We start from the raw sequence: 56433 nt of genomic DNA on the forward strand, positions 1-56433 counted from the left end.
CATGGCTTACGAACAGTATGCCGGGAGACAGCGGGAAATGGCCGTGCTACCCAGCGGTATTCGTGAACTAATTGGCGGATTGGCAGACAAACTAACCTTGGGTGGTGGTGAAGATGTGCCAAATGTGCAAAGGTAAGGGATATGTTCGGGAGATACTTACCGTCAATAACAGGAGGTACCAAGTATTCTCTAGGTGTAAATGCGAAGCGGGTGCCAAGTATAATGGGCTACCTGAGTTCAGAGGGGAATATGCGCCGAATCATGATCCAGATGGCAAGGTCGTAGAATTCCCCAGAAAACGCTAGCCTTAGCTCATGAAGAGAGGGTGGACCTATGATTGATTTACTAGCCGCCGCAACGGTGCTGTATCTACTGGTACTGGCAGGGTTGGCGGTGAGAAAGGGGCGGGTGAAGTGACGGAACCCGTGAAAGTGTACCTATCCCACGGTGGTGGGGTTAACTCCTGGGCCTTATACCTCTGGTTAATCGAGCAGGGCCAGGTGCCAGGCGTAGACTTTGAGCGTCCGTATATAGGTTAGTGAACATCCCATTCAGGAGGTAAATTGTGCACCCAATAAGTGATTTTTGTAGAGAGTATTGCCCATTTAGCGGCAAGGATGGCTGGCGAGATTGTCACTGCATAGACGATAAATCTAAGTGTCCCGTTGACTACTTTGTAGTGTGGTTGGCAGGTCGCTAAACACACTACAAAAAGCCCCACCGCATGGGCAGAGCTGAGATTTGGACGATTTCAGTATATCATAATCGTGGGGGTGGGGGAAGATGGGGAATCCTAATCTGAAAGAAGCAGCAAAAATAGCAGAGAAGCAGGTAACCAAGGCGGCCAGGGAAAGTGCGGAGAAGGTAAGAGAGAGAAATGAAAAGGGAATGGTGCCTCTGTTACATGCTGATAGCGCATCGTTTTGGGCTTGGTGGGGAAGGACAAGCCCGCCGAATAATCACATTAAGGAAGTACTTCCGCCAGGTCCGCCGACTATGAAGGGCGGGAGCAAGAACAGGAACAAGAAATCACCAAAAGGGAACAAGGCTTACGTGGACCCGTGGAAAGCTATTTAATCCTTAATCATAACATAGTTAGTTGACAAATGGATATATTTACTATATCATTAGTGGTGGAGGACGGACCCTAAAATCCGCCCTCCTATTTTTTATGCCATAATTAATAAAGCCGCCAGCCGATGGCGGTTTTTGTTTTATGCTTAGTAGGCTAGTGAGGGGAGCCTATAATCCCCCGTACAAAAACAGGCCCTGCCAAACCGAAGCCTTATGTGCTACGTAGGAGACCGATGTAGGAATGGTGGGGCTTTATTTTGGTAATCTTGATAATACTAAAGAAAAGAACAGAAAGGTTGATATTAGTGGCAAATAAATTGTCTGATTACACAACCGCAGAGCTAGTTAGGGAATTACAAAAAAGAGAGGCTGTCGAAAAAATCGATGTTCAGCCCCATGAGGAGTATATAATTACAGCTAATGGCCATCAAGTCAAAGGCACAGGACCATCCATCATGCTTACTGTGACTGATTAGCCGATTTTTCTATATGGGTATACGTTTTTAATAAGACGGTGGAAATACTGTCCGTGAGAACTAGCGGACATAAGACCTTGATAGATTGTAGCAGGCACGTCGGAATACTGATACAGGCCACCGGAATGGAATTTAATTACTAAAGTGTTAGTGGTAGTATCATAACCAATGGATGAAATATTACTTGAGGTAACTGGAAACATCTGCAATAGAAACACCTCCTTTCGCGGAATAGTCGCATTCAATGACAAGCTTCCACAACGAAGGGGGTTTTCCTTTATCTAACATTGTCGGTATATAGTGGAATTTTGGAGAAGGGAATTCCTCCTTGCCTACCGAAAGGTGTTGGTGAGGAGGTGATCATGTGGCAGAAGAATCTAATGCAACACCTATACAAAGAAATGCGTTCGACGTAGCTATGGAGTTAACCATGTTATCGCTTAGGGTCACAAAGATAAGCAATGAAAGCGACATTCATGAGAGGTTTTTAAAGTATTACTCAATAGTAAGGACTGTAGAAACAGTTAATTTTACAGAACTTGAAAGATATCTACCTGAAGAAATGAAAGAAATAATTCAGCGATATAAATAGATTCATCTTAGAGCCTCCGGGCTCTTTTTCTATGCCCTTCGCGGCATTGCAACCGACAACAGACGGAAGAAGGTGACACCACCATGGACATTAGAAGAATTTCAATATTGAAAATCAACCCTGCCCTATACAACCCACGTAAAGATCTGCAACCAGGTGACCTAGAATATGAAAAACTCCGCCGATCCATCGAGGAATTTGGATATATTGAGCCTCTGGTATGGAACGAACGTACCGGCAACCTAGTTGGTGGTCACCAGAGGTTTAAGATACTGGTATCCCGGGGAGACAATGAGTTCGATGTCTCTGTTGTCAATCTCGATGAACAGAAAGAGAAAGCCCTTAACATTGCACTAAATAAAATATCTGGTGACTGGGACAATGAAAAGCTGGTAAACGTCCTAAAAGAACTTGAATCTGCTGACTTTGACATTGAATTAACCGGCTTTGACACTGCTGAGATTAACGCTCTGCTAACAGAGTTTAACTGCGAAGCTAGCACCGAGGACCCGGACGACTTCGACTTTGAGTCCGAGGTTGAAAAGATAACCGACCCAATAACTAAACCGGGAGATACCTGGTTACTTGGCCGCCATCGGCTGCTTTGTGGGGATGCAACCAAGTTAGAGGATGTAGAAAAACTCATGGGTGGTCAACTGGCGGACATGGTTTTCACCGATCCGCCTTACAACGTAGATTACGAAGGTGGCACGGGTCTTAAAATCATGAATGACCAGATGGACAACGACAAATTTTATCGATTTTTAAGGGATGCCTTTGCAAATATGTTTGCCGCCACTAAGCCTGGCGGCTCTATTTATGTGTGCCATGCTGACAGCGAAGGTCTTAACTTCCGAATGGCTATAACTGCAGTTGGTTGGTTACAGAAGCAGTGCTTGATCTGGGTTAAGAACAGTCTAGTGATGGGCAGGCAGGATTACCACTGGCGGCACGAACCAATTCTTTACGGTTGGAAGCCTGGGGCAGCCCATAAGTGGTACGGTGGTCGGAAGCAGACTACTGTGCTTGAGAATGCCCCAGGGATAACCGCCAAACAGGAGCATGACGGTGTTGTGTTAACCTTTAGTGATGGGATAAAGGATTTAGTTATTAAAGTACCATCATTTGAGGTGTTGTATGATGGTGATGACGGGGAAACGACCATCTGGCAGTTTGATAAGCCACTTAAAAACGCTGATCACCCAACAATGAAACCTATAGGAATACCAGCCAGGGCAATTCGCAACTCGAGTAAGAGCGGCGAGATTGTCCTTGATTTATTTCTGGGCAGCGGGTCCACTTTGATTGCTGCGGAGCAAACAGGCCGTGCTTGTTATGGCCTTGAATTAGATCCCTTATATTGTGATGTCATAGTCAAAAGATGGGAAGAGTTTACCGGCCAAAAGGCCGTTAGACAATAAAAGAGGAAGGTGCTGGTAACACCCTCCTCCAAGAATTGCCGGGGCACCCCCGGCGCGAGATAGTGGGATAACCGTGGCCACGGATTTTTGAGAGACCACTATCTCGTTTCCATTTTAACGGAAAGTGGGGGTGCTTACAATGGTGGAAACAAACAAATGTTCTATAAACGATAAAGAAATGCTATTGATTCAACATGAACTTAAGGTTATTGAGGGTATTTTTGAATCTAAAGAAAAGTACAGGAAGATCATACAAGCTGGTATAGCTAGATGGGTTAAGGATTTTCAAGCTGGCAGAATAAAAATCGAAACAGTAGACGACTTAAAGAAACTCATAGAAATCGATCTGGAATTACAAAAAGATGATATTTAGTAAATTTAAATCTCGACAGTAAAGAAGGTGAGGTGGTGGCCAGGCCGTCAAAACACAACTGGCGTAACTTATTCCTTGAATACAACAAGGGTCGATATAAAAGCGTAGCGGAGTTTGCCCGGGCCAAAGGTCTTAACCCTGTGGCTGTCCGGCGAGAGTTCAAGAAGTTCGAAACAGCCCCAGAAGAGGAGCCAAAAACAGAACAAAACGAAACAAAACAACGCAACAAAACAGAACAAAATAAGCAGACTGTGAAACAAAAGGATCACCCATGGGAAGCCCTTCGTAAACAATTCATAGACTGGCCAGAAGAAAGAGTGCAGGCTTACCTACAGCAGATTGAGTCTCGCTTAGAGGAGCTAAAAGAAATCCCCTTCGAGGAAATGAGCCAGTCGGAAGTGAAGGAGCTTGGCAAGCTACGACGAGAACGGCGGGCAATCCTGAGTAAACCGGACCCGAGCAAGATTTGTAAGGCCGTGAGGAACGGGAAGAAGTGCAACAACCCTGTGGAGTTAGGGAAAGAAGTGTGCTGGAACCATGGGGGAGCTCCCGGAAGCGGGCCTCCTCTTGGCAGTAAAAACGGTTTAAAGACTGGCGAACATGAAGCTATTTGGTTAGATGCATTGGAAGAGGATGAACAGGAACTTGTAAATAGAGTTGCCCTCGACCCGGTTAAACAGGTGGACCAGTCAATTCAGCTTTATGAATTCCGAGAGCGCAGAATGTTGCAGCGCATCCAAAGACTAATGAAGGGGCTGACCGAAAGTCAACGTCGGGTGTTGCAAGAGCGGAGAACTGTTAAGGAACCCATTACGGTCTATGATGAAAAGACGGGTCAAGAAAAGGTTATTACTATGCCACGTAGTGATTTGGTAGTAACTGAGATAGAGGAAACAGAATACCGGGCTATTGATGATATCTTAAATCTTGAAGAGGCTCTAACGCGGGTGCAAGATAAGAAGATTAAGGCTATTGACCTTAAGCATAGGTTAATTAAGAGCGGTGCAGGGAGCGAGGAGTATCGATTAGGTATAGAAAAGATGAAGGCCGAAATCACTAAGATTACTGGTGATGATGGCCCCACCGAAGATGACGGCTTTATGGATGCCGTAGAGGGCAAAGTTGAAGAGGTGTGGGACGATGAAGAAGCATAAGATCGCACCATTCAAATGGAAGCCTCTCTCTAAAAAACAACTTAAAGTGCTGACATGGTGGATGGATAAATCGCCCCACCATGATAAAGATGCCATTATCTGTGATGGGTCTGTCCGGGCCGGGAAAACCGTTATCATGAGTTTTTCCTATGTCATGTGGGCAATGTCGATTTTTGACGGCGAAAGTCTAGGCATGGCAGGCAAAACCATTGGTGCCCTACGTCGAAATGTTATTCAGCCGTTAAAGCGTATCTTAAAAGGCAGAGGTTATAAGGTAAAAGATCATCGAGCAGATAACTTCCTAACCATAACCTATCAGGGCAAAACTAATACCTTTTACCTTTTCGGCGGCAAAGATGAAAGTTCCCAGGATCTAATCCAGGGCATCACCCTGGCAGGAATGTTTTTCGATGAAGTAGCCCTGATGCCCGAATCTTTTGTTAACCAGGCTACGGCCCGTTGCTCTGTCGAGGGGTCAAAATATTGGTTTAACTGTAACCCAGCAGGACCATATCATTGGTTTAATCTAGAGTGGTTAAAGAAACTTAAAGAAAAGAATGCTCTGCATATTCACTTTACTATGAAGGACAATTTAAGTCTTTCGCCAAAGGTAAGGGAACGTTATGAGCGAATGTACTCAGGAGTTTTCTTTAAAAGATATATTCTTGGGTTGTGGGTGCTTGCTGAAGGTATTATTTATGATATGTTCGATGAGGCATTTCATAAGGTGCCTGTCGCAGATCGTAAATACACTGAGTTTTATGTTTCCTGCGATTATGGCACCCAGAACCCGACAACATTTGGCTTATGGGGAAAATCAGCCGGTAAATGGTACAAGACCAAAGAATATTATTACTCTGGCCGGGAGCGGGAAAGACAGAAGACTGACGAAGAGTTCTATCAGGAGCTTGAGAAGTTCATAGGAGATATAAGCGTCAAGGCAGTGATCGTAGACCCGAGCGCTGCTTCTTTTATTGCCACAATTAAGAAGCACGGCAAGTTCAGGGTCAAAAATGCCAAGAATGATGTAATCGAGGGTATACGGAACATGGCTACAGCGTTGGGGGATGGACTAATCTATTACAACGACTGTTGCATCAATACATTTCGAGAATTTTTCTCCTACATCTGGGACGAAAAGGTAGCTGAACGCGGAGAAGATAAGCCAGTTAAACAGAATGACCACTGCATGGATGCGGACCGTTATTTTGTAAACACGATACTGTTCCGCAGACCAGGAGTTTATTTTGATTAGAGAAAAGAGGTGAGACAATGCCAATTATTACAGAGAATGAACGCATAGCAACCATTATCAAAGTAGGAGCCAATATGGCCATGAGTCTTGAACAGATTATCTCCCTCGAAATCAGCGAGTGGAAAACATCCAAGTGTAGGCAGGCTATGCTTAAAGGAGAAGATTATTATCGTAATAAGACGGATATTTTAACCAGAAATCGAACAGTCATTGGGGAAAGTGGATATAAAGAACCTATCAATAATCTGGCCGATAATCGGTTGGTCAACGGTTTTTTTCGAAAACTGGTAGACCAGAAGGTCGGATACCTGTTGTCCAAGCCCATGAGCATACAGACAAATAAGAAAGAGTACCAAAAGCTATTGTTATCGTATTTCGGAAAAGGCAATCTTCGTATGTTCCAGAGCATAGGGAAGGAGGCCATTAAAAAAGGAATTGCCTGGCTACATGTTTATTACAATGATGCAGGGCAATTATCCTTTATGCGGATACCTTCCGAGCAGATTATCCCCCTCTGGCGGGACGCAGCCCACACGGACCTTCAAGCCGTAATCCGTACATATGAGGTGGAAACCTACGAAGGTACTCGACGGGTAACGGTGACCAAGGTCGAATGGTGGGATACCAACGGGGTCAAACGTTATGTACTGCAAGCCGGAGGGCAATATGGGCTAATTCCGGACGTGGAAGCTGGCGATGAAGGATCTCATTTTAAAGTTGTGAAGCCTGGGAAGGGAGATATGACAGAAACGGGCGTCAACTGGGAGCAGGTCCCCTTCATTGCATTCAAGTACAACGAAGAAGAGCAAGGACTGCTGGACCTCATTAAATCATTGATAGATGATTATGACGCTAGGAAAAGTGAGAATGCCAACAACCTGGAGGATCTACCGAACAGTATTTATAAAGTCAAGGAATTCGATGGAACGAAAGGCGATGAATTCAGGAAAAATATCGCTGTATACCGAGTGGTATTTGTGACCGGGGATGGCGATGTTGATACCATTAACTTAGAAATCGATACCGAAGCATATAAGACTCATATGGAAATGAACAGGAAAGACATCTTTGAATTTGGTCGAGGAGTAGATAACGAAAGCGACAAGCTAGGGAATAGTCCTTCCGGTATAGCCCTCAAGTTTCTGTATGCTGATTTGGATATGGATGCTAATATTATCGAAACCGAGTTCCAAGCCAGTCTAGAGCAACTGAGATGGTTTATTGATGTCCATATTACAAATACCATTGGGGCTGATTATTCTGAGGAGACGGTTGACTTTATCTTTAACAGGGACATTTTGATTAACGAAACCGAGGCCATTACAAGTGTCAAGAATAGCGTGGGGATTATCTCAGATGAGACGATTGTGGCCAATCACCCATGGGTTACGGACGTTCAAGACGAATTAGACCGTATAAAGAAACAACAAGAGGAAAACATGGGGGAACCTAAACCATACCCATTCACAGAGCGTGGCGCGGGTGATGACGAATGAAGTCGGCAGAATACTGGCAAAAGAGAGCGGAGCAAGTAGCTAGCAGGCAATACCATAAGGCAGACCGATACGTTGCCGATCTTGGGCGGGAATATGAGAAAGCTATATTGTCCATCCAACGGGACATCGAAGTATTTTATCAGAGGTTTGCTGATGAAAACGGCATTGTAGACATGGCCGAAGCCCGGAAGCTCTTAACCTCTGGTCAACTAAAAGAATTTCGTATGACCTTGGAAGAGTTTATCACAAAGGCCAAAGGTAATGCCAACGGTAAATGGACCAGCCAACTAAACAACGTCTACTACAGGACCCGGATAAGTCGCTTGGAGGCGTTACAGACACAGATAAGGCAACAGGTGGAGATGCTTTCCGCTGGCCACAAGGAAAACACGCGGGCTGTTTTGTCTGATGTTTACGAGGACACCTACTATCGAACAATCTACGAGGCACATAAAGGTATAGGGCTTGGTGTTTCCTTCGCTTATGTGCATCCCGAAGCGATTGCAGGTATACTGTCTCAATCGTGGATGGGCGCAAATTACAGTCAAAGGATTTGGAATGACCGAGAAAAACTGATAAGGGAAATCGAAACCAATCTAGCACAAGCATTTATCCGTGGTGATAGCATTGACAGAACAGCACAGGTCTTGGCGAAGCGCATGGATGTGTCTTACTCTAATGCTGTCCGGTTAGTGCAGACGGAAACCAGCCATATCGCTGGGGAAGCCACAGCAGCAGGTTATAAAGAGAGTGGCGTTGTTCAAAAATATCAGTTTTTGGCTACTATGGACAATCGGACAAGTGCTATTTGTCAATCAATGGATGGCAAAGTTTTTGAATTAAGAGAAAAACAAGAAGGGGTCAATTACCCGCCACTCCATGTGCGTTGTCGCTCCACTACGGTACCCTACTTCGAAGATAATTCGGGAGAGCGCATTGCAAGAGATCCGGCTACAAGGAAAACCTATACCGTTCCAGGTGATATGACTTATAAGGAGTGGTATAATGAATATGTTCAGAAAACTAAGCCGCCAAAAACAAAGGCTGTAGCAGACTCATATCTACCGAAACAACTAGGGTTTAGAGATGATAATGGCCTTCAAAAATTTATACCGTCGAATACCCAAGTAACCAACGTGCACACCATTGCTGGTGAAGGTGTGAGCGTGGCACATCGGGCTGCAAAAAGACTATCGGAGCAATACGGGGGCAATGAAAAAGGTTGGAGCAAAAAAGCGGGAAAAGTTGAGTCTGATAAGTACTTATTTGATATACACTGGGTAGAACATCCAGACATAGGGCAGCGCAATTATAAAATAGCAAGTAAGAAGGTGAAAAAATGAGAACAGTGAAAGTTTGGAGCTATGAGGTTGAAGCCTACATCGAAAAAGAATCCATAGGACAGGTAAGATATGTGGGGGATAGCTTTGAGGATATAACATCAGATAAAATCTATGATGTGTTGTCCATAGAGGAGGAAATGCTAAGGGTGGTTGATGATGAGGAAATGGACTATTTGTACAGCCTTATCAACCCAGCACCCCTAGATATGTCGTCCGAGGGAGGAACTTGGAAGATTATTAAGGACGAGAAGGGAATATTGACTCAAAAGTTTAAAGAACTAAAGTTGCTATAAGGCATCTGCTGGATAAATCGGTAGATGCTTTTATTATTGCCGCCGTTTGGTATTGTGGGCGTAAAACACAAGACATCACCGGACACGACCGGGTAAAAAGTGAAGATGAAAGGACGATTAAACATGACTAAAGAAGAACTTATTGCCCTTGGATTAACCGATGAACTGGCCACTAAAGCTGCGGCCGCATCTGCGGAAGAACTTAAATCCTTCATTCCCAAAACCCGCTTCGATGAAGTCAATGAGGCGAAGAAGCAAGCTGAAAAAGATCGGGATACTGTAAGTGGCCAGTTGGAGGAGTTAAAAAAGACAGCCGGAGTCAGCGAGGATCTGAAAAAGCAGATTGAAACCCTTCAGGGCGAGAACAAGGCTGCAAAAGAGAAACATGAGGCTGATATGAAGGCACTCACCTTGACCAATGCTATTAAATTAGCTCTAACTGGCAAGGCTCATGACCCAGATATTGTCACCAATCTTTTGGACAAAGCAAAAATTGAATTAAACGAGGACGGCACTATCAAGTCCGGACTGGATGATCAAATCAAGGCGTTGCGTGAGAGCAAGGCTTTTTTGTTTGCTGACGAAAAGAAGGATGACAATGGATTCCAATTCAAAGGTTTTAGGCCAGCAGAAGGTAGCGACGATAAAGGCAAAGGCGGCGAAGGTGACAAGGAAGGGGCTTTTGGTAAGCGTCTGGCTGACTTTGCGAAGAGCAATGAAGGATTAGAGAAGGCCCGGCAATCCTATTTTGAATAAGAAGTGGAGGATAAAAAATTATGAGCAAATTTATAGTAACCAATTATGGAAATAAAAAAGAGATTCTCAAATTTCCGGATCATTATGTGGCATTGGCGGTAACGGTGGATGATACGGGGGTTACGGCGGTCGACGGAAAGAAAATTGTACCTGCGGGAACTATTGTGGGCAATGGCATCCTCACGGACGAAACCAAACTGGCCAAAAAGGCGGTCACCACGGGGGATGCCTCCAACGCAGAGGGGGTCCTGCTCAATGACGTGGATGTGACTTATGGACCGGCTCCAGGGGCCATGGTGATTCATGGTTTTATCAAGTTGTCCGCTCTGCCGGCGGTTCCAACAGATGAAGAAAAAGAGGCACTTAAACAGATTACATTCATTGCCTAAGCGACATCTAAGAAAGGATGATGACGAATGCCAACTATTTTTGATTTGGTGAATGCTAAAAATATCGCTACTTATTACCTGGCGAATCCATCGAATACGATTCCTTACCTGGGGGCGACCCTATTTCCTGCAAAGAAGCAACTGGGATTGGATCTAAGTTGGATTAAGGGCTCCCGTGGTCTGCCTGTATCCCTGCAGCCTTCGGCCTTCGATACTAAGGCAACCTTGCGGGACCGCATCGGGTTCCAAAGGATTGATACCGAAATGCCGTTTTTCCGTGAATCTATGCGAATCGGGGAAAAAGAACGGCAGGAGCTTAATAAAGTGGCTGCATCTCAGAACGAGGCGTTGATTATGCCTCTTATCAATGAAATTTACGATGATGTGGCAACCTTGGTCAACGGCGCCCAGGTGGTTCCGGAAAGAATGATCATGCAACTGCTGTCCTCTGGAAAAATCCAAATCATAGCCAATCGGCAAGCTCATGACTATGATTATCAGATGTCATCCGAACATAAGGAAACCTTGATTACTTCAGATGACAAATGGAGTAATGTAGAAGCAGATATTGTTGGCGACCTTAAGGCATGGCAGGACAAAGTCGAAGATGACACCGGGGTACGACCAACCAAAGCGATATGCACAAGGAAGACATGGAATTATGTCTTGCAAAATAAACCCATTCGATTGGACATGAATCCTTTGGGCGGACAGAATATCATCATGACGGATGCAATGATGAAGCAGTACTTACAGACTAAACTTGGTATTAGCATTGCGGTGTACAATAAAAAGTATGCTTTACAGGACGGGTCCACTCATTTATTCTATCCAGATGATCATATTACCCTGATTCCTGACGGGACCCTGGGAGGTACTTACTACGGGACAACACCTGAGGAAAGCGATCTAATGGCCGGAATTTCTAATGCAGAAGTTTCTATCGTCAATACCGGCGTGGCGATTACCACGATAAAAGAGCCCCACCCAGTAAACGTGGAAACGATCGTTAGCGAAATTGTGCTGCCGAGCTTTGAAACTATTGATACTATTTTTATTGCGAAGGTGAATTAGGGGGGAGAAATTTTTCCCTCCTATCTTTTTTGGAAAGGGTGAATAGTATGTCAGGAAAAAAACGAAGCCCAACGGAAATCGATAAACCAACGATGGAAGAGGTAAAATCAGAAGAAGTAGAGTCGGGATTGGAATTGCAAGCCCCAGAACCATGTGAGATTCAATGGATTATGAACGTTAAGCATCGGGGACAACGGTATAAGGCAGGTCAAACACTTCGAATTACGCCCGATGAAGCCAAGGAGCTAGCTGCTGCTAAGGTTGCTAGGTTGGTGGATTAAATGGTTACCATAACGGAGATTTGGCCTATCATCAAGGCGAGATTGAGCCTTCAAGATGATGCTTTACAGCCTCTCATTTCCTCTTACATCGAAGAGATAGAACAGAGAATACTCCATTATTGTGGCATTAAAGCGGTCCCTGCTGGACTCAAATTTACATGGGCATCTATGGTTATAGATGCAATCCGGATTGATTTACCACACATTGAAGAAATCTCTGACACGGTCGGTGGGACTGAGTCGGTGAAAATTGGAGATACACAAGTCTCCCCCTCAGCAAGAGGAAGCGAGGGAGGGGCATCGAACACATCAAAACCGATCATAGACAGGGTGGTTCTGAATTATCACATCGATCTTAACCGTTACCGAAAGTTGAGGTGGTAGCGTGGTTATTAACTATACCCGTCATCGGAGAGCCATAGAAAAACTATATGACTCACTGGCCACAATCAGTCGGTACAGGAAGGGCAAAAAACCTTCAGGCGAAACCGCACAGGTGCTACAACTCTTACACAAAGACATTCCCTGCCGTATATCTCAGAAAGCCCTGGGCAGCAACGGCCAGACCGAAGCACAGAATGAAATTCAATATGAAACTAAATTATTCCTGGCCCCGGAAGTTGAGATTTGCCAGGGCAATGCTATTGTGGTCACCAGGGCCGGGGTTGCACGGACCTACACAGCTGGGGAGCCGTTTTTGTATCCTACCCACCAAGAGGTCAGTCTGCAAAGAGTGGGTAAAGCGTAATGGCTGATCTAGGCAGTTTTGATTTTGATGAATTTAAGGAGCTAGCCAAGAGACTCCAGAAAGCCGTGGACGACCGGGTTGTCGACAAACTTATCCGTGAATTACTAATTGAACTGGCCTATCGGGCGGTTGCTAAAATCAAGATGCGTACCCCAGTTAATACCGGGGATTTACGTCGTAAATGGATGGTTGGTAACATCGAAAGGCAGGGTAACGGTTATTTCATTGAGATATTCAATAACCTTGAATATGCATCATTTATTGAAAAGGGTTTTCGTGCTCACTGGGTCCCAGGGGAGTGGGAAGGGAATATATTCAAATACATTCCGGGTGCTAAAACAGGAATGCAAGTTGGTAAAAAAGGTGGCTGGGTAGAAGGCCGATTTATGGTAGAGATATCTATGAAAGAGATCGAGCGAGAACTTCCTGTCTACCTTGAAAGGAAGCAAGAACAACTCTTACGAGAAATTCTAGGTTAGGGGGTGAGTGGTAATCGTAAACGATGTACGAGAGGCTGTCATTGCGGCTTTGAATCAGCATTTCCCGGACATAGAAATATACGGCGAAGAAATTAAGCAGGGCTTTGAAGAGCCTTGTTTTTTTGTGAAATTGTTTCCGGTGGCTCAGGACCGTGAATTTGGCCGTCGGTATAAACGTTACCACTCCTTTGACATCCATTATTTTGCTGCTACCAATGAAGATATGCACGTTATGGCTGAACGGCTATACGAACATATGGAGTATATCAAGGTATCTGGTGGTACGGCCCGGGGAAAGAAACTGCGCCATGAAATCGTGGACGGTGTGCTCCATTTCTTCGTTGATTATGACTTTCATATTATCCGTGAGAAACAACCGTATCCGAAAATGCAAGAACTTGAACAGGAGGGATATATAAAGCATGGCTAAAGAACCAAAGGTTAAAGAGCCTATCCCATACACTAAACAGCAATTTTTAGCCTCGAAAAGCTTCACACCACAGCAAAAAGACGTGTTGAACGCTGTACTGGAGGACGGCAAGCCATATACCAGGGAGGAAGTTACGCACATGGTGGAAGAGTTTGCCAAAAGGACGGTGGAATAAATGGCCGGTGGTACATGGACTACTCAAAACAAAGTTCGCCCAGGAGTGTACATTAACTTTGCCAGCGAACCAAAGCCCCTTGGATCAGTGGGAGACAGAGGGATTGTTACCCTGGCCCTGCCGTTACCCTGGGGGGCCTCAAAAGAAATTATTACAATACAAGCTGGGGAAAAATTGCAAGACATCTTAGGGTATGATATCACAGCCCCGGAATTGCTACTGATCCGGGAGGCATTGAAAAGGGCCAAAACACTGTTGCTGTATCGGCTTAATGTTGGGACCAAAGCCACAGCAACCCACACAGGATTGACCGTTACGGCCCTGCATGGTGGTGTTAGGGGCAATGACATTGCAATCATCATTCAGCAAAATATTGATGAAGAAACCAAGTTTGATGTAAGAACCCTGGTAAGTGGGGTAGATGTAGACCTGCAAACGGTTGCAAATATCGCAGGTCTCACGGCTAATGCATGGGTAAACTTCAGCGGGACTGGGTCATTAGAGGAAACCGCAGCCTTACCTCTGACTGGCGGTGCCAATGGCACAGTGACCAACCAGGATCACACGGATTACCTAGCCGCTGTGGAGGTTTATGAGTTTAATACCATGGGGCTAACCGTAACCGACCCAACGCTGAAATCCCTATACACATCTTTTGTAAAACGTTTACGGGAAGATGAGGGATATAAAATCCAATTAGTGGTTGAAAACTACCCAATCGCAGATTATGAGGGTGTTATATCTGTTAAAAACGGCGTGGTATTATCCGATAGTACCACACTTACAGCAGCGCAAGCAGTGGCTTGGGTGGCCGGGGCCACTGCGGGAGCTAATGTAAACGAATCTTTAACCTACCAAGCTTATGATGATGCCATCGATGCTTCGCCGAGGTATACCAACACACAAATAGTAGCTGCCTTAAAAGCCGGGGAGTTTGTTTTTACGCAAAACAACGGCCGCGCCCTGGTGGAGCAGGACATTAATACCCTGACCGGCTTCACCCCGGATAAAGGAAAACAGTTTGCCAAGAACAGAGTCATCCGGGTGTTGGATGGTATCAATAATGATTTTAAACGCATCTTTGAACATTTCTATGTCGGCAAGGTGGATAACAATGACGATGGCCGGAATCTATTAAAAAACGAGTGCAACTCCTACTTGGGTACATTGCAGGGGATAGCTGCCATTCAGAACTTCGATGCTCAAAATGATGTGGTGGTTTTGCCTGGTAATGAATCCGACAGCGTGTATATTGAGGTTAATGCACAGCCAGTGGATTCTGTTGAAAAAATCTACATGAAAGTGCAGGTGAGATAAGTGGGATTTTTCAAGGCTAATGATGCCATCTCGGGCCAGGAGGGTAGGGCCTATGCGACGATAAACGGCAACGTCGAAGAAATGTTCTATGTGAAAACCCTAGAGGCAACAGTTGAAAAGCAAAAGTCAGAAATGAGGGCCTTGGGCCGTCGCGGGACCCAGCATAAGGCTACTGGGTGGAAGGGCACGGGAACCATGACCATCTACTATGCCACAACCTTATTTCGCCAACTAATGTTGGACTATATTAAAACGGGCAAGGACATCTATTTTGACATTCAAATCGTAAACGAAGATCCAGGTTCTAGTATTGGCAGGCAAACTGTCGTGTTGAAAAACGTAAACCTTGACAGTGTTATCGTGGCCAAGGTGGATACTGAAAATGAGTTTTTGGATGAAGACATTGATTTCACCTTTGACGATATTGACATCTTGGATAGCTTCAGTGCCCCGGTGTTGGGCTAATAAGATTTAGGAGGCATCAGCAATGAGTGATTTAAGCGTATTCTTTGCCCAGAACAATCTGGCAGATATTACGGAGGAATTTATTGTATCCGAGCGATTCAAGGACAAAGCTGGTCAGCCGGTGCCTTGGAAAATCCGCAGCATGACCGAGGCTGAAAACGAGGCCATTCGCAAGTCAGCCACCAAGCGGATAAAGGTTAAGAACAGTGGCTATACCACCGAGATAGACTCCGAGGAATATATTGCCAGGCTTGCTGTCTCCAGTGTGGTTTTTCCGAACCTAAAGGATGCGGCCTTGCAGGAGTCTTACCAAGTAAAAGGGGCAGATGCGCTCTTGCGTAAGATGCTGTTACCTGGGGAATATGCGGCACTGATTCAAAAGGTACAAGAACTGAACGGCTTTGATAAGGACGTCAGTGAACTGATTGAAGAGGTAAAAAACTAATCCAGGAGGGTGATGGTGAGGCGAATTATGCTTACTATGCCCTCCATGAACTTCATATCCTGCCACATGATTTTGCGAGCATGTCGCGACGTGAAAAGGCTGCGATTATGGCCATGATCGATGTGCGTGTAGAGAAGGAGAAACGGGAACAGAAGGGTCGTAGGAAAAGAAGGTGATTAATTGGCTACTGTATCAACAGCCCTTAAGTTGTTTGATCAATTTTCCCAGCCGCTGCAGCAAGTAGTAAACCAAGTTAATTCTGCGGTAAGTGCAATGGGGCGTCTTCATAGTGCTTTGCAAGTACCTGTGCCGCCCCCAGTCACACTAACCGTAGATATGGCGGGGGCTATGCAAGAAGTGGAAAGATTTAAGGCGCAAGTCCGAAGCACCGGGAGCAGTGCTATCCAGGTTGTGATTGATTCCCAAGATATAACCCAAAAGATTACACAGATTCAGAACCAAATACGCTCTGGGCTAACCGATACAGCCATACGGGTAACCTTTGACACCGCAGCGGCCCTGCAAGCAGCGACAAGGATTAAAGGGCGTATCGAGTCATTGCTCACTTTGGCACCAATAAACGTTCGTTTAAACTTAAACGCAGCATCTCTTCGGACACAGATAAACTCAGCCTTGCGCGGTTTAGGGGCATCGGGAATAACTGTTCAAGTAAGGTTGGATGCAGCAAATGTACTAAGACAGGCGAGTGCTCTTAGGGCGCAAATCGTTTCCCGAATTGGCACAATTACGGCCCAGCTAAATTTGACGCTCCCTGATAGCCTAACCAACCTACTAACCGGGCTGCAGCGATTGGTAACACAACTAATTGCGGCAATCGAAAGGTTACGATTACCGCCAGGAGGCGGTGGAGGTGGTGGAGGCGGCAGCGGTGGAGGGACTGCTGGCTGGTTAAGCAATCTTAAAGGCATTGCAGCAGCATACCTGTCCATTGCCGGTGCCCAGAAGCTGCTTAGTGCTACCATTGGCGGTGCCATGGAACAGCAAAAGATGATGGACATGTTCATTGCCCGTACTGGTGATGCACAGATCGGGACGGCCATGTTTGAAAGATTCAAAGCGGACGCTTTAGCCGCCGGGCAGGATGTTAACAAATCCTTGCAATCTACATTATCTTTTTTCTCAGCGACCCAAAACACGGACCAATTAACTAAATTAAACAACCTTGCCCAGCGACTCAATGCTTTTGATTCAGCCGGAAACGGCATCGAGGGTGCCGCGTTCGCCTTGAAGGAAGCCATGTCGGGTGACATCGTTTCCCTTGCCGAACGCTTCAACATGTCCAAGTCAGATATCCGGGCCTTTAAGATTGACGAACTGGGTAAGTCAGGCGATATGGACGGCTTCATAAAAGCCTTTGATAAGTTGCTGGAGAAGCAACGCATGGGGCAAGAAGCCTTTGAAACCATGATGAAAAGCCCTGCTAAGCAAATGGAGATATTTAGCAACAATGTGAAATCAGCCTTTGCCGATGCCGGCGGGGCGGCGGTAAAGGGACTGCTGCCAGCCATCATTGCGCTCAACGCTGCATTCCAGGCAGGTAAATTTCAGACGTTTTTTGATACCTTAAGCGTGGGTCTATCTTGGATTGTCCAGGCCGGAATCGTCGCTTTTTCCGCACTTCAGCAGGCGTCAGAGATAGTCCGGGGGGTGCTATATAACCTGGGAATTGTTTTGCTGGGCTTATCGCCTATTCTTCTGGGTGTGGCCGCAGCGATAGGGGTTTATCTTGCCTATACAAAAATGTTGGCCCTATGGGCCACGATTATGGAGGTCAAAACCAGGCTTTGGGCAGCGGCACAGGCGGCGTTGAACTTTGTCATGAACATGAACCCCATTCTGAGGATTATCATGTTGATTATCGGATTAGTAACTGCTATAGCAACCTTAATTGCCATGACTAATGGGATCAAGCAAGTATTTGCTGATGCCTTCGGTTTTGCGGTGGATGTTGCGGAAGCGGCTATAAAGAAGATAATTTCACTTATTAACGGTGCAATTAAGGGTATAAACAAGGTAGCTGGCTTTTTTGGCAATCTGTTGGGTGTTGAAGCTAAACAGATACAGGAAATTGAATTCAAGGCTGACTTTGATAAGTTTAAGCAAGCTGGTCAGGATATGATAAAGGACTTCAGCATGGATAAACTGAAATCCAAAATGGGCTTGGATATAACGAATAGCCTTAACCAAGGTGTTTTAGATAAATGGGACGCCGCCGCAGGCGGGATTCCTAAAGTAGACAAAGTCGGCGAGGTTGGTAAAATCAAAGATAAGATAGATATATCTTCGGAGGATCTCAAGGTTATGCGCGACTTGGCAGAGTTTAAGAACATACAGAATTTTGTAACCCTAACCCCGACTGTCCAGGTGACAACAGGGGATATTCACCAGGAAGTGGATGTCAACAGGATGCTGCGGCGAATCGAAGATGCTATGGCCAGGGAGATTGCACAGGGCGCGGAAGGGATATATCGATAGGAACGAACATGGGGGTATATCTTGACAAATACTGTCGAACCATGACAAAGACCTATTATGTCGTGGTCCCTTCATGGTAAAATTAGAGCAAATTGCCATGAAGGGGGAAGGTCATTGAAGAAGCTCTTTATCGGTCTGATTGTCGGGGCAATGCTTTGCCTCAGTGCAACAACGGCCTTTGCAGCTACGGCAAAGCAATACGTTTTAACGCAGGTTCCATATCCTATTTACGTTAACGGCACAGAATATCGGGATGCTGAACATCCCATTTTGAATTATCAAGGGGCGACCTATGTACCGTTAGCCAAGCTGGGGGATTTGACCGGGGTACAGTACACCTGGAATGATAAACTTGGCCGGGTTGAGATTGTTGTCTCAGGTATTTTCCAGGATAATGTTGTTTCAATTAATGATATTAGTGAGGGTGTTAAATCTACAGTACCGAGCGAAGCCATTATGTCTGTCAGGGAAATTGCTGAAAGAAAAAATATACAGGATTTCATAAATAGTGTGCCTCCTGTTGTGGTGAATCAAAAAATATCCGGGTATATCTCTGAGGGGGAACGGGTAGAGTTCAAAGCATACTTCAAAAACGGAAACGGTCTTGGAACATTCACCGACGAGGATGATTCTATGGCGATGATAGCGAGGGTTGAAGGGTTGCCGGCACCGCCTAAAATAAGCGAGGGGTGGATAAGAATTGGCTTATTATTTGGTTATGAGTATGACGTAGAATATAAAGGGAATGATTTAGTAATAAAAACATCCTCGTTCAAGAGAGATCAAGAGGAATTTGTTCGTTTAACATTTCCTGAAGGATGGAAAAATACAGCAAATGGAGAAACCGTAGTAAATGGCATTAGGGTTAAAGCTCATAATAATTTTGACTACTTCAATATTGAGGACTTAATAACTACCGGAATACTCAAATAAACACCCCTGTTGATATTTTGGGGTTAGGGTGATATTATAAGTTTAAACAAGGCATACTATAAAATAAAAGACTGTAGGTGCTACGAACACCCACAGTCAAGGTACAACAGTTGCCCCCAAAGGGGCCGACTCAAAGATTATGCGTCAGAAATAGACCGCAAACCTATGGCAAGGGCGGTCTATTTCTTTTTATCTTTAGACAGTATGGCAATTAATACGCCGAACGCTATCATTAGAGATAGAGCTTCATACACTGTCACAGGCACCACCTCCTTTCGGAGATGAGCCGACCACCCTTGAGGAGCCTTTTTTCTATTGTACAAGGAATATTATACCATATAGCACCCTCCTCAGGGGGTGTTTTGTTTTTCCCGAAAGTAGGGTAGGCGGCAAAATCCGGGGCAGTCATGAAGTGAGGCAAGGCAAATAATAAAAAGGAGTGATATTGGTGAGTGAACTTCAATACGCAATGGAACTGAGCTTTAATAACGGTGCAGACTTTTTTGTCGTGCCGGTTCTTCCGGAGCGCGTGGACATCTCCCGAGGCGGGAAAGGAAAGACCTACGATATTATAGGACCCAAGGGAAGAACAACTCTAACAGGTGCCGAATTAGACATGGGTGGCGAGATTAATGTAATCAAAAGCCCGAAGTTACTGGAGGTCAGTTTTAGCAGTATGTTCCCGGCGCGGAAATATCCTTTTGTTGTGGCACAGTTAAAACCACCTGCAAAATATGTTGAATATATCACAAAATGGATGAAATCAAAGCACCCAATACGATTTATATTTGTCGGCTACAATACTCTCTCATCAACTGAAAAGAAAGCGGATATAACCTTCGACCTCAACATAGCAGCCTCCATCGAACAATTTGACTGGCGAGAAGTAGCCGGGTCCCCTGGGGACATTGAATACACCATTAAACTGAAAGAATACCGATTCTACTCAGCAAAAAAAATTATAACAGCCACAGACGCAAACGGCAACACAGTCTTTCATGAACAGAAAACGCGCCCAGATACCAGAATACGGCCCCTAACATACACACTGCAACCGGGAGACAATCTCTGGAAAGTGGGCATGAAAGTCTTTGGGCGTGATGGACGATGGCGGGAGATTCAGAAATTGAACAACTTGACGGATGCGGATCTAAAAAAATTACCAATCGGCATGGTACTGAAAATACCACAGGATTAAGCAGGTAGCCGAACAAAAGGGGGCTGATCAACCATATTTGAAATCGTCATTGATAACCGGGATGGCAGCCTATGGGATATATCCAGCATAATATCAGAAATAAACTGGAAAACCAGCCGCGTTGGTTCTGCTGGGAGCATGGAAGTTTCCTTGATTAAGGGCGAAATCTATGGGGACCCGAGTTTTAAATACGCACCCGGTGATATTATTCGGTTTAAAGCGGACGGAATTAACGTTTTTTATGGCTATATCTTCACGATTGATAGCGGTAGTGACGAAGTCGTTAAAATTTTAGCCTATGACCAACTACGGTACCTAATGACCAGCGATACCTATGTGTTTTCAAATGTAACAGCGACTGAGGTGATCCGAAAGATTGCCAACGACTTCGGCCTACAAATAGGAGAGTTAGCCGATACCGGATACAAGTTTTCCAAGATTGAAGACAACAAAAAACTTATCGATATAATCAGCAGCGCATTAAATATGACCCTCATTAATACAGCTCGGAACTTCGTGTTCTACGACAACTTTGGTCTGTTTACACTGCGTGATACCAGCGACATGTTGATTATGGATTTTTACATCGGCAATAACAGCCTGGTATACGATTTTACCCATAAGCGTTCGATCGATACGGATACCTATAACTACATTAAACTTGTACAGAACAACAAAAAAACAAGCCGTCGAGACCTGTATATACAAAAAGATAATGCCAATATTGCTAAATGGGGCAAACTGCAATACTACCAGGTGGCTGATGAGAACATGAATGCGGCTCAGATCAACGAATTAGCGACACGGATACTGGAGTTAAAAAACCAGGAGAGTCGGAACATGCATATTGATGCAATTGGAGATATTCGAGTAAGGGCAGGCAACTATATCCATGTAATTCTTGAAGAATTTGGCATTAACCAGCCCTTTCTTGTGGACGAATGCACCCACACATGGCAGGGTTCAGACCATACCATGTCCCTTGAATTGAAGGTGGTGAATAAATTATGAGCTTACTTAACCTTGTTAAACAAGCTGGAGTAGGAGCCGTCGAAGCCGGTAATCCGATGGCTGTGATGTTTGGAACCGTGGTAAAGGAAATTCCTCTGGAGATAAACGTTGACCAGCGTTTTACACTCACAGAGGATTTTTTCATTATTCCTGAAAGCTTGAAATATCTCAGAGAGTGCGACGAAAAGTTTACAGTCAGCCTAAAAGGCAATTTCCAAACTGGCCCGGTCGTTGAAGAAGAAAGCGAAGAACGATGGACTGGTGATACAAGAATGTATGGCGGGGAGATAACCGTCATAAGAAAAAAGATGCCCCTGACCCCTTTTGAGGTAGGAGATAAATTAATCCTGCTCCGGGTTCAGGGTGGCCAGCAATACATTATTCTGGATAGGGTGGGTTGAGCATGATACCAAAAAACGGCACATTAGCAAATCAGGCTATTAACATAGAACAACAGCCCAGTCGTACTTATAAAGTTGATTTTGAGGCTAAAAGAACTGCCGGTATGACCGATGACCTAGATGCCGTTAAACAGGCGGTATTCAAGTTGCTACAAACTGAAAAAGATCACTACCTCATATACAGCAGCAACTACGGCATCGAACTAAACGGACTGATCGGCAGAGACCGTATCTTTGTGCAATCGGAACTAAAACGACGCATCCAGGAAGCCTTATTGCAGGATGATCGGATTAAAGCGATAGAAGATGTACAGATCACTTTTGACGAAGATCAGGCATTGGCAACCTTTGTCGTTTTAACCCAGTACGGCAGTTTCAATGTGAACCAGAGGGTGATGCAGAGTGTATGAGGACCAAACCTTTGAATCCATCCTCCAGCGCATGTTGGCTCGGGTCCCCAACACCATGGATAAACGGGAGGGCAGCATCATCTATGATGCCCTGGCCCCGGCTGCCATGGAACTGGCGCAAATGTACACCGAATTTGACGTCTTGCTGAACCTGAGCTTTGCCGACACAGCTACCGGCGAATACCTGGCCAGGCGCACCGCCGAAATGGGGATAACACGCCTACCCGCCACAAAGGCCAGACGCAAAGGACTGTTCTATGGCAACAGCGACACTCCACTAGACGTACCCATTACCAGCCGTTTCTCCCTGGACAATACAAACTACAGCATTGTGGAGCGTATTGCTGCGGGGGAATATGTGCTGGAATGCGAAACACCCGGCACAATCGGAAACCAATCCTTTGGCGTTATACTTCCAGTTGACTTTATAAAGGACCTGGCCCGGGCGGAACTGGCCGACATACTGGTGCCGGGCGAGGATATAGAAACTGATGATAATTTACGTAAACGATATTTTGACAGCCTGGAAAGCCGGGCCTACGGCGGCAACATAGCGGATTACCAACAAAAAGTCAAAGATCTCCAAGGGGTGGGCGGGGTAAAAGTATACCCCGTTTGGAGCGGCGGCGGCACAGTGAAACTAATCATCATAGACAGTGACTTCAACGCCCCGTCCCCTGCACTGATTGACAATGTACAGACGGCCATCGACCCCGAAGGAAACCAGGGTGAAGGCCTGGGAATTGCCCCCATAGGCCATGTTGTGACCGTGGAAGGGGTTGAAAACATTATAATTGACGTTGAGACCACATTATCCTTTCAGGGCGGGTATACCTGGGAGGATGTAAAGCCCGGCGCAAAGGAAGCCATAAATGGCTATTTTGCGGAATTAAGAAGCGAATGGGCCGACAATACCAACCTAGTGGTCCGCATCAGCCAATTAGAAACAAGAATGCTAAATGTAAACGGGGTACTGGATATTTTCGATACAAAAATAAACGGCCTTAGACAAAACCTTGTGCTAGGTGGCAATGAAATACCTGTCCCAGGTGAGGTGACTACAGTATGACGGCACCGATAAACGAATACTGGCCGGAGATTCTAAGGGAAATAAGGCAACTTGAAGAACTGAACGTCATCAACCCCGAGCTTGCAATACTATGGCCAGCAGCAGATGCGTTAATGGATGATCAGTTTATTCGGACGGCCACAGGCACAGGCATTGGACGTTGGGAAAGGATGCTAAACATAACCCCTTTTATTGAGGATGATTTGGCAACCAGGAGATTCAGGGTGTTAACAAGATGGTATGACAAGCTGCCCTATGTCTACCGGGTGCTGAAAAACAAATTGACCCAGTTGTTCGGTGATGATTATAAGCTGGAATTATTGGCCGACGATTATACCTTAAAGGTGGAAGTTAGTACATTTAACTGGAACACCTTCGATCAAGTGACAACCGACTTTAGGCGTATGCTGCCGGCCAATATGGTCCTGCAATCCATGCTGGTACAAAGGCTGAAAGCACCGACATATTATGTCAGTGCTTTGATGACAGGCGAAGAAATAACCGTCTACCCGTGGGCACCTGTGGAACTATCCGTAAAAGGGACCATAAACATAGCCCTGGCCAGTACCGCAAATATAGACACCACAACCTTATACCCGAAAGGGGGTTAATTAATTGGCAGAACAATTTTATACCATACTAACCGGTATCGGAAAAGGCAAAATAGCCAACGCTAACGCCCTGGGCAACAAAGTTAATTTTACCCAACTGGCCCTTGGTGACGGCAACGGCAGCTACTACAACCCCACAGAACAACAGGAAGCCCTCATAAGAGAAGTGTGGCGGGGGAATATCGGCAGTATAACAGTAGATGAAAACAACCCCAATTGGATTGTCATACAGACCATCATCCCGTCTACCGTGGGCGGTTTTATGATTAGAGAGGCAGGTCTGTTTGATGATGCGGGGGATCTAATTGCCATTGGCAAGTACCCAGAAACCTACAAGCCAGTTGCAGCGGATGGCAGCACAAAAGACCTGGTCATAAAGATGATATTAGAGGTAAGCAATACCGCCAGTGTGGTGCTAAAAGTTGACCCTGCAGTTATCTTAGCAACGAAGAAAGATGTGGACGGAGTTAAGACTGCCCTTACCACCCACCAAGCAAACACCAACAACCCGCACCAGGTGACGGCATCCCAAATCGGAGCCGAAACCCCCACCGGTGCCCAGACCAAAGCCGATGCTGCCCAAACCACGGCCCAGGCCTACACCGACCAGCAGATCCAGCTTGTCACCGCCACCGGAATCCCGAAGCTGGTAAGCTACCCCTACGTGCTGACACCCACACAGGATGGCCAGACTGATTTCGAGATCCCTCTTGAGACCTTTGCCCACGAGACTGACACCGTCTTAGTCGGTCGCAACACTACCTGGCTGAGTACGGCAAAGTACAGCATCATCCCGCCTAAGACGCTGCGGCTGGCGGAAGGAGTGCCTTTGGAGTACGCCGGGACGCCTACGGAGATATTTGTGGTGGTGCTGAAAAACGTACCTATCGGGCCAGAGGGGGCGGTTTCTGCGGCGGTGTTGGCGGATGGGACAGTGACGGATGATAAGTTATCTAATGTAGCGGGGCAGTTGAAGGGTGTGGTGGCAGGGCATTTGGCCGAAATTGTGACAGACGCACACCTGCCTTTGAATGTTGGTTTAGGTAATTTACAGAATTATGGTATAGCGTCGCAAGCTGAAGCTGAGGCTGGAACAGCATCGAACAAGTATATGACACCGTTGCGGACAGCTCAGGCAATAGCGGCATTATCTCCTGATTGGGATCTGCTAACCCTTGCAAGTAACACTGCTCAGGTTGATATAGCTGTAAGCGCAGGCTGTAAGGTTATAGAAATTATTGCATTTGTTCAAAGTTATGCTGCTGGAACTTCACATGATGACTTATGGGTTAGATTTAATGGTGACAGTGGCTCTTACTACGATTCATACAAAACAAGCCCGTCGGCAGGACAGGCGCAGATTGTAGTTCCTGCCGCAGTACCGCAATCAGGGCAGTTATTCCAAGGATATATCGGTTTAACAATACAAAACACCGCAGACAAACAAAAGATAGCGTCAGTAATTAGTACGCCAAGCGGAATATTACAATCAACGTTCACATCTGGTCTTTGGAAAAATAATGTTGATAAAATAAACACAGTCAACTTGAGAACCCAAGCCGGTTCTGGTTTCAAGGCAGGTAGCATGTTTTTTGTAAAGGAGGTTAAGTAAGTTGTACGTTACAGATGCATATGGCAAATGGCTTGTAGAAGACCGTTTTAAGCAACTTATTGAACCCTCGCAGGCGTGGATTGATGCAGAACCAGAGGTTACGCCAACACCGCCAGAACCGACACCAGAAGAAAAAATAGCACAACTTGAACAGCAATTAGCTTTAACAGATACCACGCTACTAGAATTTATGGAAATTATGTTAGGAGGAATGTAAAATGGCAGTTATTCAAATTTTGACTAAACAGTATGCGGTATGTATTTATATTCATGGAACAAGAAATTTTTCCTCGATTCCAGCGGAGTATCACACACCAGTTAAGCAGTATGCAGGGGAAACTTATACCTTCGAACAAATTGATAATACCCTTGCAAAAGGGTATATCACAGAGCAGGAACACGCTGAAACAATGGGGTATGTGCCAACAACTTAATGAACATTTGATTTGAAACCTGCTGAAACTGTGTAATAAACTCAAAATGCAACGTAAACACCACGCCCCTAGGGCGTTATTTTATTTGGAGGTGATCACATGATAACACCGAACGAGCTACACCCAGCGTTACGGGAGCAGTTATTAGATAAAAAAACTAAGATAAAAACAGGAACTTATACAGGTAACGGTAGCTCATCCGCGAGAACAATCAGCGTGGGGTTTACTCCATCATTAGTATTCATAACGACATTAGGCAAATCTAGTTCGCAGGTACAATTTTCAAGCTTAGTATATGACGGTACAGGAGCTGCTTTTTATGATATAGCATACAATGCGGCAACTATAAGTGATGAAATCCAGTCAAGTACTAATGGGGCATCCCAAATAGTGACCGATGGGTTTACTGTGTGCTGTCCCACTAGTTCTCTAGGAATTAATATGTCTGGCGTCTCCTATGGGTACGTTGCAATAGGCCAGGGGGTGTAAAATATGTATACGATAATCGATAAAAACACCGGACAAGAAATTACTATGCATGATATGTTTAGAGTTTCTGAACCTTTTCCCGGCCTAAAGTTAGCGGATAATGAGATAGTGGTTTTTATTCCCGATGACAGTCCATTGTTCACAGAAATACAAACTGCTTATGAATGTATAATTACGGTAGATAAAACTGGTACAGCTACTGCAGTTACAGTGACAAAGACTTTTGAACAATATTGGCAGGAAAACCCACCATCACCCCCCAAACCTACAGAAATTGATTACCTGCTAGATTTGGATTATCGCCTATCCATGATTGAACTAGGATTATTAAGGAAGGATGAGTAGAAATGACTTACACTTATTGTAAAAAAGTTATCCAAAACGGCACTTATGGAACCAAGGAAGAAATGATGATTAAACTTGACGTATTTCTACTAAATAACCGCATTACTCAAGAGCAATATAACGAGTTAGTTGCTTTACTTAATGCACAATAGACTTAAATTACGAACTAACCGCCTAAGAGGGCGGTATTTTTATGCCCCAGTGTCTTGTTGGTGCTAGGGCAATTGTTACCGGGAGGTGGGGGATTTGGGGGAAAGTGATGTTTTAGCAATACAACAAAGTCTTAATCGGGTAGAAACCGCACTTACTGACTTGACAAAGGCTGTGAATGACTTGAGGGTAACAGTAGCCAGAGATTATGTCACCAAGGAAGATTTCCTTAAATTTCAGGAACAATCAGAATCACGAATAGTCAAGCTACACGAAAAGATTGAGGATCACGTTAAAGAGGATAAAGCAGACAGATGGAAGCTTGCTGGTCTAGTGGCCACGATTACTGGCATTGTATTGAGTATAATACAAGGGGTAATTGGCATGGTCAGGGGTGGAGGTGGCACCCAATGAGAGGTTTTTGGAATGACGATGATGGTATGTCGATAACTGATTCTTTAGCAATCTGGTTTTCTGTTGGCTTCGGTATCGTTTCAGCTATATTTGTTTATTTGTTGCTAAACGATAAGCTAACTGACAGGGCGGTTGACTTTTTTACACAATTTTCTTGGCCAATCATAACTATCCTTGGTGGATATTACGGGGACAAGATTGCATCGCAATTTGGTTCTGCTATAAGCAGCAGAAGGAGACAGCCACAAATACCACAAACCCAGCTACACAAAGACTATGACCAGAGATTTGACGATTACCCACCAACTCAACGACCTACCATCTAGGGGGTGCATTATGGATACAAATAAATTTATTAATGATGTAATGTTGGCAGCGGCGAAGATTCAAATTAAGCATGGACTGCCAGCCGCCACCATCGTGGCCCAAGCATGTCTAGAAACTGGCTACGGAAAGTATGTACTAAGTCAGGGTAATAAATATAGCTACAACATATTTAATATTAAAGGCACAGGTACGAATGGCAGTGTTTCGGTAGTGGCATGGGAAATAGTCAACGGCAAGAAGGTAGACGTTAAGAGCAACTTCCGGGCCTATAACAACTATGAGGAATCATTTGAGGACTATACAAAATTAATTACCGGGGCCAGTAGGTATAAACAGGCACTACAGGTTAAACATGACCCTGACAAATACGCCTATGCTATTTTGGCTTGTGGATATGCTACGGATCCTGATTATGCGAAGAAGTTAATCAGCATTATGAATCAGTACAAACTCAGGGAATTGGCTGTAGATATAATCAAGAAGGAGGCAAATGCTGTGTTTAAGGATGTTTTAGACCACTGGGCTAAATATGACATAGAGTGGTTAGAGAAAGAGGGGCTTATCGGTGGCGACTTACAGGGTAACTTTAACCCGGACAATCCAGCAACTAGGGCGGAAATGGCAGTAATGATGAAGCGTACCATTGATTATATTCACAAGAAAATGGGGGTGGCGTAGTTGCGACCATTCATCGAACGTCTTAAATCCCGGAAATTAATTATGGCCCTGATGGCAGCTGTCGTGGCCGGCACAAAGGCGTATTACCCTGACTTGCCAGAAGATGCTGTTTACGCCATTGTATGTGCCTGCATGGGGTATGTTGCGATAGAGGGTGCCGTGGATGCGGTGGGGCAGTTAGCCAAGTGGTTGGCAGAAAAGACAGCAGCGAAACCGCCTGATGCGGAGTTATAATGAATAGATAGATCAAAGCCCCGGCTTCGGCTGGGGCTATTTTTATTGATATTTTAAAATATGTGCATTTCATACATATAGAGAGAAATATAAAAATATAACTTGCCTATCCAAGTGCAAGATCGTATATCACTTTTGCAAATTGACTGAAAAGTGTTAAAATGTAGTAAAACATATGTAAAAGTGTACATTTATGAAATCATCAATCCATCTTTCCCAGAGAATAAGTTTGGTGGTTTTTTGTTTTGTAGATTTGAGGTGTAAAATCGTGGGACCATTAGAAAAGGTAATTACATATTTTGTTGCAAAAAAAGGAAATGTTAAAAGAACAGAACTTGTGAAATTAGTTTACCTATTTGAACACTATCATGTCTTAAAATATGGATACCAATTTACAGACACACAATTTATTAGATATAAACATGGCCCTTATGCCTCGGAGATAACTACAACTGCGGAAAATTTGGACGGTCTAATAGCGTGTGAAACTTATAACGGAATGTATGGTTCTGCATTTATATATAAACTTAATCAACGCTTTATAGGTGATGATTTTGATTTGCCTACAGAGCAGGGTGATCTTGCTCTTTTGGCTATTAATTCAGTAAAAGGAAAATCATTTCAAGAAATGCTGGATTACGTTTATTCTACACCACCGATGGAAAAGGTAATACTATCAGAAAAAGAAGATGGGGTACCTCATTATAGGGAGGTGTTAGATATGAATGCAAGAAAACCAACTCTTAGATTTTCGAGAAGTGAGTTGCAATCTGCAAAGCAAAGAAACAGCCTAAGAAAGAAACGCGGAACAGATGAAGAATATATGGCTAATCTTCTTAATGGACATCGTGAATTAGAGCCACTACGAAGGAGAGCAAATACATGTTTCAACAACACGAGATAACACCACCATATAGACCTCTTCAACTTTATGACATTAGGGAGTTTCAAGTTGGGGAGGTCTACTATATTAAAGATGAATTAATTGGTATACCTAACATTGATAGAACAACTATTGATCGTAATATTCATCTTGGCAGAAGAGTAGTTATTGCTCATAATAGCCAACTAAACACTAATCCTACATGGCCCTTAGTACATATTGCACCATTATCACATAGGGTTGACCTAATGAGGGAGACAGATATAGAGGTAACGATAAAACCTGAGGATGGTAATGGGGTAGCGGTGAATAGCTTGATACAATTGGCATTAGTCCAACCGGTACTTAAAGTTGATCTGGAACGAAGGATAGGAGCTTTATCAAGAGAAAAAATAGCAGAAATGATTGCTTTGCAAGAGGATATGCTATTAGGACAGCTTGATAGTTTAGACGAATAAAACCCACCCGGTGGGTTTTTCTGCTTTCCCTAATAAAATACAAAAACTGCGATTCCCGCAGCTATCTGTCTACAAATATATTATTCTTTTATTTTTATTTTATACTTTTAATCTTCTCCCACCCAATATTGGATTTGTATCAAATCCGCAATTAGGCGGAGTAAACCTTAAGTCAGCCAAACTAGCAAGCTATCTTCGGCGTCAATAGCACAATAGCCATAGTGAGTATTATTATGATCAATACCCTAATTGTAATCACCTCCCCTTACAGGAGGCTGAACTGGGTACTCCAAATTAAGTTTTTAACAGAAACTATTTTATCACATTGTTGGCAGAAAAACCAAATGATATTTTCCTGTGATTTAACTTTTTCCGGCTCATAATAAACTATTCACCGATAAGCCAAAATAAATAACCCCTAGCCGTACCACTAGGGGTTACCAAGGAGGAAATGGTGGTTATTAAAGAACCCTTTGCCTAGTGGTATAATATGGTAAATGTCACCAAGGTGTTACTGTTATGCTAAGACATTACACTGGGTAAAATAACTCATGCCTTAGCGGCAAAATATAACTTTCCGTGAAGACTCGGCAGCAATTTGCCGGGTCTTTGTATTCTTTAATGAAGGAAAAGCTTTAGCAGTTGGTAAGCACGAGAGAGAAGTGGAGACAGTAACCGACAATCTCTATCAGAGGATAATAAGCATTGTTAACGAATGTTAACAATTGAGGTGAGGTGAGTGGCTAGGAACACACTCAGGCTTAAAATAGATCTAAAAACCCTGATATATTCCAATGGGTATAACATAAAATCATTTGCTCAGGCGGTGGGCGTGGAGCGAGAAACAATGCAGCGGATTGTGGCCGGCAAACCTAATATACATGGAAATGTCATTTTTACTATAGCAAAATTACTGGGCAGGCGGCCCGATGAAATATGGGAATTAATAGACCAGGGAGGATAGCCCTGGTTTTTTGTTTCCTAGATTTACCTGTGATAGATAAGTCACACGGGGCATATCAATTAGCAAATGTCAAACAAAAGGAGGGATATGTCATACATGGCCAGAGTTAGCTTCCGGCTCCCAGATAACCTGTTGGAGTACGTTGACCAGCAGTGTCAAAAGTTAACAACCGAATATCAGCAGTGGGACCGCTCAACATTTTTTCGCTATTTAGTTAGCCAGCACAAGCATGGAAAGAAAGTAAAAAGCGACTCACTTGAGCCGCAAGGGTCGGATGAAAATTATATGGATTTGTTGAATTTGGCTGGATATCGCAAAGGGTAGACTTTCCCCAATGCTGGAGCCTACGCTCCTAGCATATGCGGTGGGGTGGTATAAATATGCCTGTCTAGTACCCTGCAAGCTTAAAAAACACCTTGGAAAGTTGTACCATGGCAGTTCCGGTCAATGCGTAAGCCAAGTAGATTGGCATTGTTATCACCTCGGCTGTAGTGTCTCCTGGAGGATTAAGTTTTATGCAAATTATTTATCTCATTATTGCAGTTAGTTTATTAGTTGGTGGAATTTGGTGTCTGTGCTTATCAGTCAAAAAAGCCTATGAACACTTGAAAGGTGGGATAAAATGAAAGTCATTGCTTGGCACACAAAAGGTAGGCTAGGTGTGGCCTCTGGGTTGGCACGGAATGGCCACAACAACCTAGGCAAGATTAAGTATATGGCGGCTGTCCCAGCTGCTGGTGGTGACCCTGTTGGAACTGTAATAACTGCAGCTTTAAATATAGCTGACTGGCTATGCCTTGGGGTTATCATGTTTAGTGGTGGGATATGGATGTTCGGCAATCGCACAGAGGCAATACAGCGTATGATCGGCGGCTGTAGTGGTTATTTAATCATTCGCCATGCTACTGATATTAGAGATTTTCTAAAGGGGTTGTAATTATGGGTATCATTGAGTGGTTTAAAGTAAATTGGGATAAACCTGTTATTGATCTAGCAAAAAGCAAAGATATTGTCGATAATACAAAAGAAACTACGAATGATCCAGTATTAGATTGGTTTGGCAATATCATAGGTGACTGGGTAGCAAGGCAAATAACAGATTGGTGGGCCATGGTAAATACTGTGATGCCTGACCTAGTTACACTGGGCGTAATTGCTTGTTGCATGATTGGCATGGTTGCGGGAACCAAGTGGATTGGCCGGGGCGTTTTGGTGCTGATGTTGGGGATAATTATAATTATTAGTTAGGCGGTGAAAGACTTGAAATTATTTGAATCTATCCCTAATAAGTATCGGATATACAAAATCATCCCTCACCAGTCAACGCTTAACCAAACTACCCGCAAACTCCTTGCTAGTCTGCATAATGTGTTTGCCATGTATGATAGTCCTTGGGGCCGTATCACTTGGGAAAATGGCATAAAGTACAGAGAAAAGGATGCACTCTATTGGTTTGTGCAAATCACTGGCGGCCAGGGAGAGGAATCGTCCAAGGTTGAATTTTATATCGCAGTATCAGAGATTTTTGCCGATGTATTTCTGACTAAACTAAATAACCATGACCAGTGGCGTAAGTCAACGGTCGAACAGGTGGAACCTGGCGTCATACAACTACCTTTGGTGGCAGACGCATACAGACTAAAGTATACCCGGTCAGATATGTTTAGCCTGTCGTATGACCTAAATCGACAGACGGTGCCAATTAGGGAGTTGGTTAACGTATCGCAGGAGGTAGGTCCTGGGGAAAGTGCAAACCTAGTTGTAAGGTGCGAAACCGTAAGCCGCCGCAAGTGGAAATCAATGTCTGACTATGCTTGGGGCGTGTGGGAGCAGGGCAAGGTGCCGCAGCGTAACGGCATAAACTTTGGCCAGTTGGCCAGTGGTTTCGGTAGGTTGGCTTGTAGCATAACTAATGAGATTAAGGAGTTACTTGGCGACATTATCTACGGCATTGAAAATTCCTTCTTTGCCGACGCCAAACCTAGGATGCAGGAAAAGATTGAATTACCGGACCGGGAGCGAGAGGAGCTGCTTATTAACGGCGATCTATCTCCTCAGACTAAGCGAAAACGCAACCTCCCAGTGTGGAAAACTGGCATTTACGCAATAGTAAATGCAGAAACTCAAGAACGAAAAGGTATGCTTGCCAGAAGTCTTGCTGGGGCTTTTGGCGAATTAAATGGAGATAACCAACTACTACCTTTCAAGCTGAATATTAAATACGATGGATGGCAGAAACTTCCCCGGGACCGTGACGGTATGTTGATGAGCACTGAGGAATTAGGCAAAGTTATGATGCTGCCAACCAGGGAGGTACAGGAGGAGTACAAAGAAAACCTTCATTATAATAGGAAGATTGAAATAGATATACCAGATAGCTTTACAAGAGAAGGCATTTACATGGGAGATGCTACGAATAAAGGGCAGAAAATACCCATCTACTTGCCAACTGATAACACCGACATGTTAATGACGGCCCGGGCCTTTATTGGGTCCCCGAGGATGGGCAAAGACCAGGCGGTAATAAATATGGTGGTCGAAGCAAAAAAGAAATTTGGTATTGGGGCAGTGGTGCCAGATGTAATTGACGAGCGGAATGGACACCGGGGTATGGCTGATGCTTTAAGAGATCATTTGCCGCCGGAAGAAGTAATTGATCTTAACTTGGGAGATTATGAGTGGCCAGTGTGGATTGGCTTGCAGGGAATTACCCAAGGGATGGCAAATAGGCGAATAGCCAATAACCGTATTGCTCAGGAGTTAACTAATTTCCTCATGGGCGATGATATTACCAACCATCAAACCAGGGAATATTTGAGAGAAGCGGCAAAGATAACTGGCGGCGACCTGTTAGGCATAAAATTAATGCTTACCTCTCAGGAGTACCGACAGACTGTAATTTCGGCCTCGGAGAATGCTGAATTTGATACATCCTTATGGCAGGACTACGACCAACTAAGTGACGGCAAGCAGGGGCAAATATATGGCCCTATCTTGGTGAGGTTAGGGGAACTGTTGGGCGATGAGTTTTTGAAGCCGATCTTTGGTCAGCAGCCTAACCCAGAAATAAACCTAGCTAAGTGGATGCAGGAGGGCAAGGTTGTTATCTATCGCATACCTTCCTGTGATCTTGGACAGTGCAGACACTAACGCATTGGATCGTTTTAACTACATTTTTAACTAAACTTTCTATGGGCGGAGTAGGAGCTGCCACATGGTTAGTACTTAACGAACCGCACCAGTTTTTGTCGCCCGGGCTAATACACTTTTGCAAAAGGTTATTGGCAGAGGGTCCAAAGTACCGTATAGCACCATTGTTTCTGTTTCATAATTTTAAGCAATTACCGAGTGATTTTGTGGAGATACTTTTAAGCAGTAGCCTAAACTGGCATATTTTTAAAAACACCAACGACTCTGTTTATCAGCGATTAGAGAACTACCTTTACCCAACATTTACACCAGAAACAGCTATGCAGGGAACCGCAAGGTTTCAATATATTGCTAGCTGGTTAGATGGAAAAGGTGAGTACCGGGAACCGTTTTTAGTTAATGCTCCCGATCTGGTGGGGAATAGATATGAGAGCCAAGACAATTCCTTTCTAACCAAAAGGCACTCCAGGATATACGGTAGGCCGGTGGCTGATGTGTTGGCAGAGATGCGGGAAAAGGAGCGGCAGATGTTTAAAAAGAAAGCATGATGCTCCTCTAAATCACTGAGGGGAAGAAGAGAAGGGAGTAGAATTAAGTGTCTGGGGGTAACAAAAAGGTAACGCAATCTTGTAAACGGGCGTGCTTTTACGTTATAGATGTTACAGGTCAATTATCAATAAGCCCTGATTTTACGCAGGCTCGTAACACATCGTTAACGATGTTACAGACCATCATTAGATCTGTATAATTATATGATAATCAGTAGATACAACCCCAAGGCAAGTAGAGCCTGTGGGGTTGTTTATACTATCCGAAAGCATAAGCTAGAACATCATAAATAACAGGGGTTTTGGTTAATGTGCATACCGTAAAGGGAACATGGGAAATTTAAAAAATTAGAGACCATTCAAAAGTTCAGCGAACTTTTGAATGGTCTCTTTTTTTACTGCCCAGGGCAACAGGCAAATAGACTATTCGTGTCAGCATGGTCTTAGGGCATTTACAGTTTGGTTTGTGGAAAGGCCAACTCTTCTTATAGGTTTACAATTACTTTGATGACCTTTCCTAAAACCTTAACTTCGGTTTCTGCTAGATCAATAAATCTTGGTTGATGGTCCTGGTTCGTGCTATTTGGTAACAAAGTAACGGTAGACTCGGAACAATAAAACTTTTTAATGGTAGCATCTTCACCATTAACTAGAACAACAGCGATCTCACCGTTTTCAACGGTTGGTTGCTGGCGAACGATTACGATATCGCCATCGTTTATACGAGAAAGATTCATTGAATCGCCAGTAACTTTGAGGCCAAAATATTCACCGGATTTAGTGAGCTGTTCAGGAAGATATTCGTAACTGATTATATTTTGTTGAGCAAAAAGTGGCTCGCCAGCCCGAATAACCCCTACTACAGGAATTTGGCTGAGCCGGTAGGTATCCGTATGGTTTGGTTCTGTTATTTTGCTTTTATTTAGGGTGGTTTTGTCAGAATCATTGGACCCTTTGCATTCAGAAGAGATTTGGCTGTTCGTTTCGATATAGGTGATCCTGCTTGTCGATTCATCTAGGGTAACTTTCTCTATTTTCCAATAATCGAGGAGTATCGGAATTTCCTCGTTTTTTATCTTTACGATTACCGGCCCTTGATAATCCGTTGGCCACTTAAAACCATTTGAAACGAATAAACATAAATCATAATATTCGACAGCTGTTACAGGCCGCTTTAGTTTATCCAGGATGTGAGACAGATAGAGTAAGGTATTTGGGGTGTAAATGTGGCTGGTAGAATGAAGTAGCTCCATTGCTGTGTCCCAAAACAGATCATGGGTATCTTCACGATGTATTACTGCTTTGATTGCAGCAATCATAATGGAGTATTGTTCTTCTTGAGCGTTTTTAAAAGGTGATTTTCCCAGCAGGTAGTCAACAGAAACATTAAAGAAATTTGCTAGCTTTACCATTACCTCGTAGCTAGGGTTCCTTGTCCCAGATTCATACATACCAACTGAAGATGTCGTTACTTCTAAATGTTTTGCTAATTCTGCTTGCGTTAACTCTTTGGTTGTTCTTAATTTTTTTATTCTTTTCCCAATCAAGATTATCACCTCTAGTTATATTATATACAAAAAATTATTCTTTACAACACAACTAATAGTGATATTTTTAGCAATTTAATGGTATTTTGAGAGAGTAGGTCTTAACTTTCTTAAATCGCTTCGAATTACAACTAATAGTCATAAAGAGAGTTTTTATAATACAACTATTGGTGATATTATGAATTGCAGGAGGTGATCGAAAGATGAGTCATCTAAAGGAATTGAGGATAAAAGCTGGATATAAAACAGCGAAAGAAATTACCCCGCTTTTAGGGATAACACCAAGTGCAATATATCAGATTGAGGGCGGGCGTAAACAGCCATCCGTTAAATTGGCAATAAAGATGGCTAATTTATACAATTGTTTTCTGGAGAATATTTTTAGGCCCATTTATACAACTAATAGTTGTAATGATAAAACGATTAACACCAATGGTGATAACAAGGGTTGCGATAAAGGAGGTATAATCATTTGACAAAACAGGAACTGCAAGAATATTATTGGGTACGCCGGAACATTCAGCGACTTAAAGATAAATTGCTGGAGTTAGAGACAGAGGCAACCAAACAGACCACCATTCTGAACCATGCTCCTAAGGGAGGCGGTTATAACAAAGATAAAATAGCTGGCCTGGTGGCTAAGATCATGGAGGTACAAGACGAAATTAACGGCCAGCTGCAAGGGTCTTATGCCTTGTTGGCCAAGATTGAAAAAGCGATTCGTGTTCTACCGCAAAGGGAAGGTTACTTAATCCGGGCTAGATACTTAGATTTAAAAACCTGGGAGCAGATAGCTGCGGATATGCATTATAGTTGGCGATGGATACATCGGATACATTCCGAGGCACTAAAATTATTAGACTAAAACATAATGAGTGCACACCAGTACACAGCATTTCATGCTATGATGGTATTGTGAAAACCGCCTGGAGATGGGCGGTTTCTTCTTTATAAAAGCACCTGCTGAAATGGTAGGTGCTTTTGTTATATCCGAAAGTGGGGTGAGGAAAATTACTAAAACAATAACCACTTAATTTAAAGTTGATAATTTTTGGTTTAACTAAATCACTTATTATGGTATTATAGGCTTAAATAAGGCATACTACAAAATAAAAGACTGCAGGTGCTACTAACACCTACAGTCAAAGTACAACAGTAGCCCTCTGAGGGGCTGGCTCAAGTTTACTACGAAAGAGTAGACCTCCCGTTTGCTTGTGGGCTCAGGGAGGTCTACTTCTTTCTATCATGCGACAACATAGTCACGATTAAGATGCCAAAAGTTAGCATCAACATCAACGATTCAAATGCTGTCATCGTCCCACCCCCTTTCTACCGGGGATGAGCCAGACCACCCTTGAGGAGCCTTTTCGATTGTACAAGGAATATTATACCATAAAGCCCTCTCTTTCGAAGGTGGTTTTGTTTTGGGGAAAACATATGATATTATAGGGCCCCGGGGAAGTACACGCCTAACGGATTCCGGATTAGAATTAGATGGATACATCGGATACATTCGGAGGCATTAAAATTATTAGACTAAAACATAATGAGTGCACACCAGTACACAGCATTTCATGCTATTATGGTATTGTGAAAACCGCCTAGAGATGGGCGGTTTCTTCTTTATAAAAGCACCTGCTGAAATAGTAGGTGCTTTTGTTATATCCGAAAGAGAGGTGAGGAAAATTACTAAAACAATAGCAACAGCAGGGTGTTATAAAAACAATAAGCTGATAGAAAGCTTTATTGAAGAGAACATGGCTGACAGCCCCAGTGATAATGCCGATATGCGTGTCAAAATAAGGGCCCCTACCTTGGGGCCTTTTTGATTGAGGCATGGCTCAGTTGCCAATGTACCCACTGCACGGGCTAAAATAGCCATGCAGAATATTAAATTGCAACGGGGGGTTAGGGCCTAATGACTGGGCTAGGTAGCTTTGATTTTGACGAGTTTAAGAAATTGGCTAAGAGATTCCAGAAAGCCGTGGACGACCGGGTTGTCGACAAACTTATCCGAGAATTACTAATCGAACTGGCCTATCGGGCTGTTGCCAAAATCAAGCTGCGTACGCCGGTTAATACCGGAGACTTAAGGCGCAACTGGCTGGTTGGCCGGGTAGAAAGACAAGGAAACAGTTATTTCGTAGAGATATTTAACAATTTACCATACGCTTCCTTTATCGAAACGGGTTTTTATACCCACTGGCTGCCAGAGGAAGGGGAAGGAAATATATTCAAATATATTTCGGGGGCTAAAACAGAGATGCAGGCTGGCAGCAACGGTGTCTGGGTTGAAGGCCGATTTATGGTGAAAATATCCATGCAGGAGATTGCCAGGGAATTGCCAGCTTACATTGAAAGGAGGCAGGCACAACTTTTACGGGATATTTTAGGTTAGGGGGTGAGTGATGATTGTAAATGATGTACGTGAGGCCGTCATTGCGGTACTAAATCGGCATTTCCCGGATATAAAGATATGCGACGAGGAAATTGAACAGGGCTTGGCAGAGCCTTGTTTTTTTGTGAAGCTGTTTCCGACAGCCCAAGGCCGGGAATTTAACCGCCGCTATAAACGGTATCATGCCTTTGATATCCATTATTTTGCTGCTACCAATGAAGCCATGCAGGTTATGGCTGGGCAGCTATACGAACATTTGGAGTATATCCAGCTATCTGGCAGCGTGGTCCGGGGAAGCAAGCTGCATCACGAAATGATAGATGGCGTACTCCATTTCTTTGTAAATTATGATTTTCATATTATCCGAGAAAAGCCAGCGGTCCCCAAAATGCGAGAATTAGAACAGGAGGGAGATATAAAACATGACGAAAAAAGAAAAAGTAACACAGCCGATCCCATATACGAAACAGCAATTTTTAGCTGCCAGTAAATTCACCCCCCAGCAAAAAGATCTGTTGAACGCTGTACTGGAGGACGGACAGACTTATACCCGAGAAGAGGCTGTCCAGAAGATTGAGGAATTCATGAAAAGGACGGTGGAATAAATGGCCGGTGGTACATGGACTAGCCAAAACAAAGTTCGCCCGGGCGTGTATGTGAACTTCGCCAGCGAACCAAAATCCCTTGGAACGGTAGGTGACCGTGGCATTGTAACCCTAGCCCTGGCACTACCCTGGGCTGCTGCAAAAGAAATCATTACCATTCAAGCCGGAGAAAAACTGCAAGACAGACTGGGTTACGATATTACGGCACCGGAACTGCTATTGGTTCGGGAGGCCTTGAAAAGGGCCAAAACACTGTTGCTGTATCGGCTTAATGTTGGGACCAAAGCCACAGCAACCCACACAGGATTGACCGTTACGGCCCTGCATGGTGGTGTTAGGGGCAATGACATTGCCATCATCATTCAACGAAACATGGATGACGAAACGGAGTTTGATGTAAGAACCCTGGTCAATGGGGTAGAGGTAGACCTTCAAACAGTTGGAAATATTGCCGGACTCAAAGCAAATTCCTGGGTAACCTTCAGCGGTACTGGGGCACTAGAGGAAACCGTAGCCTTACCTCTGACCGGCGGGGCCAATGGCACAGTGACCAACCAGGATCACACGGATTATCTGGCTGCTGTGGAAGTCCATGAATTTAATACCATCGGCTTAGCAGCGGCGGACCCAACGCTGAAATCCCTGTACACATCCTTTGTAAAACGTTTGCGGGATGAAGAGGGATTTAAAATACAACTGGTAGTTGAAAACTACCCGACTGCTGATTACGAGGGTGTTATATCGGTTAAGAATGGCGTAGTATTAGCCGACGGTACAACCCTCACAGCAGCGCAAGCAGTGGCTTGGGTGGCGGGAGCCACAGCCAGTGCAAATATTAATGAGTCGCTTACTTATCAAGCCTATGATGATGCCATCGATGCTTCGCCAAGGTATACAAACTCACAAATAGCAGCTGCCTTAAAAGCCGGGGAGTTTGTGTTTACGCCAAACAATGGCCGTGCCCTGGTGGAACAGGATATTAATACTTTGACTGGTTTTACCACTGACAAAGGCAGGCAGTTTGCCAAGAATCGGGTTATCCGGGTATTGGATGGTATTAACAATGATTTTAGGCGAATCTTTGAAGCCTTTTATATCGGCAAAGTGGATAACGACGAGGATGGCCGTAACTTACTGAAAAACGAATATAACAGCTACCTAGGAACATTGCAGGGTATCGCCGCCATTCAAAACTTTGATGCCCAAAGGGATGTTGTCGTGCTGCCAGGCAATGAATCAGACAGTGTGTATGTTGAAACCAATGTGCAGCCAGTGGATTCCGTTGAAAAAATCTATATGAAAGTGCAGGTGAGATAGGTGGGATTTTTCAAGGCCAATGATGCCGTCTCCGGTCAAGAAGGTCGAGCCTACGCGACGATTAACGGCAACGTCGAAGAAATGTTCTACGTAAAAACCCTGGAGGGAAAGGTTGAAAAGCAAAAGTCAGAAATGAGGGCCTTGGGCCGCCGTGGCACGCAGCATAAAGCCACTGGCTGGAGCGGCAGTGGGAGCATGACAATTTACTATGCCACAACCCTATTTCGGCAGATGATGCTAGACTACATCAAAACAGGCAAGGACACCTACTTTGACATCCAAATTGTTAACGAGGACCCAGGTTCCAGTATTGGCAGGCAAACTGTCGTGCTGAAAAACGTTAATCTTAACAGTGTTATCCTGGCTAAGGTGGATACTGAAAATGAGTTCTTGGATGAAGAGATTGATTTTACCTTTGAAGATATTGATATCTTGGATAGCTTCAGTGCCCCGGTGTTGGGCTAATAAGATTTAGGAGGCATCAGCAATGAGTGATTTAAGCGTATTCTTTGCCCAGAACAATCTGGCAGATATTACGGAGGAATTTATTGTATCCGAGCGATTCAAGGACAAAGCTGGTCAGCCGGTGCCTTGGAAAATCCGCAGCATGACCGAGGCTGAAAACGAGGCCATTCGCAAGTCAGCCACCAAGCGGATAAAGGTTAAGAACAGTGGCTATACCACAGAGGTAGACTCCGAGGAATATATTGCCAGGCTTGCTGTCTCCAGTGTGGTTTTTCCGAACCTAAAGGATGCGGCCTTGCAGGAATCCTACCAGGTAAAGGGGGCAGATGCGCTCTTGCGCAAGATGTTGTTACCTGGGGAATATGCTGCATTGATTCAGAAAGTCCAGGAGCTTAACGGATTTGATAAGGATATGAACGAACTAATTGAAGAGGTAAAAAACTAATCCAGGAGGGTGATGGTGAGGCGAATTATGCTTACTATGCCCTCCATGAACTTCATATCCTGCCACATGATTTTGTGAGCATGTCGCGGCCTGAAAAGGCCGCGATTATGGCCATGATTGATGTGCGTGTAAGGAGGGAAAAACAGGAGCGGAAGCGCCAGATAAAAAGAAGGTGATTAATTGGCCACGGTATCGACAACGCTAAAAATGTTTGATCAATTTTCCCAACCTTTGCAACGAGTAGTAAGCCAAGTAAATTCGGCAGTGAGTGCTATGGGGCGGCTTCAGAGGGCCTTGCAAGTACCTGCGCCGCCCCCGATTAGAGTTCGTTTGAATCTAAACCTTGCATCCCTACGGACGCAGATCAATTCAGCCTGGCGTGGTTTAGGGACTTCGGGCATAGTGGTTCAGGTGCGCTTGGATACAGCAAGGGCCCTAAGGCAAGCCAGTGCCCTCCGGGCACAAATCCTTTCCCGCATTGGCACCATTACGGCTCGGCTAAGCCTAACGCTCCCTGGCAATCTAAACAACTTGCTAACGGGGTTGCAGCGATTGGTAACACAACTGCTTGGGGCCATCGAAAGACTGCGCTTACCGCCAGGCGGTGGTGGTGACGGTGGAGACGGTAATGATGGTGGGATTGCTGGCAGGTTAAGCAAGCTTAAAGGCCTGGCTGCCAACCCTAATGTCCAGGAATTATTTAGGGCCACCCTTGGTGGGGCCATGGAACAACAAAGAATGCAGGATATGTTCATTGCCCGTACAGGTGATGCACAGATCGGGACAGCCATGTTTGAGCGGTTTAAGGCAGATGCGATGGCGTCTGGCCAGGATGTAAACAAATTCTTGCAATCGACCCTATCCTTTTTCCCAGTGACTCAAAATACGGATCAACTGACGGGATTAAACAGCCTAGCCCAGCGGCTGAGTGCTTTCGACAGCACTGGCAACGGCATTGAAGGGGCTGCTGCTGCACTTAAAGGAGTCTGGTCCGGCGATATTGCATCCTTAGCAGGGAGTTTTAATCTACCCGAGGCGGATATACGGGCCTTTGGCCTGGATGAACTAGGTAAATCAGGTGATGTTGATGGTTTTATCAAAGCCTTTGATCAACTGCTGGAAAAGCAGGGCATGGGGCAAGCCGCCTTTGAAACCATGCTGAAAAGTCCGGCCAAGCAAATGGAGATCCTGGGCAACAACGTAAGAACAGCCTTTGCCAATGCTGGCGGGTCAGCTGTGAAAGGGCTGCTGCCAATCATCGTAATGCTCAACGATGCGTTCCAGGCAGGCAAATTCCAGGTGTTTTTTGATATGCTTAGTCTTGGCTTGTCTTGGCTTGTTAATGTAGGGTTAGCGGCCTTTACGATACTTAAACAGGGATTAGCCATGCTCGGAGAAGTTGCCTATAACGCGGGAGTTGTTTTACTTGGGCTATCACCTATACTTTTAGGGGTAGCTGCGGCGGCAGTGGTTTATCTTGCCTATATAAAGATGTTGGCTTTGTGGGCAACGATCATGGAGGCCAAAACCAGGCTTTGGGCGGCAGCAGAAGCAGCTTTGCAATTTATCATGCGTTTGAACCCCACCCTAAGAATTATTATGCTAATTATGGGATTGGTAACAGCTATAGCAACCTTAATAGCCCTGACGAACGGTATTAAGCAGGTATTCTCTGATGTTTTTGGGTTTGCCGTTGATTCTGCCGAAGGTGCTGTAAATGCAATTGTTGCACTTATTAATGGAGCAATTAGCGGGGTAAATGAAGTATCTGGGTTCTTTGCTAACCTATTGGGCGTTGAACATAAGAAAATAGAGGAAATTGAATTCAAGGCTGATTTTAAGAAATTCAAACAAAGTGGCCAAGATATGATCAAGAATTTTAGCATGGATGAACTTAAATCAAAAATAGGGCTAGAGATGCCTGGTGGCCTTAATAATCAAGATATCCCGGCCCAATGGAATGCTAACATAGGTGAAGTTTTGAAAGTCGGTGGGGGTGGCCAAATCAATGATAAGGTAGATATCCCTTCAGAGGACCTCGCAGCCATGCGGGATCTTGCTGAGATGAAAAATATTCAAAACTTTGTTACCCTAACGCCAACGGTTCAGGTAACCACCGGGGATATACACCAACCAATGGATGTTAACAAAATGATTCGTCAGATTGAGGAAGCGATGGCAAGAGAAATGGCTCAGAATGCGGAAGGGGTATATCGGTAATGGCAAGTTATAAATACGAAATATTTTTGAGTTTTAATAACAATGCGGAAGGTTGGAGGATTCCGGTTAATCCTGAGTCAATCGATATTGCACGGGGTGGAAAGGGGAAAACCTATGCTATTGTAGGTCCGCGTGGCAGCACAGCCCTAAAAGATGCTGACTTAATCGGTTCCGGGGAAATTAACGTAATTGAGAGTCCGAAACTAATGGAGGTTAGCTTTAGTAGTATTTTCCCGGCAATCCAATACCCTTTTGTTGTGGCACCGCTTTTTAAACCAATGAAATATATTGAAGATATTCGAAAATGGATGCAGACCAAGCACCCGATACGGTTTATCTTTGTTGGCTCTAACGCGATGTTACCTCAAGATCAATCAGAATCAGAACAAGATATCAACATAGCAGCCTCTATTGAAAAATTTGACTGGAAGGAAGTCGCTGGTTCTCCGGGTGATATTGAATACGCCATCACCCTGAAAGAGTACAAATTTTACGCAGCACAGAAAGTAGTTGAGGCAACAGCTGCGAATGGCAATACCGTACTGCACAAACAACCGTCTGCGCCGGATACCAGAGTACGGCCCCTAACATACACACTGCAACCGGGAGACAATCTCTGGCAAGTGGGTATGAAAGTCTTTGGGCGTGATGGACGCTGGCGGGATATTCAGAAGCTGAATAATATAGCGGATGCAAATCTAAAGAAACTACAGGTAGGCATGGTGCTGAAAATACCACAGGATTAAGCAGGCAGCCAACTTAAGGGGGTGATCAACTATATTTGAAATCATCATTGATAACCGGGACGGAAATTTATGGAACATATCCAGCCTAATATCCGAAATAACCTGGAAAACCAGCTACCTTGGTTCTGCCGGGAGTATGGAAGTTTCCTTGATTAAGGGCGAAATTTATGGGGACCCGAGTTTTAAATACGCACCCGGTGACATTATTCGGTTTAAAGCAGGTGGAATGAATGTTTTCTACGGCTATATCTTTACCATTGATAGCGGTAGTGACGAAGTCGTTAAAATTTTAGCCTATGACCAATTACGCTACCTCATGGCCAGCGATACCTACGTATTTTCCAACGTAACAGCGACGGAGGTGATCCGAAGGATTGCTAAGGATTTTAATTTGCCCGTGGGGGAGTTGGCTGATACCGGTTACAGGATGCCAACCCTGGTGGAAGATAACACAAAGCTCATGGATATCATTTGTAAAGCACTCACGGTTACATTGATCAATGCCGGTGAAAACTTTGTGTTCTATGATAACTTTGGCTTTCTTACGCTACGGAATGTCCGAGACTTAATGGTGAACTTTTATATCGGCAACCGAAGCCTGGTCTACGATTTTAGCCATAAGCGTTCGATTGATACAGATACCTACAACTATATTAAAATCGTAAAGGACAACAAAAATACAGGCCGACGGGATGTATATGTCCAACAGGACAAGGCCAACATTGCTAAATGGGGTAAACTTCAACTTTACCAAGTGGCAGACGAAAGCCAAAATGCCGCCCAAATTAATGCAACCTTGGCCCAAACCATGGCGTTAAAAAATCGGGAAAGCCGAAACATGACCATTGATGCCATTGGCGATATCCGGCTTCGGGCGGGAAACTATGTCCGGGTCGTGCTTGATGAATTTGGTATTAATCAACCGTTTTTGATCAATGAGTGTACGCATCGATTTGACGGGTCAGACCATACCATGTCACTAGATTTAAAGGTGGTGAATCGATTATGAGTTTGCTTGATCTGGTTAAGCAGGCCGGAATAGGAGCCGTCGAAGCCAGCAATCCCATGGCGGTACTCTTCGGTACTGTGATCAAAGCGAATCCTCTGGAAGTAAACGTTGACCAGCGTTTTACTCTCACAGGGGATTTTTTAGTTGTCCCTGAGAGTTTGAGATTTCTTAGGGCGTGTGACGAAAAGTTTAGCATAAAGGCCAAAGGGAATTTTCTAACGGGGGTTGTCGTGGAAGATGAAAGTGAAGAACAATGGACGGGTGATACAAGGCTATACGGTGAAGAAGTCACGATTACCCGAGGAAAGATGCCCCTGGCCCCTTTGACCGCAGGAGACAAATTAATCCTGCTGCGGGTGCAGGGTGGCCAGCAATATATCGTTTTAGATAGGGTGGGTTGAGTATGATTCCGCAGGGTGGCAGTTTAAGCGTCAATCAAATGATTGGTTTAGAACAACAGCCAAGCTATACCTATAGGCTTGACCTGGCAGCTAATCGGATTGCTGGTATGACGGACGATATCGAGGCGATCAAACAAGCAGTTTTCAAGCTGCTGCAAACTGAAAAATACAACTATCCCATATATGGGAACTATGGTGTTGAGTTAGCTGGTTTATTGGGTAAAAGCAGATCATTTATTAAATCTGAATTGAAGCGCCGTATTCAGGAGGCATTATTGCAAGATGACCGGATTAAAGCGATCGAAGATATGCAGATCACCTTTGGCGAAGATCAGGCACTGGCAACTTTTGTCGTTTTAACCCAGTACGGCAGCTTCAATGTAAACCGGAAGGTGATCCATCATGTATGAACAACAAACTTACGAAGCCATCCTCCAGCGCATGTTAGCTCGGGTGCCCAACACCATAGATAAACGGGAGGGCAGCATCATCTATGATGCCCTGGCCCCGGCTGCTGCGGAACTGGCGCAAATGTATATAGAATTGGAGATTAACACCAGCCTAGCCTTTGCCAGCACCTCCAACGGAGACTATTTGGAACTACGTACGGAGGAACTTGGAATCACAAGGGAACCAGCCACAAAAACAAAACGAAAAGGGTTATTCTACGGTAATAGCGACACGCCGCTGGACGTACCAATGGGCAGCCGTTTTTCCATTGAAGGCTTAAATTATATGGCCGTCAATAAGCTTTCCGGCGGGCAGTACATCATGGAGTGTGAAACAGCCGGCTCGTCAGGCAATCGGCCCCTGGGCAGTATGCTGCCCATTGACTACGTAACGGGTCTGGTCAGAGCGGAATTGGCAGAGGTGCTGGTGCCAGGGGAGGATACCGAGACAGATGCAGCACTACTGAATCGATACCGGCTCCAGGTACAGCGGCCCATCACTTCAGGCAATATTTATCACTACCAAAAGTGGGCCACGGAAGTACCGGGGGTCGGTGAGGCCAAGGTATTTCCTCTCTGGAATGGTCCCGGTACAGTGAAGGTGGTTATTGTCGATTCTGAACGTCAGCCGGCTACACAAGTATTAACAACCGCTGCGGCAGAGCATATAGAAAGTGTTCGGCCCATCGGTGCAAATGTGACAGTTGTGTCCGGCCTAGGTAAGCCTGTCAATGTAACCGCCATCGTGGTTTTAGCGGCAGGGTACAGCCTGCAAAGCGTGTCAGAGGCATTTGCAGTTGCTTTGACGGAGCACCTCAAAGACATTGCCTTTGCAATGAATTACGTCAGTCATGCCCGCATAGGCACGCTGCTTCTAAGTATCCCGGGAGTATTAGATTACCACCACCTGACCTTGAACGGAACCACAACCAATATTGCACTGGCTGACGAAGAAATACCGGTACTTGGTTCCGTTAATTTGGGGGTGTAGTAGATGCCTTATCCTAATGAAATTGACCGCTTTACGGAAAAGCTGAATAAAAAGGCTGCCGGCAGTGTGTATGTCATGGAAGAAGAAATCACGATCACGGACGGGGTATATGAGGGAACGCTGACCCACGACAACATAACCAACAGCACGATCCGGGTTTATACGGGTTCCAAATTAACCGGCGAGCAAGTGACAAATTTCATTGTTTCGGTACCGGCAGAAACTCCCTGGAAGCGGTCAATCAAAATATTTGCCGCGACCTCCAAGGTATACGTCACCTATGAAACGCCTGGGGACACGGTAGAAGCTGAGGATGTGAACAAGCTTCAGGAATCTATCACAGCCACCCAGGAGGAACTAGCAAGATACCAGGCCGTTGGGGTTATTGACGGCGGCGACTTTATTCGGGAGGTGAAATAATGGCTCAACAAACAATTAAAATCAGGCGTGGAACAAAGACCCAACTAACCGCATTAGGAAATCTGGCAGTAGGTGAAATGGGCTTTTGTACGGATACAAAAGAAGTGTATATCGGTGACGGCACGACGAACGTTTTCGTTGGTCGTGCCATGTCGGGGACAGAGGCCGCCAGGCCCAATGCGGGTGTGTTGGGTCGAGTGTACTATGTGACAAGCAGCACCAATATGGGGTATCTCTACTTTGATGATGGGGCTGTCTGGAAAAGGATCAATGCCCAGAAACTGACCGATCTGACCGGAACCTTGGATGACGTAGCAGATGGTACCACCTATGCCAAGGTAAAGAAATCAGACATTACCAACGGCCAGGTCAATAAAGTTTCCGATGGCAGTAATACAAAAACCGCTGCGGAAATTAAAACTCACATAGACGATGCAACCAAACACCGGGTGATAAATGACGGGGGTGTATCTGGCACTGCCTTATGGTCAAGTCAGAAAATCAACACTGAAATATATAATGCTATACGTGGGTTGGAATGGCAGGATAGTGTCAAGTCAAAAGTTGTCGCTGCACCACCTGCTTCACCCGCAGCGGGAGACAGGTATATCCTACCAGCAGGTGCTACTGGGGTATGGGCCGGGAAGACCAACCAAATAGCTCACTATCAATCATCCTGGGAATATTACGTACCCCAAGAAGGTTGGAGTGTCTATGTGGATGCAGAAAACAAGAACTATGTATTCAACGGCACTGAATGGGTACGGTCAGGCGAAGCCAACCAGAGCATCATTGCCGGAAACGGCCTAACAGGTGGAGGCCAGGGTGACACTGTAAGTTTGGCGGTTGGAGCGGGCAACGGTATCACTGTGGCAAGCACATCCGTAGCAGCTAAAGCAGGTAAAGGTATCGTCGTGAACAGTACCGGCATAGAAGCCAACATAGACGGTAGTAGTATCATCTATGATACCGCTAATGGTAATAAGCTAACCGTGGCAATCGTGGACGGAGGAACATTTTAGGGAGGGAGGCAGATGGCTAGAAAAGTATTGATCCAGATTCGCCGGGGACTGGAAAGGGATATAGGCACCCTGGCAGTGGGGGAACTTGGGTACTGCACAGATACCCAAAAACTGTATATTGGTGCTGCCAGCGGAAATGTACTCCTTGTAACTGCTCAGACCGCAGGCGATATGCTGAAAAGTATCTATGATACAAACAACAACGGCAAAATTGATGCGGCAGAGACAGCCGACAGCGCGCCGTGGGCGGGGATAACAGGTAAACCGAGTGCCTTTACACCGGCGGCTCATAATCATGAACCCACAAATATAAACCAAAACACAAATAACCGTTTTGTAACAGATATAGAAAAAGCGTCTTGGAACGGAAAACAAGATGCACTGGGTTTTGCACCTGTAAATAAGGCAGGAGATACCGTTGAAGGGAAATTAACTCTGCCGACAGGAACCACTGCCGAAGCTTCGTTGACTATTCCCCACGGCGTGGCACCGACTATTCCGGTCAACGGTGACGTGTGGACTACAACATCGGGACTTTATCTAAGATTAAATGGAACTACTAGAACAATAGCCCATACAGCTTCCTGGAGTACGATATCTCAAACGGAGGCGGAAGCAGGTACAGCAACCTCGCAAAGATTATGGACTGCTCAAAGAGTGAAACAAGCTATAGATGCCAATGCAATGCCTAAAGGCCCTTTAACCTGGAACCAACTCAGGGGGGTGTAACGGCATGACATACGGTGATTTTTTATATGGGACACGGATATTCAGCGATGATGCAGGTAGTGATCAGCCGGAAATCCCTACCCCCGACCTGATGCAGTACCTCCCCCCATACTACAGCCGTGAAAAAGGTGAAATGTTAGCAATCCAGCAGGCTAATGCGGGGGAGTTGGGTAAACTACGTTATGCTGTCGATGATCTTCTTCGGCAGTTTTTTGTTATGACTGCTACATGGGGACTGGACTTGTGGGAACAGGAGTTAGGGCTAACGACAGACCGATCTAAATCCTATGAACGCAGGCGGGAAATCATCCTAGCCAAGTTACGTGGGGCCGGTACGACAACGAAGGAAATGATCAAAAACGTTGCCACTGCCTTTTCTGGCGGCGAGGTGGCTGTAATTGAATACCCAGGGGAATGTCGGTTTGTGGTACAGTTCATCGGCATCAAGGGAATTCCGCCAAACATGGCTGGGTTTATAGCTATGCTGGAAGATATTAAGCCAGCCCATTTAGTTTGCGAGTTTAAGTACACGTACACGGTATGGAATATGTTGGGGGGGTTAACTTGGAATCAGGCTGAACAAAAAACTTGGAATGAACTAAAAATTTACGAAGGGGCGTGATGAGATGAAATATACCGGGAACTTAAATTTAAAGAAGCCTGAAGGCACAGACATTGTAAATATTGATGATCTAAACGAAAACATAGACATCCTAGATCTAGCGGTGGCGGGAAAGGTTGATAAGGTAGCAGGTAAGGGGTTATCCGACGAAAATTTTACCACTGTAGAAAAAAATAAACTGGCAGGTATTGCAACCGGAGCTAATAACTATACCCACCCGGCTAATCACCCAGCATCAATTATTATTCAGGACGCTTCTAACAGATTTGTAACTGACACGGAGAAAGCAAACTGGAACGCCAAAGAAACACCTGCTGGAGCGCAAACTAAGGTAGATGCACATGCCAATAATACTACAACAGCTCACGGAGCGACCTCAGCAGCTACCGCAAATAAAATCATAATCCGCGACGCTGTCGGACGGGCAAAGGTGGCCGCACCTTCAGCAGCGGATGATATCGCAAGAAAAGACACTGTTGATGCTGTACAAACAAACTTAACTTCTCATGCTAATTTAACCACTACTGCCCATGGTGGGATTGTTCCATCCAGCGATGTTGTTACAATGGCAATGGCTAATAAAATACTTAAACTCAATGCAAATGCTAAACTTCCAGCGTCTATTACAGGTGATGCTGATACATTGGATACTTATCATGCTGGAAATGCAGCAGGGAATATTCCAATAAATAACGGTACATTAAATACTAATTTAAATGCTCAGAAGTTAAATGGACAACTTGCAGCTTATTATACTAATGCAGCAAATATTAATATTGCTGATTCTGATGGAAATTTTTCTGCTAAGAAAGTAGAAAATGCTATCGCAGATTTAGGAAATCAAATAATGAAAGAATTTAAATCCTCTGTAACACTACCACATGGTATTAGTGTATTAAATGTAGAAGAAAGTGGATTATTAAGACCTAAATTTGTTGGCCGACAATTAATTAACCTATTAGGTAGAGATGGTAATTGTGAAAACATTACAGGGGTGTGGTTGAGTTCAAATTCAGCAATGTCTTTACTTAATAATGGTATTAAAGCAGCTCAAACGGGTAGTACATCATATGGTATTAGTTCTACTAAATCATATCCAATAAATAATACTAAATATTATATTGCATCTGCTTCTATTACTAATTTATTTTCAAGTGCTAGGGATGCTAAAATATATGTTAGGCGTGGAAGTGACGTTGTTAGTTTTAAGTCTGGTACAGCAATCTCTATTAATCCAAATGAAACAAAGCAAGTTATTGTTAAAATACAACCTTCAGATATTGGAACTGAAACTAGCATATACGTATATCCATATGCATACGGGACTAACAATGGTGAATCTGTCATATTCGATAACATTATGCTTTGTGAAATTTTACCCGCTGATTACAACTTAAACGATGAAGAATTGTTAGCAAAATATCCATATGTAAATTCATTCCAATGTGTGCAAAATCCTGCAATAAGGGTTGAAGGTGAAAATTTATTACCACCTTTTAATCAGTGGAATTTACATGCTAATGCTAAACTTTCTGAACCATACACATTCGTTTTAGATGCCACTGCAAACAGTCAATGGACTAATACAGGTGCGGGTAGTATAAAAGTAATTCCTGGTCAGAAATATTCTTTCTCATGCAATGCTCCAACTGGAACATTATTTAGGGCCGCTACTTACGATAAAAATGGAATTTATGTTGCTAGTATTGGAGATTTAGTAAGTAGCGGAGGTAAAATACGCGGTACATTAACTATTCCTGCTGGAATTTATTCACTTTCATGTAATTTAGGTAATAATACTGATATAACCGGAAGTTTAACTTTTTCTAACCCAATATTAGTTGTAGGAGATGTGATTCCAACTGAGTTTAAACCCTACAACCCATCTTACCTCTACCTCCAAACACCTCTTTACGAAGGTGAAACGCTGGAGAAGATTGACGGACAATGGATGAGAACAAAGAAGTGGGAGAAGAAGGTGTTGAATGCGAGTTTAGCTTACTCTCAAGTCGGCAGATATACTGGATATAATAGGGTTAAAGTTGCCGGAATTGCTCCCGGTCATGCTGGTAGTTCTACAATTAATACTATTGCGGTTAAATATGATGGTAAACTATTGCCTCATAGTGGAAGTGGTAATCCGGGTGCTGGTGATTTTAGATTGTTACTTGATACTGATTTGTATATCACTATTCCGAATGTTGATTCGGGTTGGGCAGATAGCTACGCACCAACACCAGATGAAATCAAAGCCTATTTTATGGGATGGAAGATGTGTAATTCAATTATAGGTAGAACTACGCCGTATAATGGAACAGGAACCAAGGGTTGGGTTGCTTTTGATAAATCCGCTGCTGATGGTGGCACATTAACTGATGGGATTGATTTTTTCACAGTAACACCACCCAGCATATTAGCACCTAATACAAAAACCAAATCCTATGTTCTTCACTATCAGTTATTAAACCCAATTATTGAAACAGTACCAAGTGAAGGTCAACTTGTTTTACATGAAGGTGTAAATCAAGTAGAAGTATTCGAAGGGGTAGTGTTCAGGGAAATAGTAAATCCCACTATAAATGTGGCTAGCTATAATTATTACGGAATAAATACGAAAGTTGGTAGTTCGTATGCTGTAGATACTGGATTTAATGCTCTACCTATGACCATATATGATATTTACAAAAATGGTAGAGAAAATACGTCGCAATGGACTATCGCTAAGTCCCCTACTTCCATCAATTGGCACAACGGTCTAGGAGCGTGTATTAGCAAATTTGACTTTGATCCATCTGCTCAATACTCCGTAACCTATTTAGCAGTATCTGAAGAATTTACTGCATCGCTTCTTTTTGTTGATGCTATTTATGATGCAAATATTAAGTCTATAGTAGATTCGTTGGTAAGTAAAGCTTCTGATGTAGGTGTGAGAATAGGAGCTTTAGAACAGGTTTTTACATCTGTCAGTAATGGTAAAAATGAAATCGCTACCGCTATTACTGACAAGGGTATACCAGCAAGCAGTAGCGAGAGTTTTGCAAGTTTAGCTGGAAAAATAGGCAATTTAACATCGGGCATTTCGGATAATATAGATAAATATTTAATGTATCCAGATATTACAGATATTGGATATGCTCAACGGATTGATTATTCTGCAAACTATAATTATTATGATTTACAAATTACCAAAGATGATTATATAGTGTATTTACTTAAATATTATAACCACCAGTCATATACCATTAGAATGGCACACCCAGATATTCGTGCAGCTATCTGGTCATATGACACTGAAATCCCTAGCGCCAGACTTGTACTTGATTCTCTTGAAAATTGTTATGTATTAGGATCAAATAGTGGTATAGGTGCTTTATATTTTAAAAAATATAATAAAAATGGGAGTCTTTTAGTAAATAAAACTTATTCTCTTTCTAATTGTGGTGAAGTGCGATATATACATATACATGAATTATCGAATAGAATATATGCTGTACTTCGCTACGTTATTTTAACATATGATTTGAATGGTAATTTAATATCATATATGTTAGTTCCTTCAAATGAATTTGGTATGTCTAGCTTAGATGTCAGTGGAAAATACTTATATGTAATAAACTATAACAAGATAATAGTTTTCAACACAGAAATATTAGCATTTACTGGTTGGCAATTTGTATTTGAAACACATCCCGTATCCTTAGTAGCAGGTGAAGATGATTATGTATATGCTAGAAATACATATAATCTCTATAAGATAAAGCAAGGAGCGGGAACTCAAGTTTGGTATACGCCAGGTGCAGGAAGTTATGGTGATATGTGTATCACTCCTTGCAGTAAATTATTATGTTTTAACAGTGGTAGTACTAGAGTATATAACATGAATGGGTTATTTTTATTTAATGCAAAGTTTGATAGAATATATGCAAATTATGTTCCACATAAAGCAATGGTATTTTCTGCAGATGGATCATATTTACATTACGCATTTGTTAAATTCAATAAGTGGAAAATAAAGATATAGGGAGGAATAAGTGTGATATTTATTAGATATGAATTAGAAAAAGAAAATAAAGCAAAGGTATCTTTTGTGCATTTCAAACCAGAAATGTTAAAAGAAGAAGAAAAACATGATGGAATTATGTTAGATTCAGATAATGTACCGGAGCCAGAAAATGTAAAATATAAGATGCCCGTTTTATATATTAACCCAGAAACAGGAGAATTGTGGCATGAATACATTGATGTTGAACCGACTGATATTGAAAAATTACAACAAGAAAACATAATTCTTGGGCAACAGCTTGTTGAAAAAAAATTACAAATTATGGAACTTCAACAGCAAAATGCAACCCTTGGCCAGCAAGTGGTTGACATGGATTTGCGTTTATTAAATTTAGAAATGGGAGGTAATGCGTAATGAGTAATTTTGAAAGAGTTAAATACTATTACGAAAAAGGTTGGGCCACTAAGGCACAGGTACAGAAATATGTGCAGTATGGCGTGATTACTGCCGAAGAATACCAGACCATCATAGGTGAACCTTATCCAACAATTGCATAACAGCAAAGTATAGAACGCCACGATAGGCGTTATTTTTATGCCCTGGTGCCCTTGGGTGCTAGGGTAATTGTTACCGGAGGTGGAGTAATTGGGGGAGGCTGATGTTTTAGCCATACAACAAAGTCTTAACCGGGTAGAAACTGTACTTACTGACTTAACAAAGGCTGTGAATGACTTGAGGGTAACAGTAGCTAGAGATTATGTCACTAAGGAAGATTTCCTTAAGTTTCAGGAACAATCAGAGTTCCGAATAGTCAAATTGCACGAAAAGATTGAGGATCATGTTAAAGAGGACAAAGCAGACCGCTGGAAGCTTGCTGGTTTGGTGGCCACGATTACTGGCATTGTGCTGAGTATCATACAAGGGGTAATTAGAATGGTCAGGGGTGGAGGTGGCACCCAATGAGGGGATTTTGGAACGATGACGATGGAATGTCGATAACTGACTCACTGGCAATCTGGTTTTCAGTCGGCTTTGGTATTGTGTCAGCAATATTTGTGTATTTGTTGCTAACAGATAAATTAACCGACAGGGCGGTTGACTTCTTTACTCAATTTTCATGGCCAGTTATAACCATCCTTGGCGGATACTATGGGGATAAGATTGCATCACAATTTGGATATGCCATAAGCAGTAGGAGGCGGCCACAAAAACTGCAACACCAGTCATACCAGGACTATGACCAGAGATTTGACGATTATTCACCAACTCAACGACCTACCATCTAGGAGGTAATTATGGGTACAAATAATTTTATAGCCGATGTTATGTCGGCAGCGGTGAAGATTCAGATCAAGCATGGGTTACCAGCGGCGGCTATCACTGCTCAGGCTTGTCTGGAGACTGGGTTTGGCCAATATGTACTTAAACAAGGAAGTAAATACAGTTACAACTTATTCAATATTAAAGGGACTGGACCTGCCGGAAGCGTTTCTGTAGTAGCTTGGGAAGTAGTGAATGGGAAGCAGGTAGATGTTAGGAGTAATTTTCGGGCCTATAACAACTACGAAGAATCGTTTAATGACTACGCCAAATTGATCACCGGAGCCAGTAGGTACAAACAGGCATTACAGGTTAAACCCGACCCCGACAAATACGCCTATGCTATTTTGGCCTGTGGTTATGCTACGGACCCTGGATATGCCAAGAAGTTAATCAGCATTATGAACCAGTATAAGCTACGGGAATTGGCTGCAGAGATGTTCAAGAAGGAGGTAAATGCTGTGTTTAAGGATGTTTTAGACCACTGGGCTAAATATGACATAGAGTGGTTAGAGAAAGAGGGGCTTATCGGTGGCGACTTACAGGGTAACTTTAACCCGGACAATCCAGCAACTAGGGCCGAAATGGCAGTAATGATGAAGCGGACTATTGATTATATTAGTAAAAAGATGGGGGTGGCTTAGGTGCGGCCATTTGTTGAACGTCTTAAATCCAGGAAATTAATCATGGCCCTAGTGGCCGCTGCCGTCGCAGGTACCAAGATGTATTACCCTGACTTGCCGGAAGATGCTGTTTACGCTATTGTGGGTGCCTGCATGGGTTATGTTGCCGTAGAGGGAGCAGTGGATGCTGTGGGGCAGTTGGCAAAGTGGCTGGCCGAAAAGAATAAAACCGAACCACTTGTTAAAAAAT

At 44.0% G+C, this 56433-nt stretch carries 78 protein-coding genes (2 of these 78 only partly in view); 74 read left to right on the forward strand and 4 right to left on the reverse strand.

Going from position 1 to position 56433, the window contains the following annotated elements; translation table 11 throughout:
- The 4 genes from V6C11_RS04025 to V6C11_RS04040 all read left to right on the forward strand — a co-directional run.
- Positions 1–136, forward strand: the 3' portion of a protein-coding gene (locus tag V6C11_RS04025) for a replicative helicase loader/inhibitor (protein WP_333529798.1). It extends 404 nt beyond the left edge of the window; the window shows 136 of its 540 coding nt (coding positions 405–540); its start codon lies beyond the left edge, outside the window; it ends in the stop codon at positions 134–136.
- Between the two features lie 277 nt (positions 137–413).
- A complete protein-coding gene (locus V6C11_RS04030; protein ID WP_333529799.1) occupies positions 414–539 on the forward strand; it encodes a hypothetical protein in 126 nt (41 codons plus the stop codon).
- 244 nt (positions 540–783) lie between these two features.
- The gene (locus V6C11_RS04035) at positions 784–1077 is read left to right on the forward strand and encodes a hypothetical protein (RefSeq protein WP_333529800.1); all 294 of its coding nucleotides are present in this window, start codon (positions 784–786) and stop codon (positions 1075–1077) included.
- Between the two features lie 254 nt (positions 1078–1331).
- On the forward strand, positions 1332–1550 hold the full coding sequence (locus V6C11_RS04040; protein ID WP_333529801.1) for a BC1881 family protein: 219 nt from the start codon (positions 1332–1334) through the stop codon (positions 1548–1550).
- Here the strand turns inward: V6C11_RS04040 and V6C11_RS04045 are convergent.
- Positions 1547–1753, reverse strand: a complete 207-nt coding sequence (locus tag V6C11_RS04045; protein WP_333529907.1) for a KTSC domain-containing protein — start codon at positions 1751–1753, stop codon at positions 1547–1549. The genes V6C11_RS04040 and V6C11_RS04045 overlap by 4 nt on opposite strands.
- Positions 1754–1914: 161 nt before the next feature.
- Here V6C11_RS04045 and V6C11_RS04050 point away from each other — a divergent pair, with 161 nt between their 5' ends.
- The 22 genes from V6C11_RS04050 (at position 1915) to V6C11_RS04155 (ending at position 19465) form a co-directional block, all read left to right on the forward strand.
- A complete protein-coding gene (locus tag V6C11_RS04050; RefSeq protein WP_333529802.1) occupies positions 1915–2142 on the forward strand; it encodes a hypothetical protein in 228 nt (75 codons plus the stop codon).
- 83 nt (positions 2143–2225) lie between these two features.
- Positions 2226–3563 (forward strand): site-specific DNA-methyltransferase, encoded by a 1338-nt coding sequence (locus V6C11_RS04055; protein ID WP_333529803.1) that lies wholly within the window; start codon positions 2226–2228, stop codon positions 3561–3563.
- Positions 3564–3702: 139 nt separating this feature from the next.
- Positions 3703–3936, forward strand: a complete 234-nt coding sequence (locus V6C11_RS04060; protein ID WP_333529804.1) for a hypothetical protein — start codon at positions 3703–3705, stop codon at positions 3934–3936.
- Between the two features lie 35 nt (positions 3937–3971).
- Positions 3972–5090, forward strand: coding sequence for a hypothetical protein (locus V6C11_RS04065; RefSeq protein WP_333529805.1), 1119 nt, complete (start codon positions 3972–3974; stop codon positions 5088–5090).
- Positions 5077–6345 carry a PBSX family phage terminase large subunit gene (locus V6C11_RS04070; RefSeq protein ID WP_333529806.1) on the forward strand — a complete coding sequence of 423 codons (1269 nt, stop codon included), beginning with the start codon at positions 5077–5079 and terminating at the stop codon, positions 6343–6345. The genes V6C11_RS04065 and V6C11_RS04070 overlap by 14 nt, the downstream gene beginning before the upstream one ends.
- 17 nt (positions 6346–6362) lie before the next feature.
- On the forward strand, positions 6363–7841 hold the full coding sequence (locus V6C11_RS04075) for a phage portal protein (RefSeq protein WP_333529807.1): 1479 nt from the start codon (positions 6363–6365) through the stop codon (positions 7839–7841).
- Positions 7838–9184: a minor capsid protein gene (locus tag V6C11_RS04080; protein WP_333529808.1), complete on the forward strand. Its 1347-nt coding sequence runs from the start codon at positions 7838–7840 to the stop codon at positions 9182–9184. The genes V6C11_RS04075 and V6C11_RS04080 overlap by 4 nt, the downstream gene beginning before the upstream one ends.
- On the forward strand, positions 9181–9477 hold the full coding sequence (locus tag V6C11_RS04085; protein WP_333529809.1) for a hypothetical protein: 297 nt from the start codon (positions 9181–9183) through the stop codon (positions 9475–9477). Before V6C11_RS04080 ends, V6C11_RS04085 begins: the two co-directional genes overlap by 4 nt.
- Positions 9478–9600: 123 nt before the next feature.
- Complete coding sequence (locus V6C11_RS04090) at positions 9601–10233, forward strand: phage scaffolding protein (protein WP_333529810.1); 633 nt, start codon at positions 9601–9603, stop codon at positions 10231–10233.
- Between the two features lie 20 nt (positions 10234–10253).
- Positions 10254–10622: a hypothetical protein gene (locus V6C11_RS04095; RefSeq protein ID WP_333529811.1), complete on the forward strand. Its 369-nt coding sequence runs from the start codon at positions 10254–10256 to the stop codon at positions 10620–10622.
- Between the two features lie 27 nt (positions 10623–10649).
- A complete protein-coding gene (locus tag V6C11_RS04100; RefSeq protein WP_333529812.1) occupies positions 10650–11696 on the forward strand; it encodes a major capsid protein in 1047 nt (348 codons plus the stop codon).
- 47 nt (positions 11697–11743) lie between these two features.
- On the forward strand, positions 11744–11977 hold the full coding sequence (locus tag V6C11_RS04105) for a DUF7210 family protein (RefSeq protein ID WP_333529813.1): 234 nt from the start codon (positions 11744–11746) through the stop codon (positions 11975–11977).
- A complete protein-coding gene (locus tag V6C11_RS04110) occupies positions 11978–12361 on the forward strand; it encodes a DNA-packaging protein (protein ID WP_333529814.1) in 384 nt (127 codons plus the stop codon).
- A gap of 1 nt (position 12362) precedes the next feature.
- On the forward strand, positions 12363–12725 hold the full coding sequence (locus V6C11_RS04115) for an ABC transporter ATP-binding protein (RefSeq protein ID WP_333529815.1): 363 nt from the start codon (positions 12363–12365) through the stop codon (positions 12723–12725).
- Positions 12725–13204: an HK97 gp10 family phage protein gene (locus V6C11_RS04120; protein WP_333529816.1), complete on the forward strand. Its 480-nt coding sequence runs from the start codon at positions 12725–12727 to the stop codon at positions 13202–13204. The genes V6C11_RS04115 and V6C11_RS04120 overlap by 1 nt, the downstream gene beginning before the upstream one ends.
- Before the next feature lie 7 nt (positions 13205–13211).
- Positions 13212–13634 (forward strand): phage tail terminator family protein, encoded by a 423-nt coding sequence (locus tag V6C11_RS04125; protein WP_333529817.1) that lies wholly within the window; start codon positions 13212–13214, stop codon positions 13632–13634.
- Positions 13627–13809: a hypothetical protein gene (locus V6C11_RS04130; protein ID WP_333529818.1), complete on the forward strand. Its 183-nt coding sequence runs from the start codon at positions 13627–13629 to the stop codon at positions 13807–13809. The genes V6C11_RS04125 and V6C11_RS04130 overlap by 8 nt, the downstream gene beginning before the upstream one ends.
- Complete coding sequence (locus tag V6C11_RS04135; RefSeq protein ID WP_333529819.1) at positions 13810–15126, forward strand: phage tail sheath family protein; 1317 nt, start codon at positions 13810–13812, stop codon at positions 15124–15126.
- Positions 15127–15591, forward strand: coding sequence for a phage tail tube protein (locus V6C11_RS04140; protein ID WP_333529820.1), 465 nt, complete (start codon positions 15127–15129; stop codon positions 15589–15591).
- Positions 15592–15613: 22 nt separating this feature from the next.
- Positions 15614–16036 carry a phage tail assembly chaperone gene (locus V6C11_RS04145; protein WP_333529821.1) on the forward strand — a complete coding sequence of 141 codons (423 nt, stop codon included), beginning with the start codon at positions 15614–15616 and terminating at the stop codon, positions 16034–16036.
- A 180-nt stretch (positions 16037–16216) separates the two neighbouring features.
- Positions 16217–18532, forward strand: a complete 2316-nt coding sequence (locus V6C11_RS04150) for a hypothetical protein (RefSeq protein ID WP_333529822.1) — start codon at positions 16217–16219, stop codon at positions 18530–18532.
- Positions 18533–18646: 114 nt separating this feature from the next.
- Entirely contained in the window at positions 18647–19465 is an 819-nt protein-coding gene (locus tag V6C11_RS04155; protein WP_333529823.1) for a hypothetical protein, read from the forward strand.
- Positions 19466–19644: 179 nt separating this feature from the next.
- Here the strand turns inward: V6C11_RS04155 and V6C11_RS18645 are convergent, their stop codons facing one another.
- Positions 19645–19734, reverse strand: a complete 90-nt coding sequence (locus V6C11_RS18645; protein WP_442886029.1) for a putative holin-like toxin — start codon at positions 19732–19734, stop codon at positions 19645–19647.
- Positions 19735–19913: 179 nt separating this feature from the next.
- Here V6C11_RS18645 and V6C11_RS04160 point away from each other — a divergent pair, with 179 nt between their 5' ends.
- The 24 genes from V6C11_RS04160 to V6C11_RS04275 all read left to right on the forward strand — a co-directional run bounded on the left by V6C11_RS04160 (position 19914) and on the right by V6C11_RS04275 (position 34851).
- Positions 19914–20663, forward strand: coding sequence for a LysM peptidoglycan-binding domain-containing protein (locus tag V6C11_RS04160; RefSeq protein WP_333529824.1), 750 nt, complete (start codon positions 19914–19916; stop codon positions 20661–20663).
- Between the two features lie 33 nt (positions 20664–20696).
- Positions 20697–21674, forward strand: a complete 978-nt coding sequence (locus V6C11_RS04165) for an XkdQ/YqbQ family protein (RefSeq protein WP_333529908.1) — start codon at positions 20697–20699, stop codon at positions 21672–21674.
- Positions 21671–22075 carry a DUF2577 domain-containing protein gene (locus tag V6C11_RS04170; protein WP_333529825.1) on the forward strand — a complete coding sequence of 135 codons (405 nt, stop codon included), beginning with the start codon at positions 21671–21673 and terminating at the stop codon, positions 22073–22075. The genes V6C11_RS04165 and V6C11_RS04170 overlap by 4 nt, the downstream gene beginning before the upstream one ends.
- Positions 22076–22077: 2 nt before the next feature.
- Positions 22078–22485: a DUF2634 domain-containing protein gene (locus tag V6C11_RS04175; protein ID WP_333529826.1), complete on the forward strand. Its 408-nt coding sequence runs from the start codon at positions 22078–22080 to the stop codon at positions 22483–22485.
- A complete protein-coding gene (locus tag V6C11_RS04180) occupies positions 22478–23554 on the forward strand; it encodes a baseplate J/gp47 family protein (protein WP_333529827.1) in 1077 nt (358 codons plus the stop codon). Before V6C11_RS04175 ends, V6C11_RS04180 begins: the two co-directional genes overlap by 8 nt.
- The gene (locus V6C11_RS04185; RefSeq protein WP_333529828.1) at positions 23551–24165 is read left to right on the forward strand and encodes a putative phage tail protein; all 615 of its coding nucleotides are present in this window, start codon (positions 23551–23553) and stop codon (positions 24163–24165) included. The genes V6C11_RS04180 and V6C11_RS04185 overlap by 4 nt, the downstream gene beginning before the upstream one ends.
- Positions 24166–24169: 4 nt before the next feature.
- Positions 24170–25777: a phage tail protein gene (locus V6C11_RS04190; RefSeq protein ID WP_333529829.1), complete on the forward strand. Its 1608-nt coding sequence runs from the start codon at positions 24170–24172 to the stop codon at positions 25775–25777.
- Position 25778: 1 nt separating this feature from the next.
- Positions 25779–25994, forward strand: coding sequence for a hypothetical protein (locus V6C11_RS04195; protein WP_333529830.1), 216 nt, complete (start codon positions 25779–25781; stop codon positions 25992–25994).
- A 1-nt stretch (position 25995) separates the two neighbouring features.
- The gene (locus tag V6C11_RS04200; RefSeq protein WP_333529831.1) at positions 25996–26211 is read left to right on the forward strand and encodes a hypothetical protein; all 216 of its coding nucleotides are present in this window, start codon (positions 25996–25998) and stop codon (positions 26209–26211) included.
- Positions 26212–26310: 99 nt separating this feature from the next.
- Entirely contained in the window at positions 26311–26700 is a 390-nt protein-coding gene (locus V6C11_RS04205) for a DUF7483 domain-containing protein (RefSeq protein ID WP_333529832.1), read from the forward strand.
- Positions 26701–26703: 3 nt separating this feature from the next.
- Positions 26704–27045, forward strand: a complete 342-nt coding sequence (locus V6C11_RS04210) for a hypothetical protein (RefSeq protein WP_333529833.1) — start codon at positions 26704–26706, stop codon at positions 27043–27045.
- A 2-nt stretch (positions 27046–27047) separates the two neighbouring features.
- Positions 27048–27197, forward strand: coding sequence for a hypothetical protein (locus tag V6C11_RS04215; protein WP_333529834.1), 150 nt, complete (start codon positions 27048–27050; stop codon positions 27195–27197).
- Positions 27198–27291: 94 nt separating this feature from the next.
- The gene (locus V6C11_RS04220) at positions 27292–27609 is read left to right on the forward strand and encodes a hypothetical protein (protein WP_333529835.1); all 318 of its coding nucleotides are present in this window, start codon (positions 27292–27294) and stop codon (positions 27607–27609) included.
- On the forward strand, positions 27606–27935 hold the full coding sequence (locus tag V6C11_RS04225; protein ID WP_333529836.1) for a hypothetical protein: 330 nt from the start codon (positions 27606–27608) through the stop codon (positions 27933–27935). Before V6C11_RS04220 ends, V6C11_RS04225 begins: the two co-directional genes overlap by 4 nt.
- A 10-nt stretch (positions 27936–27945) precedes the next feature.
- Positions 27946–28614: a glucosaminidase domain-containing protein gene (locus V6C11_RS04230; protein WP_333529837.1), complete on the forward strand. Its 669-nt coding sequence runs from the start codon at positions 27946–27948 to the stop codon at positions 28612–28614.
- The gene (locus V6C11_RS04235; protein ID WP_333529838.1) at positions 28615–28848 is read left to right on the forward strand and encodes a hypothetical protein; all 234 of its coding nucleotides are present in this window, start codon (positions 28615–28617) and stop codon (positions 28846–28848) included. It begins immediately after the preceding gene.
- 268 nt (positions 28849–29116) lie between these two features.
- Entirely contained in the window at positions 29117–29752 is a 636-nt protein-coding gene (locus V6C11_RS04240; protein ID WP_333529839.1) for a Panacea domain-containing protein, read from the forward strand.
- The gene (locus tag V6C11_RS04245; protein ID WP_333529840.1) at positions 29731–30189 is read left to right on the forward strand and encodes a type II toxin-antitoxin system PemK/MazF family toxin; all 459 of its coding nucleotides are present in this window, start codon (positions 29731–29733) and stop codon (positions 30187–30189) included. The genes V6C11_RS04240 and V6C11_RS04245 overlap by 22 nt, the downstream gene beginning before the upstream one ends.
- Before the next feature lie 739 nt (positions 30190–30928).
- Positions 30929–31153 (forward strand): helix-turn-helix transcriptional regulator, encoded by a 225-nt coding sequence (locus V6C11_RS04250; protein WP_333529841.1) that lies wholly within the window; start codon positions 30929–30931, stop codon positions 31151–31153.
- A gap of 96 nt (positions 31154–31249) precedes the next feature.
- A complete protein-coding gene (locus V6C11_RS04255; protein WP_333529842.1) occupies positions 31250–31477 on the forward strand; it encodes a hypothetical protein in 228 nt (75 codons plus the stop codon).
- 298 nt (positions 31478–31775) lie between these two features.
- Positions 31776–32090: a hypothetical protein gene (locus tag V6C11_RS04260; RefSeq protein ID WP_333529843.1), complete on the forward strand. Its 315-nt coding sequence runs from the start codon at positions 31776–31778 to the stop codon at positions 32088–32090.
- A 2-nt stretch (positions 32091–32092) separates the two neighbouring features.
- Positions 32093–32401 carry a hypothetical protein gene (locus tag V6C11_RS04265; RefSeq protein WP_333529844.1) on the forward strand — a complete coding sequence of 103 codons (309 nt, stop codon included), beginning with the start codon at positions 32093–32095 and terminating at the stop codon, positions 32399–32401.
- 12 nt (positions 32402–32413) lie between these two features.
- Positions 32414–34303, forward strand: a complete 1890-nt coding sequence (locus V6C11_RS04270) for a hypothetical protein (protein ID WP_333529845.1) — start codon at positions 32414–32416, stop codon at positions 34301–34303.
- A 206-nt stretch (positions 34304–34509) separates the two neighbouring features.
- Positions 34510–34851 carry a hypothetical protein gene (locus V6C11_RS04275; RefSeq protein WP_333529846.1) on the forward strand — a complete coding sequence of 114 codons (342 nt, stop codon included), beginning with the start codon at positions 34510–34512 and terminating at the stop codon, positions 34849–34851.
- Positions 34852–35336: 485 nt separating this feature from the next.
- Here the strand turns inward: V6C11_RS04275 and V6C11_RS04280 are convergent, their stop codons facing one another.
- Positions 35337–36398: a helix-turn-helix domain-containing protein gene (locus tag V6C11_RS04280; protein ID WP_333529847.1), complete on the reverse strand. Its 1062-nt coding sequence runs from the start codon at positions 36396–36398 to the stop codon at positions 35337–35339.
- A gap of 203 nt (positions 36399–36601) precedes the next feature.
- Here V6C11_RS04280 and V6C11_RS04285 point away from each other — a divergent pair, with 203 nt between their 5' ends.
- Complete coding sequence (locus V6C11_RS04285) at positions 36602–36874, forward strand: helix-turn-helix transcriptional regulator (RefSeq protein WP_333529848.1); 273 nt, start codon at positions 36602–36604, stop codon at positions 36872–36874.
- The gene (locus V6C11_RS04290) at positions 36871–37263 is read left to right on the forward strand and encodes a sigma factor-like helix-turn-helix DNA-binding protein (protein ID WP_333529849.1); all 393 of its coding nucleotides are present in this window, start codon (positions 36871–36873) and stop codon (positions 37261–37263) included. Before V6C11_RS04285 ends, V6C11_RS04290 begins: the two co-directional genes overlap by 4 nt.
- Before the next feature lie 365 nt (positions 37264–37628).
- Here V6C11_RS04290 and V6C11_RS18650 read toward each other — a convergent pair whose 3' ends face one another.
- Positions 37629–37712, reverse strand: coding sequence for a putative holin-like toxin (locus tag V6C11_RS18650; RefSeq protein ID WP_442886030.1), 84 nt, complete (start codon positions 37710–37712; stop codon positions 37629–37631).
- Positions 37713–38316: 604 nt separating this feature from the next.
- Between V6C11_RS18650 and V6C11_RS04295 the strand changes: the two genes are divergently transcribed.
- The 22 genes from V6C11_RS04295 to V6C11_RS04400 all read left to right on the forward strand — a co-directional run.
- A complete protein-coding gene (locus V6C11_RS04295) occupies positions 38317–38796 on the forward strand; it encodes an HK97 gp10 family phage protein (protein WP_333529850.1) in 480 nt (159 codons plus the stop codon).
- Positions 38797–38806: 10 nt separating this feature from the next.
- Complete coding sequence (locus V6C11_RS04300) at positions 38807–39286, forward strand: phage tail terminator family protein (protein ID WP_333529851.1); 480 nt, start codon at positions 38807–38809, stop codon at positions 39284–39286.
- A gap of 115 nt (positions 39287–39401) precedes the next feature.
- Complete coding sequence (locus V6C11_RS04305; protein WP_333529852.1) at positions 39402–40718, forward strand: phage tail sheath family protein; 1317 nt, start codon at positions 39402–39404, stop codon at positions 40716–40718.
- Positions 40719–41183, forward strand: coding sequence for a phage tail tube protein (locus V6C11_RS04310; RefSeq protein ID WP_333529853.1), 465 nt, complete (start codon positions 40719–40721; stop codon positions 41181–41183). It abuts the gene before it with no gap.
- Positions 41184–41205: 22 nt separating this feature from the next.
- Positions 41206–41628, forward strand: coding sequence for a phage tail assembly chaperone (locus tag V6C11_RS04315; RefSeq protein WP_333529854.1), 423 nt, complete (start codon positions 41206–41208; stop codon positions 41626–41628).
- A 180-nt stretch (positions 41629–41808) separates the two neighbouring features.
- On the forward strand, positions 41809–43848 hold the full coding sequence (locus V6C11_RS04320; RefSeq protein WP_333529855.1) for a hypothetical protein: 2040 nt from the start codon (positions 41809–41811) through the stop codon (positions 43846–43848).
- Positions 43848–44594 (forward strand): LysM peptidoglycan-binding domain-containing protein, encoded by a 747-nt coding sequence (locus tag V6C11_RS04325; RefSeq protein WP_333529856.1) that lies wholly within the window; start codon positions 43848–43850, stop codon positions 44592–44594. Before V6C11_RS04320 ends, V6C11_RS04325 begins: the two co-directional genes overlap by 1 nt.
- Before the next feature lie 31 nt (positions 44595–44625).
- Complete coding sequence (locus tag V6C11_RS04330) at positions 44626–45603, forward strand: XkdQ/YqbQ family protein (RefSeq protein WP_333529909.1); 978 nt, start codon at positions 44626–44628, stop codon at positions 45601–45603.
- A complete protein-coding gene (locus V6C11_RS04335; protein WP_333529857.1) occupies positions 45600–46004 on the forward strand; it encodes a DUF2577 domain-containing protein in 405 nt (134 codons plus the stop codon). The genes V6C11_RS04330 and V6C11_RS04335 overlap by 4 nt, the downstream gene beginning before the upstream one ends.
- Before the next feature lie 2 nt (positions 46005–46006).
- The gene (locus V6C11_RS04340; RefSeq protein WP_333529858.1) at positions 46007–46414 is read left to right on the forward strand and encodes a DUF2634 domain-containing protein; all 408 of its coding nucleotides are present in this window, start codon (positions 46007–46009) and stop codon (positions 46412–46414) included.
- The gene (locus V6C11_RS04345; protein WP_333529859.1) at positions 46407–47444 is read left to right on the forward strand and encodes a baseplate J/gp47 family protein; all 1038 of its coding nucleotides are present in this window, start codon (positions 46407–46409) and stop codon (positions 47442–47444) included. Before V6C11_RS04340 ends, V6C11_RS04345 begins: the two co-directional genes overlap by 8 nt.
- A gap of 3 nt (positions 47445–47447) precedes the next feature.
- Complete coding sequence (locus tag V6C11_RS04350) at positions 47448–47864, forward strand: phosphoglucomutase (protein WP_333529860.1); 417 nt, start codon at positions 47448–47450, stop codon at positions 47862–47864.
- Positions 47864–48886 carry a DUF2793 domain-containing protein gene (locus V6C11_RS04355; RefSeq protein WP_333529861.1) on the forward strand — a complete coding sequence of 341 codons (1023 nt, stop codon included), beginning with the start codon at positions 47864–47866 and terminating at the stop codon, positions 48884–48886. Before V6C11_RS04350 ends, V6C11_RS04355 begins: the two co-directional genes overlap by 1 nt.
- A gap of 12 nt (positions 48887–48898) precedes the next feature.
- Positions 48899–49615 (forward strand): phage tail protein, encoded by a 717-nt coding sequence (locus tag V6C11_RS04360; protein WP_333529862.1) that lies wholly within the window; start codon positions 48899–48901, stop codon positions 49613–49615.
- A 4-nt stretch (positions 49616–49619) separates the two neighbouring features.
- Positions 49620–50237, forward strand: a complete 618-nt coding sequence (locus tag V6C11_RS04365) for a YmfQ family protein (protein WP_333529864.1) — start codon at positions 49620–49622, stop codon at positions 50235–50237.
- A 4-nt stretch (positions 50238–50241) separates the two neighbouring features.
- Positions 50242–54258, forward strand: coding sequence for a hypothetical protein (locus tag V6C11_RS04370; RefSeq protein ID WP_333529865.1), 4017 nt, complete (start codon positions 50242–50244; stop codon positions 54256–54258).
- 12 nt (positions 54259–54270) lie between these two features.
- Complete coding sequence (locus V6C11_RS04375) at positions 54271–54654, forward strand: hypothetical protein (protein ID WP_333529866.1); 384 nt, start codon at positions 54271–54273, stop codon at positions 54652–54654.
- A complete protein-coding gene (locus tag V6C11_RS04380; protein ID WP_333529867.1) occupies positions 54654–54797 on the forward strand; it encodes an XkdX family protein in 144 nt (47 codons plus the stop codon). Before V6C11_RS04375 ends, V6C11_RS04380 begins: the two co-directional genes overlap by 1 nt.
- A gap of 88 nt (positions 54798–54885) precedes the next feature.
- The gene (locus V6C11_RS04385; protein ID WP_333529868.1) at positions 54886–55203 is read left to right on the forward strand and encodes a hypothetical protein; all 318 of its coding nucleotides are present in this window, start codon (positions 54886–54888) and stop codon (positions 55201–55203) included.
- Positions 55200–55526, forward strand: a complete 327-nt coding sequence (locus V6C11_RS04390) for a hypothetical protein (protein ID WP_333529869.1) — start codon at positions 55200–55202, stop codon at positions 55524–55526. The genes V6C11_RS04385 and V6C11_RS04390 overlap by 4 nt, the downstream gene beginning before the upstream one ends.
- 9 nt (positions 55527–55535) lie before the next feature.
- Positions 55536–56204, forward strand: a complete 669-nt coding sequence (locus tag V6C11_RS04395) for a glucosaminidase domain-containing protein (protein ID WP_333529870.1) — start codon at positions 55536–55538, stop codon at positions 56202–56204.
- Positions 56205–56433: the 5' portion of a hypothetical protein gene (locus V6C11_RS04400; protein WP_333529871.1), read on the forward strand. The gene runs 2 nt beyond the window's last position; only the first 229 of its 231 coding nucleotides appear in the window; it begins with the start codon at positions 56205–56207; its stop codon straddles the right edge of the window (only 1 of its three bases is visible, at position 56433).

Origin of the sequence: Desulfotomaculum sp. 1211_IL3151 (genome assembly GCF_036763075.1) — a bacterium.
GTDB lineage: Bacteria > Bacillota > Desulfotomaculia > Desulfotomaculales > Desulfotomaculaceae > Desulfotomaculum.

Bases quoted from the DNA above. Each gene is read 5' to 3' on its own strand.
- V6C11_RS04285 (WP_333529848.1), top strand. From the start codon at position 36,602: ATGAGTCATCTAAAGGAATTGAGGATAAAAGCTGGATATAAAACAGCG.
- V6C11_RS04085 (WP_333529809.1), top strand. From the start codon at position 9,181: ATGAGAACAGTGAAAGTTTGGAGCTATGAGGTTGAAGCCTACATCGAA.
- V6C11_RS04395 (WP_333529870.1), top strand. From the start codon at position 55,536: ATGGGTACAAATAATTTTATAGCCGATGTTATGTCGGCAGCGGTGAAG.
- V6C11_RS04335 (WP_333529857.1), top strand. From the start codon at position 45,600: ATGAGTTTGCTTGATCTGGTTAAGCAGGCCGGAATAGGAGCCGTCGAA.
- V6C11_RS04095 (WP_333529811.1), top strand. From the start codon at position 10,254: ATGAGCAAATTTATAGTAACCAATTATGGAAATAAAAAAGAGATTCTC.
- V6C11_RS04075 (WP_333529807.1), top strand. From the start codon at position 6,363: ATGCCAATTATTACAGAGAATGAACGCATAGCAACCATTATCAAAGTA.
- V6C11_RS04210 (WP_333529833.1), top strand. From the start codon at position 26,704: ATGTATACGATAATCGATAAAAACACCGGACAAGAAATTACTATGCAT.
- V6C11_RS04300 (WP_333529851.1), top strand. From the start codon at position 38,807: ATGATTGTAAATGATGTACGTGAGGCCGTCATTGCGGTACTAAATCGG.
- V6C11_RS04325 (WP_333529856.1), top strand. From the start codon at position 43,848: ATGGCAAGTTATAAATACGAAATATTTTTGAGTTTTAATAACAATGCG.
- V6C11_RS04130 (WP_333529818.1), top strand. From the start codon at position 13,627: ATGGCTAAAGAACCAAAGGTTAAAGAGCCTATCCCATACACTAAACAG.
- V6C11_RS04170 (WP_333529825.1), top strand. From the start codon at position 21,671: ATGAGCTTACTTAACCTTGTTAAACAAGCTGGAGTAGGAGCCGTCGAA.
- V6C11_RS04360 (WP_333529862.1), top strand. From the start codon at position 48,899: ATGGCTAGAAAAGTATTGATCCAGATTCGCCGGGGACTGGAAAGGGAT.
- V6C11_RS04380 (WP_333529867.1), top strand. From the start codon at position 54,654: ATGAGTAATTTTGAAAGAGTTAAATACTATTACGAAAAAGGTTGGGCC.
- V6C11_RS04230 (WP_333529837.1), top strand. From the start codon at position 27,946: ATGGATACAAATAAATTTATTAATGATGTAATGTTGGCAGCGGCGAAG.
- V6C11_RS04200 (WP_333529831.1), top strand. From the start codon at position 25,996: ATGGCAGTTATTCAAATTTTGACTAAACAGTATGCGGTATGTATTTAT.
- V6C11_RS04110 (WP_333529814.1), top strand. From the start codon at position 11,978: ATGGTTACCATAACGGAGATTTGGCCTATCATCAAGGCGAGATTGAGC.
- V6C11_RS04185 (WP_333529828.1), top strand. From the start codon at position 23,551: ATGACGGCACCGATAAACGAATACTGGCCGGAGATTCTAAGGGAAATA.
- V6C11_RS04175 (WP_333529826.1), top strand. From the start codon at position 22,078: ATGATACCAAAAAACGGCACATTAGCAAATCAGGCTATTAACATAGAA.
- V6C11_RS04365 (WP_333529864.1), top strand. From the start codon at position 49,620: ATGACATACGGTGATTTTTTATATGGGACACGGATATTCAGCGATGAT.
- V6C11_RS04225 (WP_333529836.1), top strand. From the start codon at position 27,606: ATGAGAGGTTTTTGGAATGACGATGATGGTATGTCGATAACTGATTCT.
- V6C11_RS04355 (WP_333529861.1), top strand. From the start codon at position 47,864: ATGGCTCAACAAACAATTAAAATCAGGCGTGGAACAAAGACCCAACTA.
- V6C11_RS04080 (WP_333529808.1), top strand. From the start codon at position 7,838: ATGAAGTCGGCAGAATACTGGCAAAAGAGAGCGGAGCAAGTAGCTAGC.
- V6C11_RS04260 (WP_333529843.1), top strand. From the start codon at position 31,776: ATGAAAGTCATTGCTTGGCACACAAAAGGTAGGCTAGGTGTGGCCTCT.
- V6C11_RS04345 (WP_333529859.1), top strand. From the start codon at position 46,407: ATGTATGAACAACAAACTTACGAAGCCATCCTCCAGCGCATGTTAGCT.
- V6C11_RS04205 (WP_333529832.1), top strand. From the start codon at position 26,311: ATGATAACACCGAACGAGCTACACCCAGCGTTACGGGAGCAGTTATTA.
- V6C11_RS04145 (WP_333529821.1), top strand. From the start codon at position 15,614: ATGAGTGATTTAAGCGTATTCTTTGCCCAGAACAATCTGGCAGATATT.
- V6C11_RS04070 (WP_333529806.1), top strand. From the start codon at position 5,077: ATGAAGAAGCATAAGATCGCACCATTCAAATGGAAGCCTCTCTCTAAA.
- V6C11_RS04245 (WP_333529840.1), top strand. From the start codon at position 29,731: ATGTTTCAACAACACGAGATAACACCACCATATAGACCTCTTCAACTT.
- V6C11_RS04055 (WP_333529803.1), top strand. From the start codon at position 2,226: ATGGACATTAGAAGAATTTCAATATTGAAAATCAACCCTGCCCTATAC.
- V6C11_RS04370 (WP_333529865.1), top strand. From the start codon at position 50,242: ATGAAATATACCGGGAACTTAAATTTAAAGAAGCCTGAAGGCACAGAC.
- V6C11_RS04090 (WP_333529810.1), top strand. From the start codon at position 9,601: ATGACTAAAGAAGAACTTATTGCCCTTGGATTAACCGATGAACTGGCC.
- V6C11_RS18650 (WP_442886030.1), bottom strand. From the start codon at position 37,712: ATGACAGCATTTGAATCGTTGATGTTGATGCTAACTTTTGGCATCTTA.
- V6C11_RS04060 (WP_333529804.1), top strand. From the start codon at position 3,703: ATGGTGGAAACAAACAAATGTTCTATAAACGATAAAGAAATGCTATTG.
- V6C11_RS04105 (WP_333529813.1), top strand. From the start codon at position 11,744: ATGTCAGGAAAAAAACGAAGCCCAACGGAAATCGATAAACCAACGATG.
- V6C11_RS04120 (WP_333529816.1), top strand. From the start codon at position 12,725: ATGGCTGATCTAGGCAGTTTTGATTTTGATGAATTTAAGGAGCTAGCC.
- V6C11_RS04295 (WP_333529850.1), top strand. From the start codon at position 38,317: ATGACTGGGCTAGGTAGCTTTGATTTTGACGAGTTTAAGAAATTGGCT.
- V6C11_RS04315 (WP_333529854.1), top strand. From the start codon at position 41,206: ATGAGTGATTTAAGCGTATTCTTTGCCCAGAACAATCTGGCAGATATT.
- V6C11_RS04045 (WP_333529907.1), bottom strand. From the start codon at position 1,753: ATGTTTCCAGTTACCTCAAGTAATATTTCATCCATTGGTTATGATACT.
- V6C11_RS04390 (WP_333529869.1), top strand. From the start codon at position 55,200: ATGAGGGGATTTTGGAACGATGACGATGGAATGTCGATAACTGACTCA.
- V6C11_RS04035 (WP_333529800.1), top strand. From the start codon at position 784: ATGGGGAATCCTAATCTGAAAGAAGCAGCAAAAATAGCAGAGAAGCAG.
- V6C11_RS04265 (WP_333529844.1), top strand. From the start codon at position 32,093: ATGGGTATCATTGAGTGGTTTAAAGTAAATTGGGATAAACCTGTTATT.
- V6C11_RS04135 (WP_333529819.1), top strand. From the start codon at position 13,810: ATGGCCGGTGGTACATGGACTACTCAAAACAAAGTTCGCCCAGGAGTG.
- V6C11_RS04255 (WP_333529842.1), top strand. From the start codon at position 31,250: ATGGCCAGAGTTAGCTTCCGGCTCCCAGATAACCTGTTGGAGTACGTT.
- V6C11_RS04100 (WP_333529812.1), top strand. From the start codon at position 10,650: ATGCCAACTATTTTTGATTTGGTGAATGCTAAAAATATCGCTACTTAT.
- V6C11_RS04215 (WP_333529834.1), top strand. From the start codon at position 27,048: ATGACTTACACTTATTGTAAAAAAGTTATCCAAAACGGCACTTATGGA.
- V6C11_RS04305 (WP_333529852.1), top strand. From the start codon at position 39,402: ATGGCCGGTGGTACATGGACTAGCCAAAACAAAGTTCGCCCGGGCGTG.
- V6C11_RS04350 (WP_333529860.1), top strand. From the start codon at position 47,448: ATGCCTTATCCTAATGAAATTGACCGCTTTACGGAAAAGCTGAATAAA.
- V6C11_RS04340 (WP_333529858.1), top strand. From the start codon at position 46,007: ATGATTCCGCAGGGTGGCAGTTTAAGCGTCAATCAAATGATTGGTTTA.